This is a genomic window from Synechococcus sp. H55.7 (assembly GCF_047462395.1).
Taxonomy (GTDB): domain Bacteria; phylum Cyanobacteriota; class Cyanobacteriia; order Thermostichales; family Thermostichaceae; genus Thermostichus.
Map to the genome: position 1 here is coordinate 1 of NZ_JANSJD010000018.1, position 53,528 is coordinate 53,528.

Below are 53,528 nucleotides of genomic sequence, written 5' to 3' on the forward strand. Positions count from 1 at the left end.
CTGTCTGGTCGGGAGAGGCGCTTTCAAACTTGGGTGAACCATCGCATCTCCAAGTCCATTGTTGCTAGGGCACAGGCCACCCACCGTTTTATTGCCTTGGAAGACCTGACCGGGATCCGGGAGCGTGTCAACCAACAGCCGCGCAGCAAGACGGAGCGGCGGCGGTTGAACAGTGAGGCCTACGGCCCGCTAGCGCGAGGGGCGTTCTACCCGTTGCGGCAATTTGTGCATTACAAGGCCGCCAGAGCAGGGATCCAGGTGGTGGTGGTGCCGCCTGCCTACAGCTCGCAGACCTGCCATCAGTGTTTGTGGCTTGGGCAACGGGAAGGGAAGCGTTTTCGTTGTGTGAACCCGGTCTGCGGTTGGGAAGGGGATGCAGATTTGAACGGTGCCAACGTGATTGCCCTTTTGGGGGTCGCTGTAAACCGGCCCAGAGGCCCGTGGTTGGCTTGCCAACTGCAGGGCTACCGTTCGCGTCAGCGGCGCGGAGCGCTTAAGCCCGCTCCGTACCGCTGAGCGGTCGGAGTCGGGTAGTTTACGCACTGGCTACCAGAGCCTCAGCCGGGGCAGCAGCCACCAACTCATCTTTGATCAGCTCTGCCAAATCCTGCAGTTGGCGAATCGCCTCTGCTCCTTCCAGTTTCATGAGCTCCCGGTCATCCCGCATTTCTGTCCAGCTAATGGAGCATTCGGAAACCAAAAAGCGAATCAAGTGCCCCTCCCGTAAGCTGACCATGAAGGAGGCGCTCTCAAATGAGGTGCCGCAGGTGTAGCAAGAAGCTGGATAGCCCCGCTTCTCCAAAACAATGGCCAGAGCCTGCAAACTCATCACCAGATCTTGAACATAGCTGCGGTACTGTTCCGCCAACCGTGTGAACATCACACTCCTCCCTACATGAATCGCCCGCTGTGGGGCTCAGTCTAGCCGAAAATGAGCCAACTAGTAATTTATGCTTATTCTGCTTGAGAGCTAAAGACATGTCTAGGATAACAACCGACAAACCCTCAAGGAAGTGATTAAAGCCACAGGGTAGGCAAAGTCTAGCCCACCAAGGTGTAGTATCCCATACTCGTCTTAACCAAAGACATCAAAATTTACCCCGACTCAAAACTTCTTACCTACTGGGATCCTCACCCAGTGCTTAGCTCAGTCTTTTCTCGAAATGCCCCGACGCAGTCCTTTTGTGGACAATTGCCTCAAAGCCCACTCCTACAGGGGTTTCAGCAGTGGGGAAGCAAGATGTAGTCCTTTGGGTTGGGTTGCCCTCTAGGTTTCTGAGCCTCTGCAAGAGGCTGGCGTGTTTGGAGTCAAGAAGGCTAAGTTTTGTAGACGAATGTGGAGCAAGGTGAGTTCCCGCCCAATTATGCTGAAAAACTCTTGGATGAAGCGAGGGATGCTTGAGAGGGAAGGGCTCAAGGTCGGCATCTGTTGTTCAGGAAAAACGAGTGACTTATTTTCAGAGTCCTCAAGCCATTCGGGATCGCTGTAAGTTGCTATTTGAAAGGGTTTTGGCCGGTGAATCGGAGCATTCTCGCCTCGATGCCGACTGCGTGACCGCCACGATCACGATCCCAGCGGGGAAATGCCCTTCCACAGGCGCTGGCGACATTCTCGCGGAGGATCCGCGGATCGCTTGGCCTGGCCGGAAAAGCGGCTCAAAGACCTGGATCCGCCGGAGCTCAGGTCAGATGTTTCTCCGCCCATCCAACGGCTCAGCGATGGCATGGTCTTCTAAGGGGAGATGGGCAGAGTTGTCCTCAAGAAGCTTTGTAAGAGCCGCATGGCCAGGTCGGGACGGGATCCCCAGTGGAGATGCAGGTAGGAGGCGTGCAGGCGCCGACCGGCCCAGCCTTCCTGGTGAGGCGGGGATCCCCAGATGTAGATTGGGTTGGGGGAGAGAGGGGTGCTGCGGGAGCGGTGAAATTCGTGCCCTCGTAGGCGATCCCCGGCCTTGGCCAGCAGGGTTGGGCGCAGGACAGTGGCCTCGCGGTAGCCCAGACACAGCCGGTCGCCCATGTCCACCTGGATAGGCAGCAGCCCGGCCAGGGGGTAGGTCTTTCCCTTGAAATCGGTGAGGGATCGTCCCAGCACCATCAGCCCGCCGCATTCGGCATAGAGGGGTGGATGGGCGGGCGGCGGTGGGCGGTGGCTTATTTTTTCGGAGAGGGTGGCGGCAAACAGTTCTGGGAACCCGCCCCCCAGCAGCAGGCCATCGCAGGGCTCCGGCGGCCACAGCCCCACCTGCAGGGGAGAGTACTCCAGCAGCTCGGCGCCACAGGCCCGCAAGAGATCCAAGTTGTCGGCGTAGTAGAAGTTAAAGGCGGCATCGCGGGCCACCCCTACCCGAACCCGACGCGGTTGTGGGGAAATCTCTGGCCACAGCTCCCCCACTGCCGGCGGCAAGGAGCGAATCAAGGGCAGTAGCTCATCCCAATTCAGATGCTGCTCGGCCAGGTCGGCCCAGGTCTCCTGCCAGCGGGGGAAGTGATCCAGTTCTGAGACGGGCACCAACCCCAGGTGGCGGCTGGGCAGGCGCAGATCCTCACGGCGGGGAAACTGGCCCAAGACCGGGATCCCCGCCGCCGCTGCTGCTTGCTGTAAAATCTGGCCGTGCCGCTCTGAGGCCACGCAGTTGAAAATCACCCCGGCAATGGTGAGGCGGGGATCAAAGCGGCTCAAGCCGTAGAGCAGAGCGGCCACCGTCATTCCCAGGCCGCTGCCGTCGATAACCAACACCACAGGGATCCCCAGCAGGCGGGCCACGTGGGCGCTGCTGGCAAAAAAGGGTTCTGTCTCGCCGGGCAGGGATGCGGGCGCTCGTCCATCGAAGAGGCCCATCACTCCCTCTACAATTGCTCCATCTTTGCCTTGGCAGTGGTGGCGAAAGCAGCGCTGCACAAAGTTCTCATCGGTTAAAAAGGGATCCAAGTTGCGACAGGGGATCCCGCTCACCGCTGTGTGGAACAGGGGATCAATGTAATCCGGCCCCACCTTGAAGGGCTGAATGCGCAGGCCCCGCCGCCTGAGAGCGGCCAACAGAGCCAGCGTGACAGTGGTCTTGCCGCTGCCGCTTGTGGCTGCCGCCACCAGAATGGCCATCTTGCCCTACCCAAGGACTAGAACTCAATGCCGATTTGCGCTTTGATCCCCTGGTCGCGGAAAGGATGCTTGACCAAGGTCATCTCGGTTACCAAGTCGGCCCGGTCGATCAGGGCAGCCGGCGCGCCCCGCCCGGTCAGGATCACATGCACCCGCTCCGGTTTTTCGGCCAGGCCGGCCAATACCTGCTCCAGGGAGAGGTACCCCAGCTTGAGGGCGACGTTGATCTCATCCAAAAGTACCAGGTGGTACTCGCCGCTGCTGAGCAGCTCCCGCCCCTTTGCCCAGGCCGCCTGCGCATGGGCGATATCCCGCTCGCGATCCTGGGTTTCCCAGGTAAAACCTTCCCCCATGGCGTAAAAGGCGATTTTCCCCAGGCCCAGCTCCGGATGGGCGGCCAACTGGCGCAACAGCTTGGCTTCGCCCGGATCCCAGGCCCCCTTGATGAATTGCACTACCCCCACCGACAAGCCTTGGCCGAGGGCACGGAAGATCATGCCGAAAGCAGCCGTGCTCTTGCCTTTGCCCTGCCCTGTATGCACGATGATCAAGCCCTTGTCATCGCGCATGCCCGATAGGCGCTGCCGCTGGATTTGCTGGCGGCGCTGCATTCTGCGGCGGTGCCACTGGTTGAGGTCAGTCTCTGTGCCCGCTAGAGACTCCGTCCCGCAATTGCCAACGCCAACAGCCTCAGGCTCTGTTGTCGAGTGGGATCCCCAAGCCGGTGCAGAGAGGTCAGACATGGCGGGTTGGGCCATAATCAGAGGAAATTCGGGTGGGCCGAGCAAGCTCTTCCCCAGCAAACTGCTTTTATCCTACCTCTGGCTGGATTGGGCTGGGATCATGAAAGAACCGGCTACCGCTTTTCGAGATAGCCTGCTGATGTACTCCTTCATCTGGGCCGTGCTGGCGGTAGGGTGTTTTCAAGTCCTGCCCCGTTTGCAAATTGCCTCTGCCGCCCAGTTACAGCCGTGGCTGGGGCCCGCCTATCTGGCCGGGCTGGGGGGATCCCTGTTGGCGGCCCTGGGATCGATGTTGGCCGTCTTGGCGGAAACAACCGCGGGCGCTGCCAGCAAAAGGCATCTGCATCGCTTGGCTTGGGCACTGGGGGCGGTTGGCTTTCTGGGAGTTCTCTTCCCTCTGGGCTTGGCGGGCGTCTTTTTTCTCAGGGCCGCCCAGTCCACCGACTGGTGGCAGGAGCTGTTGGGTTGAGACCGGCCCGGAGTGCATTTTTTTGACAAATGCGTCGAGGTTAGGGGTACCATAAGAACAAGTTCCGTTCTTTATCCAGAGCAGACTGAGGGATCAGGCCCAATGAAGCTGCGGCAACCGGCGGAAGTCTCCGCTACGGTGCCAATTCCTGCGGTTAGTCAGTAACCGAAAGATAAAGGCAATAAAGTTTTCTCTAGAGGATAGCCCTTTTAGGTGGGGGCTTTTTCTGGCGACTTTACCCTTTAGCGGCTCCCACAGCTCTGGTCGCAGCGGCGGAGCAAGGCTCTATCGCGTCAGTGGGACGAAGTCCTCGGGTGCGGTGGGTTGCTCTGGCAACTGCGCTGATCCACCGGCTAGGCCTGCCTTTTTGGGTCCTGGCCGCCGATGAACGGACAGGTGGGCCTGGCTTTCTGGCCTGAGCAGGCTCCCAGTTTCATCTGTTTCGTCTTAAGGAGAGGTTCGTTGTCCAAGTCGTTTTTGTTTTCCTCGGAGTCGGTGACGGAGGGGCACCCCGACAAAATCTGCGATCAGATCTCCGATGCCATCGTGGATGCCCTCTTGACGGCGGATCCCATGAGCCGGGTGGCGGCAGAGGTGGTGGTGAATACGGGCATGGTGATCCTGACCGGGGAGATCACCTCGCAGGCGCATGTCAACTTCACCCATCTGGTGCGGGACAAGGTGGCCGAAATTGGCTACACCGACGCCAAGAACGGTTTCTCTGCCGATAGCTGCGCGGTGTTGGTGGCTTTTGATGAGCAATCTCCCGATATTGCCCAAGGGGTGAACGTGGCCCTGGAAAGTCGCGCATCCAGGGAAGATCAATTCGACTTGGTCGGGGCCGGGGATCAGGGCTTGATGTTCGGCTTTGCCTGTGACGAGACCCCTGAGCTGATGCCCTTGCCGATCAGCTTGGCCCACCGCCTCAGCCGCCAGTTGGCCACTGTTCGCAAAAACGGCACCCTGCCCTATCTGCGCCCCGACGGCAAGACGCAGGTGACGGTGGCCTATGAGGAGGGGCGTCCGGTGGGTATCCACACCCTGCTCATCTCCACCCAGCACACGCCCACCATTGGCGCCATCACAGAAGAGGCGGCGGTGCAAGAGCGCATCCGCGCCGATCTCTGGGAGGCGGTGGTGCAGCCGGTATTTGCCGAGCTGCCCATCAAACCCGACAGCCATACCCGCTTTCTCACCAATCCCACCGGCAAGTTCGTCATCGGCGGCCCGCAGGGGGATGCCGGCTTGACCGGCCGCAAGATCATCGTCGATACCTATGGCGGCTATTCCCGTCATGGGGGCGGGGCCTTCTCCGGCAAGGATCCCACCAAGGTGGATCGCAGCGCCGCCTATGCCGCCCGCTATGTGGCCAAGAACATCGTGGCTGCCGGCCTGGCGCAAAAATGCGAGGTGCAGGTTAGCTATGCTATCGGGGTGGCCCGTCCCATCAACCTTTTGGTGGAAACCTTTGGCACAGGGCGCATCCCCGACGAAGATCTGCTGCGGCTGGTGCAGCGCCACTTCGACCTGAGGCCGGCAGCCATTCTGGCCCAGTTCCAACTGCGAGAGTTGCCCCGTCAACGGGGAGGGCGCTTCTATCAAAACGTGGCGGTCTATGGGCACTTCGGGCAAACCCATCTGGATCTGCCCTGGGAGCGCACCGACAAAGCTGTGCTGCTGCGGGAGGAAGCTTTCGCCGGGGCGGCCGCCGTCCTAGCCTAGGCAAGAGTTGGGATCCCCAGGCGGCGACAGAGACGGTTTGGGGGCCCTCGGTTTTGGCTCTGCCAGGGTGGCGACACAGGGGGGCAGCTGGGTAGCCCCGTACTAAAGTACGGAGCGGAAAAGCCCGTTCGCGTTAGCGGGACGTAGTCCTTGAGCGACTTGAGTCGCTCGCCAATGCTATGATTACCAATCCCAAGCAAGCACCCACCCCGGTGAAAGACCCGGACAGTGCTGTAAGTCAGCAAGTAAGCGGAACCTTGAGACTTGGTTCCAAGGAACCGTCTAGGGGCGTCTTGACAGCGCCTTTGCGAGTCCGTCTATGGACTGCGTAAGAATCCCCCGACTAAAGTCGGGGGAGTGTCAATCCTATCCCCCATCCCGACAAGCTCTGCTGTGGCGGGAGTACGCCGGAGTTGGTGATGGCAAGGATCCCTGAGGCAAAATTGCAAACTCACCGAGGCTGTCCTTGGGATGGCTGGGCAGGATCCGAAGGGTCGGCAAGCTGCAGCTCCAAAGTTACCAAAAGCTCCGTCCCGCCAGCGCGAGCCGCCGAGGAGGTTGGCGGGGCAGGATGCAAATGAACGAGCAGGTGGCGCAGCTTGGGCGGGAGATCCTGCAACTGATCCAACAACAAGTTTAGAGATATGGCCGATTCTCTGGAAAACAGGGATCCCGCCGAGGCTACGGGTGGCAAAGGAGAACGGGCAAGGGCATCCGCAACCAAAGACCGGATCAGCTCCTGCTGTTCCCGCCACAGGGATTGGCTGATTTCTAGGGGAAAGGTGAGGTGAGGAGCGCCGCGGCGCTGCCAGAGGCGGAGGATCTGTTCCACAGAGGCGGCCTTGTAGCGCCCCTGGTAGAGGGCTTCCAGCAGGGCCGCCGGGATCCAAGAGACCGGGAACCGCTGGCCCCAGCGCCCCACCCACACCTGGCCGGGCTGCCCCTCCAGCTCAAACCCGTAGCGCTCCAAAAAGGTGGCGGGATCCATCAGGCAGGGCCCAAGGAAACTCAACCCAAGGCTAACCCAGATCCGGCAAGATAAAGGGGAGATAAAGCTTTCCTTCCCGGATCCCGCAAGACGGCTCTCGTCCTAGAATACCGCTATTGGCCTTCCATGCAGGCTCTGTGAAGAGGCTATGAAGCTGCGGTACGGCGAAGACTCAGTGGTCAACGGGCCCCAGCTCCAGCGCTGCCTCCAGAGCACGATCGCTGTCGGGAAATTGCGCCAGCAGCCGCCCTAGAAAGGTGGCATCTCCCGTCAGGCCGTACAGACTCATGAGCACATCCCCGGCATAGCGGCTCTGCGGGAAGCGGGCCAGCAGCTCATTGCCGGCGTAGATCGCCTGGCGGGCATAGCCGTCCCGCAAGGCTTTGGCTTCCAGAAAGTAGCGATCTCCAGGGTCGCTGGGATCCACGTAGTCGGGCAGCGGCGTGTCGAACAAGCTGGCATCTTCGGTCACCCCTGGGGGAAAGCCCGGCAGCGGATAGATGGCTGCCGTCTCGTCGGGAGGGTAGGCGGTGTACTGGCGGTAGAGGATCACCACCTGCCAGTAAAGACTTTTCTCTTGCAAGTGGGCAGGGGCGCTGGGATCCGCCAGCACAGAGCCGAGCAACTCTGCTGCCACAGCATGGTGATTGGCCCGCTGATAGTTGGATAAGGAACCATCAGAAGCAGCCGGTCGGGGCGGTGTCCTTTCCTCGGCATCCAGGCTGAGGCCAGCAGCGCGGTTGCGGTTAAACAGCCACAGGTAGCCATTGCGCCAACCGTCGGCAGCGGCCCAGTGGGCGGCCAGTTGATAGCGCTGCTGGGGGGTGGAGCGGGCTTGCCACCGCCTCAATTCTCGCCAGCGTTTTCGTTGGGCCTGGATTTCCGGATCCAAAGGGGTGCGGCTGCCGGGTTCTGGATCCCAGTCGTAAAGCCAGTAGCTGCCATCCAGCAAGGGGTAGCGCTCCAACACCGCATCCAAAGCCAGATTTTCCGTCAACCGGAGGGCTTGGTCGTAGCGGTGCTCGCGGGCGTAGCGCACCGCCAGCGCATAGCGGACGGCGGCAGCCAGAGGATGATCCCCGTGGCGGTCGAGAAAAGCCTGCAACTCGCCGGGGGTTGCGCCGCTGTCTAGGAGCAAAAGCAGGCGGCGGCGCAAGACGTAGCGCATGTCCCCATCGCCAAAGGGCTCCGCCAGCCAGTTGGCCAAAAGGAGCAGCGCCTCCTCCCGCTTGCTTTGCCACTCCAAGGTGCGCGTCAACCAAAAGAGGGCATCGTCGGCGCCGGGGTGATCCGGGTAGGTGGTCAGCCAAGCCCGCCAAAGGGCCTCTTCTTCTGCCGGGGGGAAAGGCCGCGGGATCGGCTCGCCGGTCTCGGGATTGTGGGGGGAATAGCCAAAATAGCTGCCCCCGCGAATGCGGGCATATTCCCGGCAAGCTTGGGTAAAGCGGGAGTTGGGAAAAGCCTCCGCCAGCTGCAGCAAAACCAAACCATTGCTGATGCCGTGCAGAGCGGCCAAATCCTCGTTGAGAGACCTCTGCAGCAGCGGCTCCCCGACGGGATCCCCCTTGATGTAGAGCAGGGCCGCCGCCAAAAACCGCTGTGGGTCGGCATCATCGGCCACCACACTGCGCAACAACACCTGAGCACCAGGGTTGAGGGTTTCCGGCTCCGCTATCTGCAGCAGAAAAAACTCTCGAGATGAGGGTGGTAAACCTTCATACAGAGGGCGCACCGCCTGCACTGTTGGCTGTTCTAGGAGCAGCACCTGGTCGGCGCGCCCATAAAAATCGATGTAAGAGGTGGTACTCTCCTCAACCCGCTGCCGCACCGCCTGCACCTGGGATAGCGCCCAGGATGGGATCCCTTCCTCCTCATAGGGCAAGACGCTCAAGAGTTTCTTGGCCCGCTGTGGAGGGCTGCTTTCCAAGGCGGGGATCAGCACCCCGTAGACCTGCTCTCGAAAGGGAAATCCTTCTTGGGTGAGCAAGCTGTTGAGCCAGTTGAGATTGAAACTCCACTCCGGGCTATCGGCTTGGATCCCGGCCAAGGCCAGCTCGGTGAGGCGCTGCACCGACTCTGGCCGATCCAGCCCAAACAGCTCGTACTGGGGCGGGATCTCCTGACCGCTGGAGTAGTCGTAGCCCCCGAACAACGCCGCTGGGGCGAAAAACTCAGCCGGATTTTGCCGCAGCCGATCCTCCAACCACCAGCGGCTGTAAGGCAGGCCATGGCTTTGTAAAGTGTAAAAGGCGTAGCTGCGGCGGCTTGGGTCGGCGGATCCCCCCCAGCGGGCTAGCACAGGATAGGTCAGAGGAAACCAGCGGTCGCTTGGGCCGGGATCGAACGCTGCCACATCTTCATAGCCGGAGAAAGCGGCGTACCGATAGAGGATCAGATCCCGGTGCATCTGCAGCCGTAGCCGCTGCAGTAGGACGTAGCCCCCCGCTCCCAGCCCCGCCAGGAGGCCGACGGCGAGGGCCAGCGTTGCCACAGGACGAAGGGGAAAGCGGCGGGACGAGGGCGCCGGGGTATCCGGATTCATAAAACCCAATCCAAGTCCAGGCGGGCGTCCCCACTCTACTCGATTCTTTCCGAGCGCGGATAGAGGGCCTACAGCCATTTCGGGCCGGCCGCTTTCGATCACGGCTGCCGACGTAAACACCACACGGCTCCGGGCACGTCGGTTTCTCCCTCTCGCCGCAGGGTAAAGTTCTGATGATAGACGGGATCCAGCCCTGCCCGTTCTGCCTGCCGCAGCACGTAGGCGGCGGAGTGGGCAGAGCGCCCCGTGGTGGATCCCAGCTCGTAGCCGGGGACGGATCCCTGCTCGACGGTGAAGGCCAAAAGCCCGCCGGGATTGAGCACCCGCCCACAGGCCGGCAAGACCTGGCCCAAATCCCCCAGATAGATGAACACATCTGCCGCCAGGAGCAAGTCGTAGCACTCTGAATCAAGCCGTGGCCATGGCCTTCGCGGCCTTTAAAATGAGGTAATCTAACATGCCGGTGTTCTCTTCGCCGCGGTAGTTACAAGTGGAGCGCACCAGCCACAGCCCCTTCCGAGTTCGGCAACAGAGGTTGAGCAGCGTGCGAGCCAGAATTTGTTGACGCGCCTGTAGGTCTTGGGCCGCGTCGAAAACCTCCCCATCCCACTCCGGTGTCAGCACACGGCTGTTGTAAAGCACACGCCAGAGAGAACGGGACCAAAGCGGATTGGTGATGTCGAACCAAAACTGGTAATCTGCCTCTAAACCTCGATTGATATAGGCCACCGGCGTCGCCACCACCAGGTAGCGGGAATAGTCGGGCTCAAAGCGTCCGCTGCTGGGGGTTTGTCCCGAGCGGATCATGGCCAAAAAGGCGGCATCCCCTTCGGTAGGGAAGGCCCGGCGAAACCGTTGCGCCGCCTCTATCAGCACGCGCAGCAGCTCCTGATCCTGAGGGGAGGAAATCACCGGGGCCAAGTGATCGGCAAAAAACCGCTGAAAGAAGACGGCCAATGAAGGCCCAGGAGGATAGCCGCGTAGCCAATCGAACAATCGCTGGTAGCGCTCCAGGTTGGCAAACCCCACCCGCTCCGGCTGCCGTACCGCGGTTCGGGAACGCAGAGAACGACCCACCGGATCCCAGGTATCTTGGGCCAACAGGGCTGCCCGGATGGGATCCAGATCCAACACCCAGCTCAACAGCAGCCGCCAGGCCGGCAGGGTGGGAAAAGCGCCCCACTCGGGATGGGCCAATTCCGCTGCCGTCAGCACTGCGCGCACCAACGGGTAGCGGATCAACGCCGGGAAAGGGGCGATCGGCAAGACCTCCGGCAATTGCTCCTGCAGCCTCAGGCTCACCCCCACATCCATACGCGGCAGCAAAACAGCAATGCGAGAGGCCGGGATCCCGGCCCGCAAAAGCTGCCGGATCTCAGCAACCATCCCTTCCACCGCTGTAAACAGAGTCTCTCCCTCCAGCACCTGCACCTTCGGCGGCTCTCCCCCCTTCGGTTCGGGCAGCGAATGCGAAAACTGGGGATCCAGCACCCGCACAATCTGCACCCCCAGCCGAATCATGCCGGCCGAGCCGCGATAGCTCCTCTCCAGAAGCTGAACCCGGGTGTTTTCCATCAAAAAGTCAGCTACTGCCTCCGGGATCCCGGTCAACGAGACTCCGCCGCCGAGGGTGTAGCTAAAAAACTGGCTTTGCAGATGGGCTTGCCCTTGCCGGTAAAACTCCAGCGCCACCCCGCAACTGTCTTCCGCCTGATCCACGATCAGGTGATCCCACTCCTGCCAAAACTCCGCCAGCGGCAAGATGTACTCACCAAACAGCCGGATCTGCAAGCCAAAATCCAGGGATCCCAGCCGCAACCCCACCTCCCACAGCCGCTCCACACAACAGCCCATCGCCTGCAAAGCCTCTGCCCGCCCCGGATCCCCCTCCGCCGGCCAGGCCGCTGCCAGCCGGGATCCCACCGCTTCCGCCGCCAAACCCGAAGCCCCCGCAATATAGGCAGCACTGCTGATCTGATCCCAGATCTGGAACTCCTTGAGCCCAACGCCGGCAAAGACTTGCCCATGCCGCGGGCACAAAGCGCAGGCCCGTTGGCAGAGAAATTGAGTCAGATCCTTGGCCAAGGGGATCGGCTCAAACTGAGGGGGCAACTGCGGGAGGCGGGCACACACCTGCGGCCAATGATCGGCCAGAGAGCGCCCCACCCGCTGCAAGAACGTCTCGATCCGCCACGGCCCCACCAAACCCAAGCTGGACTGCTGCAAGCGCCGCAACACCTCATCCGCCTGCCGTTGACTCCGCACCAAAAACAAGATCCGCGCCGGATCGGATCCCGCCTGCAACAAACTCCAATAGCGCTCCACACAAGCCTGGGTCAGCCCACTGCCTGCCCAGCCCAACACACTTTGGAAGGGATCCCGCCAATGGTTCCTCATTGCTTCCACCGTCATTGGCCTCCCCAACCATTTTCTCGGCAAAAGACTGGACAAATAGGCCTTCGCTTCATTATGATTGGTTTTCGTTGCCAACTAAGCCCACGCGCTTCGGCAACCCAACGTACTGCTATTCCAGATACTGCCTCTTTGCAGGCAAGTCTGAGCAGTTCTAAGCAAAAGCAGTTTGGCGTGTAACTTCAGGCCGAGCTGAGCAGCAGGCCCAGTGCTGTCCAGATTGGCAGGGATCCTAGCCTCTCCCTGCACTGTTTTTTTGCCTGAGCCAGCAGACTTAGCCAGAGTCTGATTTTCCTGCCGTCACGCTGCTGCTCTACGCATCTGGCTGACCCAGCCAAAGGGCTCCGTCTCGACGGCTAGCTGATTGTCGGAGTGAGCCGGTTCTGAGTTGATGAAAACGAGTCGTGCAGGCTCGAGGGGAGGTTCTTGTGGCACTTGGCATCCTTGGCAGAAAAGTCGGCATGACCCAGATCTTCTCTCCAGAAGGGCTGGCCATTCCGGTCACCGTTGTACAGGCCGGGCCTTGCACGGTGACCCAGATCAAAACCCAAGCCACAGATGGCTACAACGCCGTTCAGTTGGGCTACTTGCCCACTGCCGAAAAGCATCTCACGCGGGCGCAGCGGGGCCACCTCAGCAAAGCGGGGGTGGCAGAGCTACTGCGCCACCTGCGGGAGTTTCGGGTTGACCAGCCAGAAGCCTACCAGTTGGGGCAAAAAATTACCGTTGAGATTTTCTCCCCCGGCCAATTGGTGGATGTGGCGGGCACCTCCATCGGGCGAGGGTTTGCCGGCTATCAGAAGCGGCACCACTTCGGCCGTGGCCCCATGTCCCACGGCTCCAAAAACCACCGCCGGCCAGGCTCCATCGGCGCCGGCACAACTCCAGGCCGCGTCTTTCCGGGGATGCGCATGGCAGGGCGGCTGGGAGGTGGCCGAGCCACCACCCGTAAATTGCAATTGGTGCAGGTGGATCCGGAGCGGGATCTGCTGGTGATCAAGGGTTGCGTGCCCGGCGTGGAAGGGGGGCTGCTGGAGATCACCCCTGCTAAGCAGGTGGGCAACAGACGTTAGGCAAAACCAAGGCTGACCGGCATCCGCGAAGACGAGGAAACCATGGCAAGTTGTGTGGTGAAAAATTGGCAAGGGGAAACGGTGGGCAGCGCCGAGCTAAGTCTTAAAGTGGCTCGTCCCGCAACAGCTCCCCACATCCTCTATCTGGCTCTGCGCCGGCAGATGACCAACGCTCGCCAGGGCAACGCCCACACCAAGACCCGAGCCGAAGTGCGGGGTGGCGGTCGCAAGCCTTGGAAGCAGAAAGGTACCGGTCGGGCTCGCGCCGGCTCCATTCGCTCCCCCCTGTGGCGCAAAGGTGGGGTGATCTTCGGCCCCCGCAAGCGGGAGTACAACCTGGCCATGAACCGCAAAGAGCGGCAACTGGCCCTGCGCACCGCTCTGCAAAGCCGGGTGGAAGACCTGATCGTGGTGGAAGATTTCCAGGAGCAGCTCAACCCACCCAAGACCCGCGCCGTGGCCCAAGCTCTGCTGCGCTGGGGAGTGATGGAGGATCAATCAGCTTTGCTCATTGTTGCCGAACGCTCGCAAGCTGTAGAGCGGGCCGTGCGCAACATTGCCCGCGTCAAGCTGATCGGCCTGGATCAGATCAACGTTTTTGATCTGCTCAACGTCGATTGGGTGCTGATCACCACCTCTGCCCTGGAACAGCTCAAGGCCCGCTGGGGATCCGGCGCAGCAACAGAAGCTGTAACCCAAGCCGAAGCCGCCGAAGGTCAAGCTCAGCCAGAAGATCCAAAAGCGCAAGCAGATCAGGCGGATCAAGAAGTTGCTCCAGCAACTCTCCAAGAGCCAACAGATCAGGCTGTAGCCGAGGAAGAGTTGCAGGATCAGGACAGTGCCCAGCCACCAGCCGTAGAAGAGGCCGAAACAGCCGCAGCAGAGGAGGAAGACGATGACTGAGAGCAAGCGGATCCTGGCCGATATCTTGTTGCGACCCGTCATCACCGAAAAGGCAACCGCCCTGATGGAACAGCGCAAATACGTCTTTGAAGTGATGCCCACCGCCACCAAGCCCCTCATCCGAGCCGCCGTCGAGGAGATGTTCGGAGTGCGGGTCACCTCGGTCAACACCCTAAAGCTGCCCCGCAAGCAACGGCGGGTGGGTCGCTTTGTTGGCTATCGCACCCGTCCCAAGCGAGCCATCGTCACCTTGGCCGAGGGAGATTCCATCACCCTCTTCCCGGATACCTAGACCCTTTGATCCCTTGTTACTAAGCCGCTACCCCTAGTCCTCCACCCCCACCCGAGCCATGGGCATTCGTACTCTCCGACCGTACACCCCCAGCACCCGTCACATGACGGTCTCTGACTTCGAGGAGCTGTCCCGTGACGAGAACGGCAAGCGGCCCAGACCGGAAAAGTCTCTGCTGCAATTTCTTCACCGCAAGAAAGGGCGCAACAACCGCGGCGTCATCACCTGCCGCCACCGGGGCGGCGGCCACAAGCGGCTTTATCGCATCATCGACTTCCGCCGCGACAAACGCGGGATCCCGGCCACCGTCAAAACCGTGGAGTACGATCCCAACCGCAGTGCCCACATCTGCCTGGTGGAATACGAAGACGGTGAGAAACGCTACATCCTCGCTCCCCGTAACCTACAGGTGGGATCCACCATCATGGCCGGGCCTGAGGCCCCCTTTGAGATCGGCAATGCCATGCCTTTAGAGCGGATCCCGTTGGGAACGGTGGTTCACAATGTGGAGCTGTATCCCGGTCGCGGCGGGCAGATCGTTCGCGCTGCCGGGGCTGGAGCTCAAGTGGTGGCCAGAGAGGGCAAATATGTCTCCCTTAAGCTGCCCTCTGGCGAAGTCCGCATGATCCGCGGCGAGTGCTACGCCACCATCGGCCAACTGGGCAACGTCGACCACAACAACCTCAGCCTGGGCAAGGCCGGTCGCAGCCGTTGGTTGGGGCGCCGTCCCCACGTGCGTGGCTCGGTGATGAACCCCGTCGATCACCCCCACGGCGGCGGGGAAGGAAAAGCACCCATCGGTCGCAGTACCCCTGTCACCCCTTGGGGCAAGCCCACCCTGGGCTACAAAACTCGTAAGCGCAACAAGCCCAGCAACAAGTTCATCGTGCGCGGTCGCCGTCGTGGAGGTCGTCGCGACAGAGGTGGGAGAGCCGCTCAATAGCAATCTGCTGGCCATCCGTATCCTCAAGCGTTTTCGAGGCTGAATTGCTTGTCAAACTGTCGAGGTTCTTATGGGACGTTCGCTAAAAAAAGGCCCCTTTGTGGATGCCAAGCTTCTTCTCAAGGTGGAGAAGATGAATGAGCGCAACGAGAAGCACATGATCAAAACCTGGTCGCGGGCCAGCACCATCCTGCCGGTGATGATCGGCCACACCATTGCCGTGCACAACGGCAAGCAACACGTGCCCATCTACATCACCGATCAGATGGTGGGCCACAAGCTGGGCGAGTTTGTTCCCACCCGTACCTTCCGCGGCCATGCGGGTAGCGACAAAAAAGCATCTCGCCGTTAACTGAGCGGCTGATAAGGAGAGCGATCTAGTAGGAGAGCGTTATGGCTGATTCATCATCGGATATTAAAGCGGTAGCCCGCTACATCCGCATGTCCCCCTTCAAAGTGCGGCGGGTGCTGAACCAGATCCGAGGGCGCACCTATGCCGACGCCCTGATCCTGTTGGAGTTCATGCCCTACGCTGCTTGTGAGCCGGTGCGCAAGGTGCTGCGCTCGGCGGTGGCCAATGCGGAACACAACAACGGCCTCGATCCGCGGGATCTGGTGATCAGCCAAGCCTACGCCGATCAGGGGCCTGTGCTGAAGCGGTTTCGCCCCCGCGCTCAAGGTCGGGCCTACCCCATTCGCAAGCGCACCTGTCACATCACCATCGCCGTCCGGCCCATAGAAGAAGCTGGAGCAGCAACAACTTCCTAACCTTCCCTATTCCCAGACCTCTACCCCTCAACCGACAACACCATGGGACAGAAGATCCACCCCACCGGTTTCCGCCTCGGCGTGATCAAAGAACATCGCAGCCGCTGGTTTGCCGATCCGGCCCGCTACCCGGCCTTGTTGCAGGAGGACGATCAGATCCGCGCCTACCTGACCAAGCAGTTGAGCAGTGCCGGCCTGGCCGACATCCAGATTGAGCGTAAGGCGGATCAAATTGACCTCGAGATCCGCGCTGCTCGCCCTGGGGTGGTGGTGGGTCGGGGAGGATCTGGCTTAGAGACTTTGCGCCAAGGCCTACAAAAAGAGCTGAGCTCACGAGGTGGCGGCGAACGAACCATCCGCATCAACGTTGTGGAAGTTACCCGTGCCGATGCCGAAGCAGCTTTGCTGGCGGAAAGTATTGCCCAACAGCTGGAACGGCGGATTGCTTTTCGCCGCATCGTGCGCCAGGTCATCCAGCGGGCGCAGCGGGCCGGTGTACAAGGGATCAAAATCCAAATTGCCGGTCGCCTCAACGGGGCCGAGATCGCCCGCACCGAATGGACGCGGGAGGGGCGGATCCCTTTGCACACCCTGCGGGCCGACATCGACTACGCCGAGCACCTCGCCCGCACCACCTTCGGCATCATCGGGGTCAAAGTTTGGGTCTTTAAAGGAGAAGTTCTGCCCGGGCAGGAACGTCCCGAACAAAAGGTTCCCCTGCAACAGCCCAAACGCCGGCAGCAGCGGCGGCGGCCCACCTTTGAAGATCGCTCGGCAACAGCAGAGACTTGAGCGTCGGCTAGGGATCCCATCGGTTCGCCAATGATTGAGGAACGGCTATGTTAAGCCCCAAACGCACCAAATACCGTAAGCAACAGCGCGGGCGCATGAAAGGCAAAGCGACCCGCGGCAACCGCATCAACTTTGGGGAATACGGCCTTGTGGCCCTAGAACCCGCCTGGATTACGGCTCGGCAGATCGAAGCCAGCCGTCGGGCCATGACGCGCTACGTCCGGCGAGGCGGCCAAATCTGGATCCGCATCTTTCCCGACAAGCCTGTTACCCAACGGCCTGCCGAAACCCGCATGGGATCCGGCAAAGGCAACCCCGAGTATTGGGTTTGCGTCGTCAAGCCAGGCCGCATCCTCTTTGAGATGGGAGGAGTGCCTGAAGCCACGGCTCGAGAGGCCATGCGCCTGGCCGCCCAAAAGCTGCCGATCAAAGTCAAGTTTGTAACCAAAGCCGACTTTGAGAAGCCGGAACCTGCCCAGGAAGCAGTTCCGGAAACCCCAGAACCGGTAGCTAGCCCTACCTGAGGGAGGAGAGTCAACCATGCCCATGCCCAAAATTGCCGATGCCCGTGCCCTATCGGACGAGGAACTGAGCCAGGAGATCTACGCCGTCAAAAAAGAGCTGTTCGAGCTGCGTTTGCAGCAGGCCACGCGGCAGTTGAACCAGCCCCACCTCATTCGCCTGCGCAAACACAAGCTGGCTCAACTGCTGACCGTTGAATCCGAGCGCAAACGCGGCAAGTTCTTGCCCTCAACTCAGACCCAGAAGGAGGAGTAATGCCTGCTCGCGAAAAGATCGGCGTTGTTGTCAGCAACAAGATGCAAAAGACGGTGGTTGTTGCCGTGGAAAACCGGGTTGCCCACCCCAAATACGGCAAAATCGTCGTCAAAACCAAAAAGTTTAAAGCCCACGACGAGGAGAACCGCTGCCAAGAAGGGGATCTGGTGCGCATCACCGAAACCCGTCCCCTCAGCCGCACCAAGCGTTGGCAAGTGGCCGAAATCTTACGGGAGGTGAAGAAACTATGATTCAGCAGCAAACCATGCTGACGGTTGCCGATAACACCGGCGCCCGCAAGATGATGTGTATTCGCGTGTTGGGCAGCAGTGGCCGCCGCTACGCCAGCTTGGGCGATGTGATTATCGGCGTCGTCAAAGATGCCCTGCCCAACATGCCCGTCAAAAAATCTGACGTCGTCAAGGCCGTGGTCATCCGCACCGTCGATACCGTACGTCGCCCTGACGGCATGTGCATCCGCTTCGACGACAACGCCGCCGTGATCATCAACAACGACGGTAACCCCCGTGGGACTCGTGTTTTCGGCCCTGTGGCTCGCGAGCTGCGGGAGAAAAACTTCACCAAGATCATCTCCCTTGCTCCGGAGGTACTCTAGATGGCCCGCCCCCTCAAGCCCAGCCAAATTCGGCGCTTAATCCGGCAACCCGGCATTCGCAAGCACCGCAACAGCCTGCGCTACAAAATGCGCATCAAGCAGGGGGATACCGTGCAGGTGATCTCCGGCGATGACAAAGGCAAAATCGGCGAGGTGCTGCGGGTTTTTCCCGAGCGCAACATGGTTGTGGTGGAAGGAGTCAACATCGTCACCTACCACCGCAAGCCGCAGCGAGAAGGGGAAAGTGGCCGAATTGAGACCAAAGAAGCCCCGATCCACGCCTGCAAGGTGATGCTCTATTCCAAGAAGCAGGAGGTGGCCAGCCGCATCCGCTATCAAATCACCGCCGATGGCCGCAAAGTCCGTGTCCTCAAGAAAACAGGCGAGATCCTCGACTAAGTGTCCCTTGAAGTTGACTAGGGCTCTGACCCAGCCCAGAGCCAAAAGGAGAAGCCACCATGCCGCAACGCCTGCAAATCCACTACAACACTGTCATCGTCCCCAAGCTACAAAAAGAGTTGGGCTACACCAACATCCATCAGGTGCCCCGCCTGGAGAAGATCGTCATCAACCGCGGCTTAGGGGAAGCCTCCCAAAATGCCAAAGCTCTGGAGTCCTCCATTGCCGAGATCAGCGCCATCACCGGCCAGCGTCCGGTGATCACCCGCGCCAGAAAGGCCATCGCCAGCTTCAAAATCCGCAAGGGCATGCCGGTTGGCCTGATGGTAACCCTAAGGCGGGAGCGCATGTATGCATTTTTGGATCGCTTGATCAATGTTGCCCTGCCCCGTATCCGCGACTTCCGCGGCATCAGCCCCAAAGCCTTCGACGGACGCGGCAACTACACCCTTGGCATTCGTGAACAACTGATCTTTCCGGAAATTAACTACGACTCTGTAGATCAGCTGCGAGGTATGGATATCTCCATCGTGACCACTGCTAAAACCGATGAAGAAGGCCGTGCCCTGCTCAAGGCGTTTGGCATGCCCTTTGCTTCTTAGGTTTGCCTATCCTGAGTTTTCTTGATCGATCTTCCGAGGAGCACTGACCCACCGATGGCCCACACCAACGACACGATCGCCGACATGCTCACCCGCATTCGCAATGCCACCCTGGCTCGGCACGAGTCGGTGGCAGTTCCGGCCACGCGCATGACCCGCAGCATCGCTCGCGTTCTTCATGAAGAAGGGTTCGTCAGCGAATGGAAAGAGGAAGGAGAAGGGATCCAAGCCCGCGTGGTGTTGCGGTTGAAGTATAAAGGCAAAGGGCGCAACTGCAGGCCCATCATCAACGGCTTAAAGCGAGTGAGCCGGCCGGGCCTGCGGGTTTACCGCAGCCACAAAGAGCTGCCCCGCGTATTGGGCGGAATTGGGATTGCCATCATCTCTACTTCCAACGGCATCATGACCGATCGGGAGGCTCGCAAACAGGGCATTGGTGGCGAAGTACTCTGTTTTGTCTACTAGGTTCTCAGTTTTCTCTTGTCAGGAGTTTTCCCATGTCTCGCATCGGTAGACGCCCCATCGCCCTTCCTGCCAAGGTGGAGATCCAGATCGACGGCCAGCACATTGCGGTGAAAGGCCCGAAAGGACAACTGTCCCGCAGTTTGCCTCCCCTGATCACCGTCCGGCAAGACGCTCAGATGCTCACGGTCAGCCGGCTCAACGATTCCCGTCCCGCCCGCCAACTGCACGGCCTCTGCCGCACCCTGGTGGCCAACATGGTAGATGGGGTATCGAAGGGATTTGAGCGGCGGCTGGAGCTGGTAGGTGTCGGTTACCGCGCTTCCACCCAAGGCAGCAAGTTAATCCTGAACGTCGGCTACAGCCACCCGGTGGAGATCCCCTTTCCCCCCGGCATCCAAATGGCCGTTGAAGGAAACAACATCGTTGTCGTCTCAGGTATGGATAAAGAACTGGTGGGCAACACTGCCGCCCGCATTCGGGCCGTCCGGCCCCCAGAGCCCTACAAGGGAAAAGGGATCCGTTATCTGGGAGAACAAGTTCGCCGTAAGGCAGGTAAATCGGGCAAAGCCAAGAAGTAAATAGCCTATGAAAACCAACCGCAAAATCACCACCCAACGTCGCCATCGCCGCATTCGCCGCAAGGTCTTTGGCACTGCCGAGCGGCCTCGCCTGGCTGTGTTTCGCTCCCATCGACACATCTACGCCCAGGTGATCGACGATGTAGCTCAGCATACCCTAACCTCTGCCTCCACCCTGGACACGGAGCTGCGCGAAAAATTTAAAGAGACCGGGACGGCCACCCAAGAGGCGGCTGCCTTGGTGGGCCGCTCAGTTGCCGAGCGGGCCTTGCAAATGGGTATTTCTCGCGTGGTTTTCGATCGGGGGGGCAAGCTTTATCACGGGCGCGTTCAAGCGCTGGCAGAGGCTGCCCGAGAGGCGGGGTTACAGTTCTAGCTACTGAGGAAAAGGCACATGGCTGAGCAGAGAGAACGTCGCAGAAGCAAAAAAAGCCGCGAAGAGCAACCCACCGAGTGGCAAGAACGGGTTATCCAGATTCGGCGCGTCACCAAGGTGGTCAAGGGCGGCAAAAAACTGAGCTTTCGCGCGGTGGTGGTGGTCGGCAACGAGCGCGGCCAAGTTGGAGTCGGCGTGGGCAAAGCCAACGACGTGATCGGGGCCGTGCGCAAGGGAGTGGTGGACGGCAAAAAGCACCTCATTGAAGTTCCCCTCACCAAAGGATTGTCCGTCCCCCATCCCATGCGGGGGGCAGGTGGCGGTGCCGCCGTCTTGGTGATGCCAGCAGCTCCCGGCACAGGCGTCATCGCCGGGGGAGCGGTGCGCACCGTTCTGGAGTTGGCAGGTGTACGCAACAGCTTGGCCAAGCAACTGGGATCCAGCAACCCCCTCAACAATGCCCGTGCCACCATTGATGCGCTGCGGCGGATGCGAACCTTTGAACAGGTGGCTCAAGATCGAGATATCGATGTGCGCCGCCTATTCAGCAAGTGATGAACCCATGATATAGAGCAAGGGAGCTGGAAGCCATGCGACTGGAAGACATTCGACCTCAAGCAGGTTCGAGGCGGCGGCGGCGGCGCCTGGGCCGTGGCGTTGCTGCCGGGCAGGGAGCCTCCTGTGGCAAGGGGATGCGAGGGCAGAAGGCCCGCAAGGGAGGCAGCACGCGACCCGGCTTTGAAGGCGGCCAGACCCCTCTTTATCGGCGTTTGCCCAAGCTTAAACATTTCCCCCGCTACACCCGGCGTCTGGAGTACACGCTGATCAACCTGCGCGCCTTGACAGAGCTGCCTGCCGGCAGCGAGGTTAGCCTGGAAAGTCTGATGGAACGGGGGATCGTGACCACCAACGATGGCCCGCTGAAGATCTTGGGAGATGGGGAAATCGGCGTGCCCCTGACGATCAGGGCGGCTGCCATCACCCCCTCAGCCCAAGCCAAGATCGAGGCAGCCGGCGGCCGGGTCGAGCTTGTGGGATCCCAAGCCGCCGGCTCCTAGATGGGCCGAGGTTGGCAGCATTTCATTTTGCCGACTTCCCCAGCGGAAGCGTAGAGTGGTAAGTAGCTCACCTGGCCCTTTGCTCCTGCGAGGTTTTCTTTACCTATGGCTGACACACGAGGCTCTGCTCCCTCCGCCCAAGAGACCTTCATGCAGATGGCGATGGCCTCTGGCCTGCGCAGCCGTCTGTTGCTGACCCTAGGACTGTTGTTGTTGGTGCGGCTGGGCATCTACATTCCGATCCCCAGCATTGACCGGGCCCGCTTTGCCGCCGAGGCCGCCAACAGCCCAGTGTTCGGCTTTCTGGATATCTTCTCCGGAGGCGGTATCTCTGCCCTCGGGATCTTCGCCCTTGGGATCCTGCCCTTCATCAACGCTTCCATCATCATGCAACTGCTGGTCTCGGCCATTCCGGCCCTGGAGAACCTGCAGAAAAACGAGGGAGAACAGGGGCGGCGACAGATTTCTCAGTACACCCGCTACGTTACTTTGATTTGGGCCATCATCCAGGGCATCGGCATCTCCTTCTGGGTGCGGGAGTTTGCCAACACCACCAATGAGCTGGCCTTTATGGCCTCCACCACCTTGGCTCTGGCGGCGGGATCCATGTTCGTCATGTGGTTGGGGGAAATGATCACGGAAAAGGGGGTGGGCAGTGGCCCGTCGCTGCTGATCTTTGTCAACATCGTGGCCACGCTGCCCCGCGCCCTGGGCCAGACCATCAGCTTGGCCCGCGCCGATAGCAGCACCATCGGCGGCATCTTGCTGTTGACGGCTATCTTTTTGGCCACCATTGTCGGTATTGTCTTTGTCCAAGAGGGCAGCCGCAAGATCCCGATCGTCTACGCCAAGCGCCAGGTGGGCAACAAACTATTCCGCGAGCAGAAGAGCTACCTGCCCCTGCGGCTAAACCAAGGGGGGGTGATGCCGATCATCTTCGCCTACTCGGTGATGTCTCTGCCCTTGGCTTTGGCTCAGTACACCCAGAACCTAACGTTGGTGCAGGTGGCCAACTTTTTATCTCCCACCTCCTGGTTTTACATTCCCTTCTATTTCGTGCTGATCCTTTTCTTCAGCTACTTCTATGCTTCCTTGATCATCAACCCGGTGGATCTGGCGCAAAACTTGAAGAAGATGGGGGCCAGTATTCCAGGGGTGCGACCGGGCAAGGCTACGGCTGAATACATCGAAGGGATCCTCAACCGGCTGACGCTGCTGGGAGCCCTATTCTTGTGTGCGGTGGCCATCATCCCGACGACGGTGGAGCGGGCGACCGGCATCACCACTTTCCAAGGTTTGGGGGCGACTTCGCTGCTGATTTTGGTGGGGGTGGCGATCGAGACCTCCAAACAAATCCAGACCTATGTCATCTCACAACGCTACGAAGGGATGGTCAAGCAGTAGTGCCGAGGTTGATCTTTTTGGGGCCGCCGGGGGCGGGCAAGGGTACACAGGCGGAGCGGCTGGCGGCCATCTACCACACGCCCAAAATTTCCACAGGCGATCTGCTGCGGGCAGAGGTGAAGGCCCAGACCCCGCTGGGATGCCAGGCCAAAGTATACATGGACGCGGGAGAGCTGGTGCCCGATGAGGTGTTGATCGGGATGGTCAGAGGCCAGTTGCAGCAGTCTCCAGAGCAGGGTTGGATCCTGGACGGATTTCCTCGCACCCTAGCCCAGGCGGAAGCCCTGGAAGAGCTGCTGCGCGAGCTGGGGCAAGATTACGACTGCGTCCTCAACTTGGATGTGCCGGACGAAGTGGTGGTGGCCCGTCTGTTGGCCCGGGGCAAGGAACAGGGGCGCAGCGATGATGCGGATCCCTCGGTGATTCTCAAGCGTTTGGAGGTCTATCGGCAGCAGACGGCTCCCCTGATCGATTTTTATGCGGCCAAGGGGCGCTTGCAGCGAGTCAACGGCAACCAGCCGATGGAATCCGTACAAGAACATCTGCAGGCTCTTTTGGACGGCTTCAGGAGGACAGCGTGATCAGACCAGGAGCTGAGAAGCAGCGGCGGGGCATGCAGCTCATCGAGATCAAATCTCGCCGCGAAGTGGAAAAAATGCGGCGGGCCGGGCGGGTGGTGGCCCAAGTGTTGCAGGAGATCGCCGAGCGCTTAGAGCCGGGCTGGACGACGGCAGATATCGATGCCTACGCCGAGCGACGGGTGGCCGAACTGAACGCTCTGCCCAGCTTCAAAGGCTACTACGGCTTCCCGGCCTGCGTCTGTGTCAGCATTAACCACGAGGTGGTGCACGGGATCCCCAGTCCCCGCAAAGTGGTGCAGCCGGGAGATGTGGTCAAGGTGGATTTCGGCGCCGTTGTGGAGGGCTGGCATGCGGATTCTTGCCTCAGCATCGGCCTAGAACCCCTGAGCGATGCAGCCCGGGATCTGATCGATACTGCGGCCAAAGCCTTGCAGACGGGCATCGACCAGGTGCGCCACGGCGTCTGGCTGCAGGATGTTTCGGGTGCCATTGAAGATTACATCGAGGGGCGGGGCTATTCTGTGGTGAAGCAGTATGTCGGTCACGGGGTGGGGCGCAACCTGCACGAAGAGCCGCAATTCCCCAACTATCGCACCCGCGATCTGCCCAATCCCAAGCTGCGCTCCGGCATGACCGTGGCCATTGAGCCCATGGTGAATGCAGGAGGAGAGGCCACCCGAGTGTTGTCGGATGGGTGGACGGTGGTTACGGTGGATGGCGCTTGGTCGGCTCAGTTCGAGCACACGGTCTTGGTCACCGAATCGGGAGCAGAGATTTTGACCGATCGCACGTCTTTTCAGTCCTAAACTAACCAACCCCGATACGGAGCGGGCTTTGGGTAGCCCTGCAGTTGGCAAGCCAACAGCCCGGGCCCCCTCTCTCCCCGTATAGGGGGGGAGGGGTCGAGACGGTATAGGGACGGGCTCCTGCGGTTTCTAGCTGAAGGATCCCCTAGTGAAGGACTGCAACAGCTAGGATAGAAGAGGTGGAGTATTTTTTCACTTCTTAACAGCGCGTGTCGTCGCGGCTGTGAGGAGTGCGTTGCTCACTGTGTCGTTTTTTGGGAGGTCTCCTTGTCTAAGGAAGATGCCATTGAAATGGAAGGGGTCGTCACAGAGTCCCTGCCCAACGCCATGTTCCGGGTGGATCTGGATAACGGCTTCAACGTGCTCGCTCATATCTCCGGCAAGATTCGCCGTAACTACATCAAGATCCTGCCCGGAGATCGGGTCAAGGTGGAGCTCAGCCCTTATGACCTCAACAAAGGGCGCATCACCTACCGCCTCAAGAAAAAGTAGGATCCCCGGCGGGGGTTGCTGCTCATGAAGGAGCTGAGCCAAGTTTTCAAGACCGGTCTTTGGGTTGCAGCCGGCGGGGTGGGCGCCCTGGCCGTTCTCAACGCCTGGATTGCTTCTCGCACCCAGCCTTTGCCCAGCCTGTTGCCGGGAGAGGAGAGGCACCACTTTTGGCGGGGCCATCGCCTGTTTTACAAAGTGGCGGGATCCGGCCAGCCCTTGTTGCTGCTGCACGGCATCGGGGCCGGCTCTTCCAGCTACGAGTTCCGCGCCATCATGGCGGAGCTGAGCCAGCACTATCAGGTTTATGCTTTGGATTGGTTGGGTTGGGGCAACTCGGAGCGCCCCGATCTGGAGTACACCGGTTATCTCTACGCCGAGCTGATCGGGGATTTTGTTCGGCAGGTGATCGGGCGGCCCTGCCACGCCATCGCCAATTCCCTCTCGGCAGGATTTGTGCTGCGCTCGGCCCGGCTGCAACCTCAGCAGTGGCAGAAGCTGCTGCTCATCGCCCCCCTGGGAGACAACAGCCTTATCCCCCCGGCGCTGGGGATCCCTTTGGCCGAGGCCCTCTACGGCTTCCTCAGCCTGCCTGTGTTGGGATTAGCCTTTTACAACGGCATCACCGCCCCCTGGAATATACGTCTGTTTACGGAGCAGAGCCTGTTCTCGCCGGGGTATGCTCTGGAGGAGGCGGTGGTGGATTACTACTATCAGGCGGCTCACCAGGCGGGGGCCCAATTTGCTCCCCGTTCTTTTTTGACCGGCAAACTCAATTTGCCCATTCAAGACGACTTTCGCGTTGTGGCCAAACCCATGGCTTTGGTTTGGGGGGAACAGAACCGCCTTACCGGCCTTGAGCAGGTGGAGCGGTATCGCGCTCTGCGGCCAGAGGTGCCGGTTTACCGATTGCCGGGAGCTGCTTTCCCCCACATCGAAGCGCCGCAAGCTTTTTTATCGGTGGCTTTGCGCTTTTTAGCCGAGGCCGATCCTGCCCTGCCGGGATAGACCTCAACGCCCCAGGCGTCGCATCCGTTGGGGATGGGATACGCTCCGCCATCAGGTGGGCTCGCCGGACTTGTCTTCCCAGGGGTCGATATCCGTGGGCGTAGAGGGGGGAGGAGTGGGCTCGGGAGGAGAAGGAGGAGCTTCCTCTTTGGCGTACTCTTGCTCCCATTCCGGTTGTTCAGAGACAGGAGGCGGCTCGGGCCGACGGGGAGGCGTCGCCTCGCTCTGAGGTTCCGGCTCTGCTTCGGCGTAGGGGTCTTCTTCTGCGCCCTCCTCGTACTCCTCCTCGTATTCTTCTTCGTAGTCTTCCTCAACAGCGGAACCCTCGACCGCACTGGGCAGGGCAGGGGCAGGACTGACTCCGGATTCCCAAGGAGGCTTGCCGAGTCCCAGGGTTTCCAAGATTCCCTTGGCCAGTTGGGTCAGGCGGGTTTCGGCGCCATCGGCAACAATGAGGCGCTCGCCGCCAACCGAGACGATCTCATCAGCCGGAAGCAAATAGGTGCTGAGGATAAAGCCGGGCAAAAAGGTGAGGCCAAGGTTGGAGAGGATTAAACCCGTGATCAGGCCGGAGACGGAGTTAAATTGAAAATCTTTGACCTTGCCGAGGCGGATCCCTTCTTCCGTAACCACCTCGCTGCCAACCACCCGGCTCAGGCCTTCCAAATCCAAGTCGTCGAAAACCTCATCGTTGGGGACGAGGATGGCATCCTGGCCCAAGGCCGTCACTTGCCGCAGCTCCAGCAACCGTGGGGATCCGGCAAAGGCTTTCTCCAGCACCCCCAGCACCAGCACTTGCTTGGCTTCCAGATCTGCCCAAACTTCGCTAACTACTCCGAGCCGGGCCGCATTGACCTGGCTGATCACCTGCGTTCCCAGAACCTGTGACCGCCGACGAACCTCTGATCGCACCAGCGCAACAGATCCTTTCCCAGTCGTCATGGTGGTTTCCCTGTCGTAAGTCAAAATGTTCGCGTCGTTGGGCTGCGCGTCTGGCGCAGATTGCCAGAATCAAGTTAATAGTACCATTGCCTGTCTCCTCCCTCGCGGGCTGCCCAGATGGGATCCCGGCCAATTGCCTCGCTCCAGGCCAAAAACCGCTCCGCCATGGCCTGCAGGGAATAGCGCTGTTCTGCATGGTGTCGGCAGCGGCTGCGGTCGATGCGATCCAAGTTTTCTACAGCCCTGGCCAAGGCCGCCACGTCGTCTGGATCCACCACCCAGCCGGTCTCGCCATCGCTAACAATTTCCGCTGGCCCCCCACGGCGGTAGGTGATCACCGGCACGCCACAAGCCAAAGCCTCCACTGCCACCAGGCCAAAGGCTTCCACCCACTTGGGGGTCATGACCAAGGCGGAGCATTGCCCTAAAATTCGCTGCATTTGCGATGTGGGCAGAAACCCTCGGTAGTCCAGTTGGGCCTGTGGGTACTGTTCCTGGATCTGCTGCCAGTAGCTTGGCTCTTGCAGGTGGCCCAGGAGCACCACCGATCTTCCCGTCTTCTCGGCCAGGGCAGCACAGTCTTCCAGGCCCTTTTCCGGAGCAATGCGGCCAATCCAACACAGGGATCCGTTCCCTTCGGGCACAAAGTCGTAGCGGCTGAGATCAACGCCGCAGGGCAGATAGACAAAGGGATCCCGACCTGCCGCCATCTGGGCGCGGGCAAAGGCAAAGGTCTGGGCTTGGGCTCGCGAGTGCACCGCCAGCCGGCCAGGGTAGGTCTGCGCAATGTGCTCCAAGGCCTGATCGACGGCGTCGCTGAGGGATCCCATGCTGACGATGTGGGCCACCGGGGTGCGGAAAAAATCCGTCAAATAAAACGACAGCCAATCGTAGCTCCAGTTCACAATCAGATCGAACTGGTCTTGCAGTTGGGCAGCCCGCTGCCACAGATTGGCCAGCAGAGAGGGGGTGTGGATCTGAACCGGCTGGTCGCGGCGCTGGCTTTGCGCATAGGTCGGGGGAAGGCCGGTTACCGCCTCGATCACCTCCACCGGCAATGCGTCGATTTGGGATCCCTCGGGGGCCAACACCCGCACCTGGGATCCCATCTGCAGCAAGACACGGGTCAGGTTGGCAAGATTGAGCTCCACGCCGCCGCCAGCCCCCGATCCGAGCGGGCCAACGGGGGTGGAGACAAACAAATAGCGCAAGTAGCAACGCTCCCTGGGTGGCCTCATTGGCTCAGCCCATTACCTGCTTTTGCAGAAAGCTGGCTACCCGCCTAGGATTGGCTTTTGGCTACGAAAATCTCCTCCTTCTCCACCTTAACTTTGTAAGCGGTCAGGTCGGCCTTGGCCGGGCCCCGGGTACGGCTGCCATCGACAGCAAAGGCCGAGCCATGACAAGGGCAGACAAAGTTCTCCCCCCGCCAGTCCACGTCACACCCGGCATGGGGACAAGCGGCATCCAGAGCCAGGAAAGAGTCTTCTTTTTGGGGATCCTTGACCAACCAGAGGGTGGCGGTGTTCTTTCCAAAGGCGTTTTCCACTTTGAAGGGGCCATCTTTGAAATCGGCGAGGTTGGCCACTTTCACAAACTCTGGTTCAGGAGCCTTGGTTTCCCGGGCAAGGGCAAAACGGCGCCGGGCCAAGGCCGGTAACAAACCCGCCAGCGAGCCGAAACCGAGAGCCAACCAGCGAAGAAAACCGCGACGATTGTTGTACATGGCTATGTGTCCCTAAATATCTGCCAAATGTCGGTCGTGGGCCAGCAACAGCCTGCCCCGCAAGGGATCCCAATGCAAGTGCTGCCCTTAATATTTTGTTACGCCAAGACAGTTTCGGCCAGAGCTGAGCCCCATTTTTTCTGGCCAAAGTCCGCAGCAGGCATCTGGGTTGCTTCAATCTGTTGGCGCCGATTGCGGTAGCGAGGCGGAGTCCGGCAGATGGGTGGAGCTCTGGTCTGCCCTGCTCTCTAATCTGAGCAAGGGGAGCGTCCGGGATCCCTGCCAAGGATCCAACACATCCCGAATCAGCACCTCTTGGATCCACACCTGCAGGATGGCCGCCAAGGGCACAGCCAAAAACAGGCCCAGCACCCCGAAGAAAAAGGCCGAGGTAATTTGGGCCACCAAAGTCAGAGCCGGCAAAAGCGACACCTGCCGCGACATGACGATGGGGGTGAAGACGCTGCTTTCCAACTGTTGGATGAAGATGTAGAGCCCCAGCACCGCCAGCGATTTCCAGGGGGCATCGGTGAGGGCCACCAGCATGGGGGCGACCACGCTCAAGGTGGGGCCGATGTTGGGGATGAAATTAAACAGTCCCGCCAGCACGGCATTGGCCAAGGTTAAAGGCACGCCCAAAATCCACAGCCCAATGCCGCTCAGCAGCATTACCAGGCTGCTGGTGAAGAGGATCCCCACCAGCCACCCTCGCAGGGCCAGCTCGCAGCGCTTGAGGATGTAGCGGACGCGGGGGCGGTAAAAGGCGGGGAAAACCGAGACAAAGGCGCGGCTGTAGGCCTGGGGATCCACCAACAGCAGGATGGTGAGGATGATGACAAACAACAGATTGAGCAGGGTGGCAAAGAAGGCGGTGAAGGACTGGGAGAAAAAGTCCCGCACCTGGCGCACCAACTCAGTGGCCTGGGGCACGAGGCTATTGGCCAACTCCCGCAGCGTCGGCAGCTCGATATCCGTCGGCAACGAGAGGATGAGGCTCTCAAATAGCCGCTGCGCCTGCACGATCCCGGCGGGCACCCCATCGGTAAACAGCCGCCGCAACTGATCCGCCAGGGGAGGCACTACGATCAGCCCCACCAGAATCGCCCCCACCAGAACCGTCAAGCCGGTGATGAGGAGCGAGGGGCCGCGGCGAAAGCCGTAGCGCTGCGGGATCTGAGCCAGGGTGTCCAAAGCTACTGCCAAGACGATGGCCGCAAACACCAATAGCAGAATCTGCCGGATCTGCCAGAGCAGAACCAACAGGCCCAGCAGCGCTGCCAGCCCCAGCCAATGGGCGAAGGTCACCGCAGCTCACCTCCTCTCTCGTCCTGTCGTCGCCTATTCTAGATGGGATCCCGAGCATTCCCATGGGGAAGCGCCGTATGCGCGATCTGGATCCGCAAGCAATGGCTCTGGCCTTTGATGGCCTCGACTTCGGGACAGAATCCTTTCCTGCCGAGGAAGTCCCTCTCCTCTCGGTGGGGGGAGTGTCCGGCTACTTGAAGTCGCTGCTGGCCGGGGATCCCTACTTGGCCAGGCTGTGGGTGGTTGGAGAAGTCTCCAGTTGCCAGCGCAACCGCAACGGCCACCTGTTTCTGACCCTGGTGGATCCGGAAAGCGGCGACATCCTCAAGGGGGTGATCTGGCGGAGCCAAACTTCCCGGCTCAGCTTCTGGCCAGAAGTGGGTCAACAGGTGCTTGCGCTGGGGCAAATCGGCATCTACAGCGGCGGCAGCTACTACCGCCTTGTTATCTGGCAACTGCTGCCGGCGGGCGAGGGGCTGTTGGCGTGGCGCTTGCAGCAGCTCAAGGCCCGCCTGGCTGCCGAGGGCCTGTTCGACAACCAGCGGCCTCTACCTACCCACCCTCAGTGCATTGCCGTCGTCAGCTCTCCCGACGCCGCCGGCTGGGGCGATATCCGCCGCACCCTCAACCAGCGCTACCCCGGGCTGCGGGTGCTGTTTTCGCCGGCCCAGGTGCAAGGGGAAGCGGCCCCCGCGTCGATCGTGCGGGCCATTCGCCGGGTGGAACAGGATGGGCGGGCGGAAGTGCTGCTGATTGCCCGGGGGGGTGGATCCGGCGAGGATTTGGCTTGCTTTAACGATGAGCGGGTGGTGCGAGCCATTGCCGAGTGCCCTATTCCGGTGGTGACTGGGATCGGCCACCAGCGGGACGAGACCTTGGCGGACTACGCGGCCGACTACGCGGCCCACACCCCCACAGCGGCGGCCGAGCGGATCGTGCCCGATCTGCGGGAATTGCAGCGCCAGGGATCCCAGTTGCGCCAGAAGTTGATCGAACGCACGCTGCAGGCTTTGGAGAGGGCACAGCGGCGCTTCCAGCACACCCAGCGCCATCTCGCCCAAATCCATCCGGAGCGGCTGCTGCAACAGGCGCAGGAGCGCTTGACCCAACGGCAGCAGCGCCTAGTGCAGGCGGTGCGCCACCGCTTTCACCATCACCAACAGCGCCAACAGGCCCTCCAGGAGCACCTGCAAGCCCTCGACCCTACCGCCGTCCTCAGGCGGGGCTATGCCCTGGTGCGGGACGAACGGGGATCCCTGGTTCGCACCCACCACCTACCGCTGCAGACCCGGCTGAGGATACAACTGGCCTCGGGAAGCCTCTGGGCCCGAGTGGAGGAGAGCCATGAGCCGCCGCAAACGTGAGGATCCCTGGCGCTACGAAGCAGCCATCGCCGAAGTGGAAAGTCTGATCGCCCAGATCGAATCGGGAGAGCTGGATCTGGCAGAGGTGGTGGAGCGCTTCCAGCAGGCCGCCCAGACCCTAAAGCGCTGCGCCCAGTTTTTGGAGGAAAAGCGGCAGCAGGTGGAGATCCTCATTGAGGAGTTAGGGCCCGGCGAAGAAGAGTCGCGCGAGTTCTAGAGCCGGGGGGAATGGGGCAGCCCAAAAAACTGGGCAAAGGCCCCAGGTGCCCCTGCTGCTGTTGCTCAACGGCGGCAAGACTTGACGAAGGGGGCGGCGCCCCTGAAGATGGTCAAGTTGTCAAGATCTCTTGGGGCGCCCTCTATGTCCGCCAAGATCTTGGATGGCAAAGCCTTGGCCGCCCGCCTGCAAGCGGAGATGGCCGCCCAAGTGCAAGCTTGGCTGCCGCGGGTGGGGCGTCCGCCGGGATTGGCGGTGCTGCGGGTTGGGGAGGATCCCGCCAGTGCAGCTTACGTGCGCGGCAAAGAGCGGGCCTGTGAGCGGGTGGGCATCGCCTCCTTTGGCCGCCATTTTTCCGCCCAAGACTCCCCCGCCCACCTGCTCGACGCCATCGCCCAACTCAACCAGGACGAGCGCGTCGATGGCATCCTCGTGCAACTGCCCTTACCCCCCGGCTGGGATCCCATCCCGCCCCTTCTGGCCATCGACCCCGACAAAGACGTGGACGGGCTTCACCCCCTCAACCTGGGCCGGCTGCTGCGCGGCGAGCCCGGCCTGCGCAGTTGTACCCCCCTGGGCGTGATGCGCCTGTTGCAAGCGGAAGGGATCCCGATTGCCGGACGAAAGGCGGTGGTGGTCGGTCGCAGCATCCTGGTGGGCAAGCCCCTGAGCCTGATGTTGTTGGCTGCCGATGCCACCGTTACCCTGGCCCATTCCCGCACCCCCGACTTAGCCGAAGTAACCCGCGCCGCCGACATTGTGGTGATGGCCGTCGGTCGCCCCCACTTGCTCAAGGCAGAGATGGTAAAACCGGGAGCCGTGGTCGTCGATGTAGGCATCAACCGTATCCAGGGCCCCGACGGATCTGAGCAATTGGTGGGAGATGTGGATTACGCGGCAGTCAAGGAGTGGGCCGCCGCCATCACGCCCGTGCCGGGTGGTGTGGGACCCATGACGGTAGCGATGCTGCTGGCCAACACCCTAGAGAGCTACAAACTGCGCAGCCACCTGTAGCTTGGAGACTGCCCTAAGGCTGCAGGATCATCGACCAGGAGCCGCTCTCCTCATTCCAAAACGGGGCCAGAGACTCTCCCACCACGTTCGGCCCCCAGTAGCGGCGGGTTCCATCGAGGACAAAAGCCACCACAATGTCTCCGGGGCCGATCTGCAGCGGCTCTTCCCCCAAGCTCAGCACCAATCCTTCGCTACCGCCTTCTCCGGGCGCAAAATCCCAGTGGGCCGTTTCTGGGTTGAGCAGCCGCCCGCCGCTGCGCATCAAGATCACCACCCGCACCGGATGGGGGGTGCGGTTGCCAACACGAAAGGAGCCTGTGCGGGCAGAGGTGGGGCCGGTCTGCGAGGGTGAGGCCGCTTCTGCAAGCAGAACAGGAGCAACATTCCCCTCAACCGAGTCTTCTAGAGCTTCCGGCGTCGGTCTCCCCAGAGTTTGTGCTCTCAACCCCTGCACGGCAACGCTCACCCCAAACAAGGCGGCAGCTAAAAACAGGGATCCCTTGCCTTTCGCAGTCATGTTCACCGACGGCCCGCCGGCAAGAAGAGCGGCAACAGCTTGGGCAATGCGGTCAGGAAATGAGGGGATCAAGGCGAACATCAGATTACCGCAACCAGGAATGCTACATACCAGATGGAGAAAAACCCGAGCGGCCACCCTCACAGCGTCGGTGGGGTGGGCACGGAACAGGACGATTGTTCAGCTACGTTAACACCTTCATTCTCTTAATTCTCTTCAAGATTTCAACATTCTCTCGAAAGGCGCTGCCCCGCGCCAGCTTGAAACCGGCTGGGATCCCTTCTAGGGGTTGACCGCTCGGCATTGCCAGCCTTGCAGCTTGCGCTCGTACACCGTTCGCCGTTGGGGATAGATCGAATCCCCCTTGAGCTGCAGGTGATCGACCTCAGTCGGCTGCAACAGGAGCACCACAAAAGTCGGAGGCGGCCATGAAGCTTTCTCTGGCGGCAACTTTTGAACAAAAGCCTCGGGCGCGGCAAGAGGCCCCTTGGGTTCCGGCCAAAACCAGAGGAGCCGTCCTTTTTCCGAGATCTGTTGCCACAACTGCTGCCGCTGCTGCTGCGCTTCAGGATCCGGATAATCGGCGGTGATGGCCTCCAGAGTGCCGGCAATGCGAAATTGCTCGCGCGTCTTGCTGAAATACCAGCAGATCTGAGCCAGCGGGCAGTGGGCGATCTGGCAAAGCTTCTCGCTGCGGCTGTCCACCGCCAACTGGATGCGGTCGGTGTCCCGCAAAAATCCCCGGAAGACCACCGTGCGGTTACGCGGATGCCCCTGGGGATCCACTGTAGCCAGTTGCAAATAGCGTACACCGGGATCGCTGCGGTTGCGGTGCAGGGCCGCCTGGAGCAACATCCGCCAAGAGGGATCCCTGGCTAACGGGTTCATGGGGGTGCCAGCCAAGACTTCAACTAGGGAGGGGGAGGAGCCTCTGATTGCGAGTCTCTGGCGCACCCCGGTGAGGACTCCGGCTGAGTAGCGCGAACGGCATTGGGATCCGGCACAGTTGGGTGAAGAGAATGAAAGGGATGTTCCAGCCAGCCCTCCGCCAGCCCCTCAAAGCGTTCTGGCACCGGCTGCTTCACCGGCAATTTTTGGAGCACCAGAGCGAGATACTCGCTATACCAAGGGGAGCGGACTTCCCGCACCTTATGCCACACCGAGCGCGACATCAGCAGCGTCCGCTCCACATCCTGGGCGCCCAGCTTGAGCAAAAACTCCTCCCGCTCCGGTTGGTAATCGGTGGAAGCCAAGGCCAAAGCCTGCGGGGGATAAGCTTGGGTGAGCTGGGCCATCTTGGCCATGAGCTCAGGATAGAGCCAGGTATAGGCAGGGTGAACTGTGAGTTTGGCCACGTGCGGCTGCTGCCCCGTCCGATCCAACTTGAGGTTGAAATAGCCAATGGCGGTTTTCCGCTCGGGCTCATAGACACACATCTCCACCCGTTCCGTTTGGCTGATGGCACACTTGGCCCGTTCCAAAAGCCACTCCAGTGGGCTGGTGCGGAAGTCGCTCACGTCGCGGTCGTACACCTGGCGCACAGTGGCCGGCATGGATCCCGTATCCAGTTGATAGATGGCGTAGGCATCGCGGTTGGTCACCGGCACCAGGTTGGGCAACTTGGCCTCGTGCCGGCTGAGAGCAGCCAGAATCTCCGCCGGGATCGACCAATAGGTGATCTGAGCCAAGGGCTGGAAGCCGTTGTGTCGGTAGAGGGCCATTGCCCCCTTATTGTGGATGTTCACCTCCAAAATCCAGGTGTGGGCCTCGCGAAAGTGCTCCGTGCAGTGCCTGAGCAACTTAGACCCGATTCCCTGCCGCTGGGCCGAAGGCGCCACCGCAATGTGATCCACCCGCCAGGTGCTGCGGGAATGGTTAAAGGGAGAAACTTGAATGACCCCCTGGATTTTGCCTTCCAGCTCCGCCACATGTACCGTAAACATGTGCTGAAAACGGTTGGGAAACAGGCTCAAGGTTTTCAGGGGGCCATACCACTGCCGTAACCGCCGCACTTGGCGACGAATGTCCACCGAGCGGCTGCTGTACTCTTCATCAAAAGCTTGCGCCAAAATCTCCTCCACCGCCTCCAGATCCCCCAGTTGAGCGGGGCGGAGAATCAGTTCGGGAACCTCGGTAGGGGCTTTGGAATCTGGGTCGGGCTTTGCCGCAGGGTTGTTCATGCCAAAGTGTAGGCGGGAGAATATTCAAAGCATAGCTCAGGCTCCCTTTCTAATTCTAACTGAGGAGGTCGTTGCTGCCATAAAGTTCATGATTATCGGGTTTTGCGTTGGCGTTTGGCCAATTAAGCCCCGGCATCCAGCAACGCCAAGTTGCGGAAGGTAAAGCGCTTTTCCACAGGGCCGGTTTCCGTCTCTGTTTGAATGCGTCGCTCCGAGAGGATGTAGTACTTGCCGACTTTGGTGTAGAGATCCTCAAATTGGCTGCGCCCGCCCTTTTGCTCACCCGTTTGGGGATCGTGATAGACGGAATCGTAGCGGTGAGAGAGGTAGCCTTCGCCCGTGTCGTGGCTGCTGAAGGTGTGGATGGTCACCACCACCCCATGAATATGCCGATGCACCAGGGTTACTTGGTTGTCGCGCACGTGGTAGCGATCCCCTTCGGCTTTGCCCCCCACCAGGATCTCCACGGTGCCATCGGGTAGGGTCTGCCCATAGCGGAAAGTGTTGTTCCCGTGGGTCTCGGCAAAGCTGCGGCGCACCCGGTGAATGGCAATTTCCCAAAGTTGATTGTGAATGGCTTTCCGGGCTTCCTCATCCTCCACGCCCGTAACGGTGGCCTTTAGGTCTGCCCCCACTCGCACCTGCCCCACAAAAGTGCGCTCCCCATCCCAGTAAGTGACCTCGGCGCTATAGCCCGGGAAAGCGGGATCCCAGGTGTAGCGATTTTCATAGGCGGCCCGAAACAACTCTTGGGCAGAGACTTGAGTGGTGATCATCGACTGTCTCCTATGGCTATTGCAAGCATTTCTCACGAGTATCATACTGCTTCTGGCTGCTGGGCCCAACCCAGTAGGAGTCTATATCTAACATGGGGCATCTTTTTTGGGGATGTGCGGAGACCGGTCTGCTTCTTTCGGCGTAACGTAGGGCACTTCCAGATGGGGCTTGGATTCTGTTGGCGCCGGCGGAATAGGATTCTTTGGCCGAGTTGCCCCAACTGCTGCCGCAAACTGAGGAACTTGGGTAAGATAGGGGCAGAACTTCTCTTCCTTCCTCTACCAAGTTTCTGGTTGCCCTTTTGGCTGCTTCTCTCTCCAGAGTATTTCCCGGAAGAGGCTTGCTTGTGTGCTCTATATTTTCTGTGGCTGAGGAGGAAGATTGGGAGAATTCACGGCAGAGTTCCAGCACGTCAGCAGGGTGGAATCCTTAGTTACACCCTCACCCGAAATGATGGGGCCAGTGCTGCAGATAACTGGCAAGCAGCCCTTGAGCGGCCACATTCCCATTGGCGGGGCGAAAAACTCTGCCTTGGCGATTATGGCCGGATCCCTTTTGGCTCCTGAGGCTTGCCGAATTCACAACGTGCCGCGTCTGCTGGACATTGAACGCATGGGGCAGATCCTGACCACCCTGGGGGTTAAAGTGTCCCATGTGGGCAATACCCTCGACCTGGATGCCAGCTCCCTCAAAACTTCCCAAGCTCCCTATGAATTGGTCAGCCAGTTGCGGGCCAGCTTTTTCATCATCGGGCCCCTGTTGGCGCGGTTGGGGGTAGCCAGAGTTCCCCTGCCGGGCGGCTGTGCCATTGGCTCCCGTCCAGTGGATCTGCACGTGCGGGGCCTGCAGGCGCTGGGGGCGACCGTGCAAATCGAACATGGGGTTGTTCATGCCTATGCCCGTAGGCTGGTGGGAACCCGCATCTACCTGGACTATCCCAGCGTCGGCGCTACTGAAACCCTGATGATGGCCGCTACGCTGGCGGATGGGGAAACGGTCATCGAAAATGCCGCCCAAGAGCCAGAAGTGGCGGATTTGGCCCGTTTTTGTCAGGCGATGGGGGCGCGCATTCGCGGTGTTGGCACTAACACGGTTGTGGTGGTGGGGGTGCCCCGCTTGCATGGAACCGAGTACACGGTTATTCCCGACCGCATCGAGGCCAGCACTTATCTTATTGCCGGGGCCATTACCCGCTCTCACCTCACGGTTGGCCCTGTTATTCCCGATCACTTGCGGGCGGTGATCGCCAAGCTGCGTGACATGGGGCTGCGGGTCGAAGAAGAAGGCCCCAACCGGCTGCGCATTGCCCCGGCTCAGCTCAGTTCGGGCTGGCTCTGCCAGGCGACCGATATTCAAACGCTGCCCTATCCGGGTTTTCCCACCGATGTGCAGGCGCCGATCATGGCCTTGGCCGCCCTGAGCGAGGGCAGTTGCACCATCGAGGAGACGGTGTTTGAAAACCGCATGCACCACATTCCCGAGCTCAATCGCATGGGGGCGGACATTCGTTTGAAGAACCGGGTGGCCCTGATCCGGGGGGTGCCGTCGCTGTCGGGGGCGCCGGTGGTGGCTACGGACTTGCGGGCGGGGGCAGCCTTGGTGTTGGCCGGCCTGGCGGCTGAAGGCTGCTCTACGATCCACGGGCTCCACTACATCGATCGCGGCTACGAGGCCATCGACAAAAAGCTGCGCGATGTCGGGGCCAAGGTGTACCGCAGTGAAAGTCCGCCGCGGATCCTGCAATCTGGCAAGTAACTCATAAACGACTGCCGGGCCCAATGCCTGCGGTACAGGTATCCCAGGTGACCCAACGCAGTCGGGTTGAGTATCGTAGTCAGAGGTTGCAGAGAGACAAAGCATGGATATCCTGACAGGCAGCAAACGGTGCTGGGCAAGATGGGTTGCCGGTGTGCTGGCGGCAGGAGCGGCTCTGGGCGGGGCCATCTGGGGCTTTTACACCTCATCCTGGGCAGAAACCGTGGAGGTGGCTGCGGCGCCAGAGGGCAGGGATCCGGTACAACTGCCCCACACTTCCACAACGGCCTTTCTGCGGGCTTACGCAGCGCTGCAGGCCGGCCAAGCGCAATTGGCCCTGCAGGGTTTGCAGGGGTTGGAAGAGAGCCTGCCGGTTCTGCGGGAGGAAATTTGGAAGCTCAGGGCCCAAGCCTACGAGCAGTTGCAGGATAAGGCAACAGCCCAAGGGATCTGGTGGCCCAAGATTTTGCAGGAGTACCCCCACAGCCCGGTGGCCGCCTATGCCCTCTGGGGGATGGGCCAGGTGGATCAGTTGCGGCAGCAATTTCCCACTCACCCGCTGACTGGCCGCGCCCTCCAGCATTTGCTGGAGCGGGATCCCGACCGCTACGACCTGCTGCGGGATTTGGCTCTGCATCACCCGCAAACCCCTGGGTTAACGCCGCTGCTGGATCGCTGGCGGCAGGCTCAGGAGGGATCCCTCACGGCTTCCGATTGGCAGATCCTGGCCGATGCCTATTGGGAACAACGGGAGTACGGCAAAGCTGCCCGCGCCTATGGGCGTGCCCCCGCCACCTCTCAGAATCTCTACCGCTGGGGCCGCAGCCACCAGATCTCGCGGGAGTTTCCCCAGGCGAGAGCGGCTTACCAAGCGCTGCTGGCTCAATTTCCCAATGGGCCAGAGGCTTCCCTCACCCGTCGCCGTTTGGCAGAATTGAGCGACCTGTCGACGGCAATCGAGCTGCTGCGCCAGGCGGGATCCGGCTCGGATAGAGAGGCTCCAGAAGCGTTGCTCAGCCTCAGCCAGCTTTACGATCGCCATGCCAGCCCGCAATCGGCCCAAGCGGCTCGGCAAGCTCTTTGGGAGCGCTTTCCGGCCAGCGAAGCCGCGGCCAACGCCGCCTGGACACTTGCCTGGAGTCAAGCGCAAGCGGGCAATCTCGGCCAAGCCATCGCCCTGGCCCAACAGATCGGATCCGCCCAGCGGGATACGGAAATGGGGGCGCAACTGCTCTACTGGGCGGGCAAATGGCGGGAACGGCTGGGGGATGTGGCTGCGGCGCGGCAAACCTATCAACAGGTGCTGCAACAGTTTCCCCACACCTACTACGCCTGGCGGTCGGCAGTGCAACTGGGCTGGCCGGTGGGGGATTTCTACAGCGGGCGCCAAAGGGTGGAGGTGGATTTTCAGCCGGTGCGGCTACCGTTGCCGGGGGTCTCTGAGGCCACGCAAACTTTGCACTTGATGGGAGCCAGCCAACTGGCCTGGGAACGCTGGCAGGGGGAAATGGCCGTGCTGCAACGGGATCCCCGCCAGATGAGTGTGGCTGAGCGCTTTGTCACGGGTATTCTGCGCAACAGTGCCGGAGAGCACCTGCGGGGTATCAACCAGGTGGCCGCTTTGCGCTTCAGCGAAGAGCCGGATCCCCTGCTGGAGACGTTGAGGCAGCGCCAAGATTTCTGGCAGGCCGTCTATCCGCTGCACTACTACGCCGGCCCAGACAATTCCTGGGGCGGGGATCCCTATGCCCGGCCCGGCCTGGCCCGCTGGTCACGGCAATTTAACCTCAATCCCCTGATGGTGGCGGCCTTGATCCGGCAGGAATCCCGCTTTGAGCCGGAGATCGTCTCGGCCTCAGGGGCGCTGGGCTTGATGCAGGTGATGCCTGCCACCGGGCGCTGGATTGCCCAACAAATTGGCCTAGCCCAATACAGCCTCACCAACCCCGCCGACAATCTTTACCTGGGATCCTGGTACTTCGACTACACCCACCGCACCTATCAAGACAACACCCTGCTGGCCCTGGCCAGCTACAACGGCGGCCCCGGCAACGTGGCCAGATGGCTGAGCCGCTTTGGCTTTGAAGATCCGGATGTGTTTGTGGAGCAGATCCCCTTCGCCGAAACGCGGGGCTATGTGAAGTCTGTCTTTGGCAACTACTGGAACTACTGGCAGCTCTACACCCAGGAAGGGCGCACTTTGGTCGGCCAGCGCCTGCACAACCCCTCCTCGTAGAGAGAGCGTCCCCCAGGGTATTCTGGGAGAGTGTCTGGGCAAAGTTTGACGGTGCCGTTTGCATTGACGGGACGGGGTTCGATGATCTCTGGGCTTGAACAACAGGAGGGCGTTCGCGGTGGGGAGCACTCTCAGGGAGCAACTGAGAAGCAGATTGCCCGGCAGGAATTGGCTGTGGACTTCATCCGCCATGGCATAGCCGAAGAACCCCGGCCAGAAGTTGAGGATGCCTTGCGAGCCCTTACAGACGAAGGTCGCAAGCGCTGCCGCAAGGTGGCCCGCCAGCTCAAGAGCATGGGCTGGAAGTGGGATCTCCTGCTCACCAGTCCCCTGGTGAGGGCGCGGCAGACCGCCGAGATCTTGTTGGACGAGAACCTGGCCGCAGCGGTGGAGGTGTTTGAGCCTCTGGCTCCGGGCGGCAGTTTTGCCGACCTGGTGCGCTGGCAGGCAGAGCGGGGATCCCTCACGTCTTTGGCCCTGGTCGGTCACCAGCCGGATCTGAGCCTGTGGGTGCAAGCGGCTGTTGGGCTAAACCCGGCCAATGCCCACGCGATCACCCTTAAAAAGGCGGGCCTGGCCCAGGTGCGCTTTGCCGAAGGCCGAATTGACCACTGCCAGGGATCCCTGACTTTGTTGCTCTCGCCCAAGGTGGTGTTGCGCTAGGCAGCCGTCCCAACGCAAACTAAGTCGGCCAGAGGTCGTGCCCGGATCCCCAGGCTCAGCGCTGAGAAGATGTTAGCCGCTCTCCCAGCAATTGCACAGAATAGGCCGCCAGCCCCAACCCCACCATGGCAAACATGAAGGCGATCAGGGAAACGGAACCGACCAGGAGATAACGCACCAGGATGCTGATCCCGCGCGCCAGCGATCCAGTCTCGACATCGATTGGCGGCAATTTGGTCACCATCGAGAGCAGCAGTTGCAAGAACCCGTAGCCCAGACTGACGGCAATGGTGGCCCCCAAGAGGGCACTGAAAGGATGGGGGGATCCCTGTGAGGAGGAAGACATGGGGCAGCACTGGAAAACTCACCTTTATTCTAGGCTGCAGGTACAATGTGGGAGTTTCTTGCCGGCAAGCCTAGCGATGATGGAGAGCGGAGCTGGAGTCGGATCCCACTACGAGGTCTTGGGCGTTTCCGTCCTGGCGACGGCGGAAGAGATCAAGTCTGCCTACCGTCGTTTGGTCAAGTACCACCATCCCGACAGCCTGCTGGCCAAAAAAGATCGGGCCACCTCCGAGCGCATCCGCCAGATCAACGCTGCCTACGCGGTGCTCAAGGATCCGCAATCTCGCCGCGACTACGATCGGCAACTGCACTCCAGCCACACCTCACCCCGCCCTCAGCCGACGGGATCCCCTGGCGAAACCGTCAGCCAGGAAGCCATCGCCCGCGCCGCCTGGATCCGACAGGTCTACACCCCCCTGAACCGAGTTTTGGGGCCCTTGTTGTCTTCTCTGAAGCCTCAGTTAAATGCTTTGGCGGCAGATCCGTTCGACCCTGACCTGTTGGAGTCCTTTGAGGCTTATCTGGAAGAGTGCGGCCAGAAGCTGGCCCAAGCTCAGCAGATCTTTCGCCGCCTTCCCAATCCCAGCAGCTTTGGGGGTGTGGCTTCCCGCCTCTACTATGCCCTCAACCACTTGGAAGACGCTCTGGAGGAGCTGAAGTATTTCCCGCTGAACTTCGATGAACGCCACTTGCACACCGGACAAGAGCTATTTCGGCGGGCAAAAGGGCTGCGCCTGGAAGCCATGGATGTCTACGCCAAGAGTTCACCCTAGGCCAGAGCGGGATCCCCCTTTGGGCAAAGCGGGACGAGGATCGTAGGGGGTGGGAATGTACTGCACGGAAGGACGGCCCATGCTGGCCTGGGGGTACAAGTCCATCAGGGCGTAGATCTGGGGCGGCAACTCGGTGGAGATGGGCAGGCCCAGCTCCCGCGCTTCTTCAGCAGTGATCGGGTAGTCGTGGGTCACCCGACCGCTGGTCAGGTACTGGATCAGAGGCTCAATGCGTTCGGGGGCAATTTTGCGCTTGGGCACATCGTCCTTCAGGAGATCCCGCACGAAGTTCTGCACCTGTTGCATCGCCTTGCGGGCCAGATCCGCCAGAATTAAGGTCTGGTCGTCGATTTCGGCAATGGGTTTTTCCGCCACCACCTGCAGAATGCTGGCGGCAGCATACCCCCCCAACTGCGGATCCACCGGCCCCAGCACGGCGTTAGCATCCATGACAATTTCATCGGCAGCCAGGGCCAACATCGTCCCGCCCGACATGGCGTAGTGGGGCACAAATACCGTCACCTTGGCCGGGTGCCGGATCAGGGCGCGGGCAATTTGTTCAGTAGCCAGCACCAGGCCGCCAGGGGTGTGCAGAATCAAATCAATGGGAGTATTGGGCGGGGTGAGGCGGATCGCCCGCAACACCTGCTCCGAGTCCTCGATGCTGATGTAGCGGGAAACCGGGATCCCCAAAAAACTGATCGACTCCTGGCGGTGGATGAGCAAAATCACGCGGCTGCCCCGCTTTTGCTCCAACTCCCGAATGGCCAGCAAGCGCCGGAACTCTTGCGCTCGCCGGTTCAACAGGGGTTGCAGCGAGCTGAAGATCAAAAAAATCCAAAATAAGCTGCCCCAGTCCACTTTCGCGCCTCAAGCGGGATCCCTTTGCTTCCAGCATAGAGGATACGGAACCTCTGGCAATCCGGGGGCCTCACGCGTTGGGTTCAGACGCCGCAAAAAAGCGATCCAAAGCCCGCAGCAAATCCGGCACAGAAGTTTGGTCAATCCAGGAGCGAATGTAAGCCTGCTGCTCCGCCAAGTTCTCAAGACGGCCCAGCTTTTGCATGGCCAAAAAGCGGCTTTCTGCCTCGGCGCGGTTGGTTTGTAAGTCCAGCCGTTGATCGGGGGTGAGCGGATGCTCTGTCTGGGCCAACAGGTGGTCGGCCACCATCATCAACAGCAACGGCCCCGCCAATTCCACCTGAGACTCGGCTTCCGGCTCAGAATCGGGCCCGGCAAGATCCTGGAGATCTTGAAAGAGATCCTGCCCCAGTTGCAGCAGCTCTTCTGCTGAGGCAGCCCGCAGCTCCCTCTCGGCAGCCGCCCGCAGCGGCTCTGGGGAAACCTGGTGGTGAGCGGCCAATTCTGCCAGGGCCTGTTCCCATTGATCCCGTTGGGCTTGCAACACAGCTCTCTCTTGCGGAGAAAAATCCAGCCGCTCCAGCAACACCTGCAAAGCCACAGCCCCCACCAACAGCGGCGGAAAGCGCAACAGGGTAGAGTCGGATCCCGCCTGCTCCAAAAAGGCTTCCAAATCCGGGCCGGCTCCCCTGTCGAGCAAATCCTGCAGGTAAGCCAGCACCTGCGGCGGCGAGGTCAACCTCAGGATCCCTCGGGCCTGCGCCCGCAACTCTGCCGGGATCCCAAGGGTTTGCAATTGGGCTTCCGCCTGCGCTTGCGCTTCAGCGATCAACTCTGGCAGATCTGCCGTCGCCTGACCAGCCTGTAACAGGGCCTGGCTGGAGTCCCGCAGCAAGCCGGCTGCCTCCACAAACAGCAGCAACTGAGGGATCCGTAGCGTGGGCAAAACCATGTTAAGTAAGCCTCAGATCCGTAGATTCTGGATCGGCTGGCGCAGCAGGACGAGTTGAGTTGGGCTTGTGCCAGTGCAGGCCAATCAGCGCATCGTACAAAAAGCTCCAAAACTCTCCCTTCTCCCAGATCCCCAGCGTTTGCTGGCAGTTGCGGGCGTCCAGCTCAGGTTTGGCCGCCCAGTAGGCTGCCTGATATTTGTACCAGGGAACCGAGGGCCAGAGATGGTGGATCAGGTGATAGTTTTGCCCCAGCAGCAGAATGTTGGTCAGCCAACCGGGATAGACGCGGGCGTTGTGCCACCGCTCTTGAGATTGAAAGGGACGATGGGGCAGGTAGTCGAAAAACAGGCCCAATAGAAAGCCCATGATAAAAGCGGGGGGCAGCCAATAGTTCATGATGTAGTCGGTGTAGCCAAAGTGAATGGCCAACGCAAACGTCAGAACCACCACCAGTCGGCTCAGCCCCCATTCCAGCAGATCCCAGCGGCCTTTGCGCCAGAGCTGCCGCTTGAAAAAAAACACCTCGTGATAGAAAAAGCGCGGTGCGATCAGCCACAGCGGCCCGCCCGTGGACACATAGTGATCGGGATCGTCTTCGGGGTGGTTGACATGGGCGTGGTGCTGCATGTGCACCCGCTTAAAGACCGGATAGACAAAGCCCTGCAACAAGGCGGAGCCGTGGCCCAGCGCCTCGTTCAAAAAGCGGTTGCGGTGGGCCGAGCCGTGAGAGGCATCGTGGATCACCGTGCCCAACACATAGAGGGCGACAAAGTTAAGCCAAAACACCAGCCAGCGGGGCCAATGCCAAAAGGCGTACCCGCCAAAGCAAGAGGCCGAAAGCACCACCGCCGCCAAAAACATCAACAGGGTGGGGTTCCAAAATTCCGGCGGCGGCCCCAACAGCTCACGGGGTAACGCAAAAGGCTTGGGATCCGGTTGCGGAGTCGCAGCAGCAGTCATCGGCAGCCATCCTTGGGTGTGCACAGCGCAGACGGTGAGGATGGATCAAGGCAAAAGAGCCAGTTCATCACCTGCAAAGCGGGGGAAGAGAAGGATTTGTTAACTTTCGTTAGTATACGGCAGAGATCTGCGCCCAGACCGGATTTTTCTTGCCAACTCCAGCCCGTCCAGGCTGTTCCCGGCGAGGGGTAGATCGGCCATGGAGCCAGAAGAAGCCACAGTGTGAGGTTTTGTTGCGGCCTCTGTTGCAATTCATGTGGGGATCCCCTTGGGAGTTGCGGAATGGGGGTAATCTAGGGGGCGGTTAACCTGAGCCGAGGATGAAAACCATGATGCCCGTTGTTGTGCCGTTGGCCATGACTGCCCACACCAGCTCTTGGTCGCCTTTGAGTGCCGTAACCATCTTTCTCTGCACAGGTCTTGCCTACTTGATCTTCAAGTCCTCTTCGGGAGCGGCCTCAGAAACGGGGCCGGTGCTGGGGATGACCTGGCCGGAAGTGCTGGGGGTCGCCAGCTTCGGCCATCTGCTGGGCGCGGGAGTGATCTTGGGCCTCTCCAACATGGGAGTTCTCTAGGTCACCATCTCCTTCACATTTCTTGACTTTAGCCGGGATTCCGGCCCGACAATGTTAAAATCCCTGTCAATTCTGAAAAGAGCAGTTTCTCCAACTCCACTTTCTTCTTGTCGAGGTTTGTTGTCATGCCTGCGATAATGCTCCTGGCGGCTTTGCCAGAAGGCTATGAGTTGTTCGATCCCCTGATCGACATTCTGCCGATCATCCCTGTTTTGTTCTTTTTGCTGGCTTTTGTTTGGCAGGCGGCGGTGGGCTTTAAGTGAAGCCCTCGGAATCTGCGATTGGCAACTACGGACTTCGAGACTGCTTCCGCTTGCCCCTCTTCCTCTGGCAGGGGGGCAGTTTTAGCTGGGGCAAGTTTAGGGCGGGCCACTGTGCCGCAGGCCTGACTTTCTGCCTTGCAAAGTTAAGACTGGCCGGCTGGGGTTCAAGGCTCGCGGTCGAGGGCGCCGGTAATCCAGAGCACCCCTGCTAAGCAGACGAAGTGGGCAAAGGTAACGTTGATATTGGCAGCCAATAGCAGCACTCCTGCTGTCTGGGTGCTCAGCGTGCGGGTAAACAGCCGCACCAGCAGCTCTCCCACCTGCGCCTCCATGGCGATGAGGGCGAGGAAAGCGCCGATCAGGCTGACATAGGTAACCAATTGCAACTGCTTGGGCAGATCCAACTGGCTTGGGGTAGCGGCAGACACTGAGCGGCGCTCCGCCTGGAGCAGGTAGCGCCAGTTAAAGAAGAGACCGGCTGCCAGGGTTAGAAGGGTAAACAGGGTAAACCAGAAGGCGATAAAGGCCCCCATCGAGTCGTCGCGATAGAGGGTATTCTGGCCAACTAAAAATCCCAGCCAGAGCAGCAGAGCCGTTGCCCCCAGAACCGCCTGAAACCAGAACCCGAAGCGGCGCGTCAGGCGCAAGCGAGACTTCATGCGCTCGACAGCCGCCCGTACTGACGGCGACATAGGCTCGTTCATTGCTCTCCCCCCGCTCTCTACGGACGAGCACCGACCTCCGCTTCCAGCCTACCGCTATCTTCCGTCCCCCGTCACATCCGGGCAAAAGCGCTGCAGGGGATCCAAGGGGGGGGTTAGGGTTTGGAGCTAGGGCTCACGCTGGGATCCCCGCTTTGCAGGCGCAGGATTTCGGCTTCGATGCGCTGTTGGAGGTCTCTGCCTTCTTCGGAGCGAATCAACAGGGTGATGCGGTTGTATTCGGGCACGGTCATGCCGTGGCGGGTGATGATCTCGGTGGCGGTGCGAATGAACTCCCGCCGGATTTGATCTTTGCTGGTCGGATCCGCGGTGGCCTGGGAGCGCTGCTGGGCCTCTTGTCGGTGGGGCTCCATCTCCAAAACGATGCGGGCATACTTGGCGACCTGTTCATCGGTCAAAACCAGAGAGGTAGCGGCGGTTTGGGCTACGGCAAGGGAAATGCTCAAGACAGGGATCCAGGTGCAGACCCAGATCAGGCCCACCAGCCCTTTTTGGGCCACGCTGGGCATCGAGAATGCCGTCCATCGTCTCCGACTTGCTTGACCTGACACCGCTGCTATCTCCCCACCCAATAACGAACTCTCTCTGTGGTTGCCGGCGCTTTTGGGAGCCCCCTTTCTTTTGGTGTAGCTTTCGCTGTTACCCAGATTCAACCCACTCCCAGCCAACCGTGCAGGCTCCGATGTTATCTAGTCTTCCCCAAAAGAAGCCAGGGATCCCCGACCGGCACCGGAGCTTGCTTTATCCATTTGACCCAAAAGCGGCCTTTAGGTTCCTGTTGCAGCCTGGAACCGCCCAGAAGGGAGGAGCCTCTGGGATAATGGGGATGAATTGCTGGTTGTTGCCCCTATGAACTTGGAACGTCGCCCGGTTTTCCCGTTCACCGCCATTGTCGGCCAAGAGGAGATGAAATTGGCTCTGCTCCTCAACGTCATCGATCCCCGCATCGGTGGGGTGCTGATCATGGGGGATCGCGGCACGGGCAAATCCACCACCATCCGCGCCTTGGCAGATCTGCTGCCCCAGATCGAGGTTGTCAAAGGGGATCCCTTCAACAGCCACCCGCGGCAGCGGGATCTGATGAGCGACCAGGTGTGGGAACGCCTGCAGGCGGGAGAAACGCTGGAAGCCACCTGGATCCAGGTACCGATGGTGGATCTGCCCCTGGGAGCCACCGAAGACCGGGTCTGCGGCACCTTGGATATCGAGCGGGCTCTCTCCCAGGGGGTGAAGGCCTTTGAGCCGGGGCTCTTGGCCAAGGCCAACCGCGGCATCCTTTACGTAGACGAGGTGAACCTCCTGGACGACCACCTGGTAGACGTGTTGCTGGATGCGGCGGCCTCTGGCTGGAACACGGTGGAACGGGAGGGGATTTCCATTCGCCACCCGGCCCGCTTTGTCCTGGTGGGATCCGGCAACCCGGAGGAAGGAGAGCTACGGCCGCAACTGCTGGATCGCTTCGGTATGTTCGTGCGCATCGAAACGGTGCGGGATCCGTCCCTGCGAGTGCAGATTGTGGAGGAGCGCAGCCAGTTCGACGCCGATCCCCAGGCGTTCTTGGCCAAATACGCCGAGGCCCAGCAACACTTGCGGGAGCGCATTGAAAAGGCCCAGCACCTCTTGCCCACTGTGATGGTGGATCCTGAGTTGCGCCTGAAGATCTCCGGCGTGTGTGCGGCTCTGGAGGTGGATGGGCTGCGGGGAGATATCGTCACCAACCGGGCGGCCAAGGCCCTGGCGGCTCTGGAGGGGCGCAGCGAGGTCACCATTGCCGATATTCGCCGGGTAATCAGCCTGTGTTTGCGCCACCGCCTGCGCAAGGATCCTCTGGAAACCATCGACTCCGGCTACAAGGTCGAGAAGGCCTTTAGCGAGGTGTTTCAGGTGAGCCTGGAGAGCGCTGCTTAGCCTCCCCCTCACCCCCAGCCCCTCTCCCAAAGGCGCCCAAGCGCTCCGCGCCGCTCACGCGACCACCCCCAGCCCCTCTCCCAAAGGGAGTCTGCCCTCACCCCCAGCCCCTCTCCCAAAGGCGCCCTCACCCCCAGCCCCTCTCCCTTTGGGAGAGGGGAGCTAGGCGAGTAGGGTTTCTAGTTTGTCGGCGATGGCGGCAATCCAGGCCTGCTCCTGGCGGCTGAAACTGCGGGGGGTGTCGCTGCCCAAGATGAGGCATCCCTTCTGGCCGATGGGCTGGCAGAGAACCGCCTGGGATCCGGGGGGCAGCAGGCCCTCAAACTCGGCGCGGGCCGGGAACAGCTTCAGGTCCACCAGATAGACGGGCCGCCCGGTCTGCAACACCCGCTGCAAGATGCTCTGGGGCCGGATGGAGGGCAACTGGCCGGGGCTGGCCAGGATCCCCCGCTGCAGTAGGGTGCGCCCCTCCACCCAGATCACTACCGTGCGGGCAGCAGTGGTGCTAAGGAGGGTGTGGGAGGCCCAGGCCAGCTCCAGTTTTTCGCTCTCGGAAAGGTCGGGGTGCCAATCGCAGCCTGAACTCCCCTGCAGGGGGGATGCCTGGGTGGGACGGGGCTGGATCTGCTGCCACAGCAGGCCGGTCAGGATCAAAATGGCGCTGAGGAGGATCCCCAAGGCATCAGAGCGGGACTGGCTGGCGAACAGTTCCGGCGTAAAAGCCAGTCGGTTAATAACCAAGAGGGCGCTGCCCAAAAGGCCGGTCACCAAAGGCAGATGCCTCAGCCAGCGGTTGGGATCCCGGGAAGCTGGAGTGGATTTAACCCTCAAAGCAGGCAGACGTATCTAAGAGTGCCCAGTAAACCCAGTCTAGAGCTATCCAAGGCGTTAGAGACGGCTCCAGATGCCGAGTCGCTCTTGGCGGGCTCTTTTTTGCAGGCCACCGAAGTAGCTGTCGTATTTAATGTTGTGGCTGTAGGGGATGATGCGGGCCAGGCCGTTGCGCACCAGCATGGCGTTCATCTGCTGGCCCTCCAGCCAGACGTAGGCCTCCACCAAGCCGGTGGCATCGACGTTGCGCAGCAGCTTGTCCCCTTCCAGCTTGACGGTGCGGCGCAGGATACGCTCCCGCATCAGCTCAATCGCCTGCTGGTAAAAGGGATCCTCCTCCGGGCTGAGGCCCTGGATCCCGGCCAAGCGGATCAGGCGCAGTTTCTGTTCCCCTTCGATCTGCACCACCAGCGTGTCACCATTGACTACGCCCACCACCACTGCCTCGGGGTAGCGATCGAAATAGTGGTTGTCGAAGTAGAAGAGGGTGTCGGGCACGACCCGCCGCTCCCCCAACCCGTGGCCGGGAAAGGCGGGCAGGGCCAGGAGCCATCCCAACACCGCCGAGCCAAAAGCAATACGCCGGAACATGTCTTTCCCCCTTGCGGATACCGGCCCCCTTCCCCCAGGGAGCCTTTACCGGCAACACCTAAGGCGTAATGGTAGCGGCAACTGCCTGGAAGACAACCCCTTACCAGGGATCCGATGGCCGGTTTTGGCGATGGGGATCCCTTTATGGATGAGGGTTTTGGGCGAGAAACTCCCGATCCAGGGGCAGAGGGGCAGCCGGCTGGGTGAGAGTAAACTGGCCGCTGACAATCCACTGTTTGAGGATCTCGGCAACTTGCATTGAGCGGCGCAGGCTGGCCAGAGGAGCAGTGCGCACCTTGCGGCCGTTGAGGACAATGTAGCCGGATTTGAGCTGGGCATAGCTCACCAGGCCAAAGGTGGGCCGCACCCGCCGGGGAATGGAAAAGTCGATCACCGGCGCCACCAGTTCCTCATCCCGGACAGCAATGGGCTCCAGATCGGCAGGGGAGAGGATGGGGATGGGGATCCCCACCCCCAACATCAGGCTGGGGCCGTAGTTGCGGAAGTAGCAGCCTCGCACCCATTCCGCTTGCATCTGTTTGGCGTCGCCAATGAGGGCCAAGGTGGCCGCCGGGCCGATGGGGGTATGGTTGGGCAGCCGCTTTTGCCGCGGGAAGTGTTGGGTGCCTTCCCAGGCGATGTAGCCGCTGCCGCCCCCCAGAAAGATGCGGCTGCCGATCCCCACCCGGCGCAGGAGGGGGTCGTTGAGGAGGGGGGAGAGCTCGCCTGGGTTGGAATAGACGGCATTGCCCAGGTGCGGCTCCAGCAGGCCCAAATAGGTGTACAAGGGCCGATCCCCGCCGTTGACGCCGACAATGAAGTTTTGGTAGGCGTTGCGGGGGTTGAACAAGTAGAACTGGTTAAGCTGATCCCGTGTCAGGGTGGACTCGTAGTCGGCGCGGGGATAGCAATCGGTTACCTGGCCAACAGCCCGCAGGTGCACCCGCTTGCCGGCCACCAGATCGGCGATAACATGGCCGCCCCCATAGGGGTGCTCGGCTTGCTCACTGGGCTGGGCCGCCCCGATGTAGAGATCCACGGCGCCAAACCCGGCATAGGCGGGCACCCCGTTCAACCAGGCTTGGCGAATCTTAATGGGCGGATCCGTATGGCCCAGGTTGAGGATTGCCCCTGACGACTCCATTGGCTCAAAGGTGCCCGTGGTTACCACATCCACCTGCTCAAAAGCCTGCTCAATGCCCAGGGTGGCCAGCTTGGCTTTGGCCTCTAGGGCCGTCCACACCCGCGCCTGGCCTTTGGCAATGCGTTGGTTAATCTGGTCTAGAGTTCTTTCCATGGAGTGCAAGAGGCAGTCCGCGTCCTTTGAGGCAGCGTTCCCGAATGGCTGATCAATGGCTGTATGAATAGCTTAGATGGCTGGGGAGGGCTCAGGAAGGTAAGCCGCTGGCTGGGGCAGTACGGGCCGCTGCTGCCGGCTCTGAGCCTGGTAGGTCTGATCTACGGCGGTGGGCTGCTGCTGGCCCTGGCCCAGAGTGTCGGCCTCTACGGCTTGGGGAGGACGGGGTTGAGCCTGCAGGGATACGGGGAGCTCCTGGGAGATGCCGAGGTGTGGGGATCCCTGCTGCTGAGTCTGGGGCTTGCTTTGCTGGCGACCGGGTTGGCGCTGGTTTTGGGGTTGGGATCGGCGCTGTTGTTGCGGGGGCTAGGGGGGTGGGCCATCTGGCTGGCCCAGTTGACGTTGCCGGTTCCCCATTTGGTGGGGGCGGCGGGAATGTGGCTGTTGTTGGCTCCCAGCGGTTGGCTGGCGCGGCTGGCCTTCCAACTGGGGTGGATTGCCTCGGATCAGGATTTCCCGCTCTGGGTGAACGACCGCGGCTACGTGGGGGTGTTGCTCTACTGGCTCTGGAAGGAGATCCCGTTTGCCGCTCTGGTGGCGCTGACGCTGCTACGGGGAATGGGATCCGAGCTGGAGCAGCAGGCGCGCCTGTTGGGGGCCTCTGCCGAGCAAGCGTTTTGGCAGGTAACGCTGCCCTTGCTCAGGCCGGGGCTGCTGGCCACCGGGATCCTCATCTTTGGTTTTGTCTTCAGCGCTTTTGAGATCCCGCTGCTTTTGGGGCCCACCTACCCCCGCACCTTGCCGGTGCTGATCTACCAGCGTTTTACCCATATCAATTTGGAGCAGCGGCAGCAGGCGGTGGCGTTGGGGGTGATCCTGCTGGCCATCTCGGCCGCGGTGGTCAGCCTGATGGCGGGGCTGTTTGCGGCCAGGGGAGCCTTCTTGCAGCCGCCGGGGAGAAAGCCGTGAAAGGACGCCGCGCCTGCAGCCTCTCTGGATGGATGGAGGGATCCCTGCTCCGCTTGGGGGTGGTTGGGGTGACCTTCCTTTGGGCCTTGCCCTTTGGAGTGCTGGGCCTCTGGGCTTTTACGCGGGCCTGGTTTTTCCCCGATGCCCTGCCGCAGGCGTGGAGCCTAGCCGGCTGGCAGGAGTTCCTAGAGCGGGGATCTCAGCTCAGGGCAGCCTTTGGCCAGAGCTTACAAATTGCCCTGCTCACCACTCTGCTGGCCCTAGGGGTGGGGATCCCGGCGGGACGAGTTTTGGGCACCCGCCCGCTGCCTGCTTGGCTGCGCCTGCTCTTGCTGTTACCGGTCATCACCTCTCCTCTGGCTGTGCTGATGGGGATCCAAGGGGTGCTGATCCGCCTGCGCCTGGAAGGCACCCTGTTGGGGGTGGTTTTGGTGCATCTGATCCCGACCATCCCCTACATGGCTTTGGTGATGGGCAGTGTGTTTGCCCGCTTCGACCGCAGCTACGAGGCCCAGGCCCGCTGTTTGGGGGCGGATCCCTGGCAGGTGTGGTGGCAGGTAACGTTGCCCCTCGTGGCCCCTGGAGCAGCTATTGGGGCAGCCTTTGCCTTTTTGATCTCTTGGAACGAATTTTTGCTCACCTTTTTCGTCGGCGGTGGGCGGGTGCTCACCCTGCCGATGTTGCTCTACAGCCTCTTGCAGGGGGGGAACCACACCTCGATGGCCGTGGTGGCCCTCCTGTCGGTGCTGCCGGGATGGCTGGCCCTGTTGGCAGCCAGTTTCTGTTTGGGACAAGCGGTCGGACTGGCGCCCACCGTGATCCCAGAGGAAGGGAATTAGTATCCTTTCAAGGCCAAGTTAGGAGTTTGCAGAGCGGCTTCCACCCGCTGCACCTGGGTTTTGAAGCTGCCGTCCTGCTCCAGCCATATCTGCCTCAAAGCCGGGGGGATCACGTCCAGGCCAAACCGAGGGCTCTTGGGGCGAAATTGCACGCAGGTGGAAGGACAGGCCAAGTAATCGACCCCCTGCCGGCGGCGGTGCAGGTCTTGGTGGATGTGGCCGAAGAGCACCAGGCGAATGTGGTCGAACTCGTCCAAAACCCCAAACAGCCGCTCCGGCTGCTGCAGGGCACTTTGGTCCAGCCAGGGAGAATCCACCGAAAAAGGAGGATGGTGCAAGGCCAGCAAAACATGGTGTTGGGCGGCTTTGCTCCGCTGCAATTCTTGTTTCAGCCACAGCAAAGTGCGCTCCGTCAGGTAGCCGCTGTCTTTGCCCGGCACTAGAGAGTTCAATAGAATCAAGCTCCAGTTCTCTCGACTGAAGCTTTTCTCCCCGTGTACCCGCTCGGCGCGGAGCTCTGAGTTCATGTTATGAAGGCGATCGTGGTTCCCCGCCAGCCAATAGGTGTCGATGGGAAGAGCTTGCAGATGCTCTCGCAAACGGGCGTAGGCGGCGGCGCTGCCATCTTGGGCGAGATCCCCGGTGAGCAGCAGCACATCCGGCAAGGGATCCAAGGCGGCAATGGCCTTTTGCACCTGCAGAAAAGAGGTCTCTGTGTCCACCCCCAGCAGCCGCTGGTGTGGCTTGGCAAACAGATGCAGGTCGCTGATCTGAACCACGTAAACAGTCATGGAAGCGGCTGGAGAGAGGCGGGATCCCCTCTATAAAAAACACCACCGTTTTAGCACCGGATTCCCGGCTGGGATCGGCAGGCAACTCCATCTGGAAGGCCCAGCTTTAACTTGCCCAAGTCCGCCCCGTCCCCTTCATGAGAAAATCCTCAAGAAAAAGCTTCAGGAAACATTTAGAGAACGGCCCACATTCCTAAAAGCGGCTTGCACCTGCGGCCAGCGGGATTCTTGGGTGGAGGCCGTCAGAG

At 60.8% G+C, this 53,528-nt stretch carries 64 protein-coding genes, 1 pseudogene and 1 riboswitch (1 of these 66 running past the window's edge); of the genes and pseudogenes, 39 read left to right on the forward strand and 26 right to left on the reverse strand.

Translation table 11 applies throughout. The features are described from left to right. Positions 1–516: zinc ribbon domain-containing protein (locus NW851_RS09625; RefSeq protein ID WP_414338095.1), on the forward strand; the 516-nt coding region annotated here is incomplete at its 5' end. A gap of 19 nt (positions 517–535) precedes the next feature. Here NW851_RS09625 and NW851_RS09630 read toward each other — a convergent pair. Then, positions 536–880 carry a DUF1815 family protein gene (locus NW851_RS09630; protein WP_414338098.1) on the reverse strand — a complete coding sequence of 115 codons (345 nt, stop codon included), beginning with the start codon at positions 878–880 and terminating at the stop codon, positions 536–538. A 703-nt stretch (positions 881–1,583) separates the two neighbouring features. Here NW851_RS09630 and NW851_RS09635 point away from each other — a divergent pair. Continuing rightward, positions 1,584–1,736: a hypothetical protein gene (locus tag NW851_RS09635; protein WP_414338101.1), complete on the forward strand. Its 153-nt coding sequence runs from the start codon at positions 1,584–1,586 to the stop codon at positions 1,734–1,736. Here NW851_RS09635 and NW851_RS09640 read toward each other — a convergent pair. Both NW851_RS09640 and cobO read right to left on the reverse strand, forming a co-directional pair. After that, on the reverse strand, positions 1,733–3,100 hold the full coding sequence (locus NW851_RS09640) for a cobyrinate a,c-diamide synthase (protein ID WP_414335903.1): 1,368 nt from the start codon (positions 3,098–3,100) through the stop codon (positions 1,733–1,735). The genes NW851_RS09635 and NW851_RS09640 overlap by 4 nt on opposite strands. A 17-nt stretch (positions 3,101–3,117) precedes the next feature. Continuing rightward, a complete protein-coding gene (cobO, locus tag NW851_RS09645; RefSeq protein ID WP_414335906.1) occupies positions 3,118–3,858 on the reverse strand; it encodes a cob(I)yrinic acid a,c-diamide adenosyltransferase in 741 nt (246 codons plus the stop codon). An 85-nt stretch (positions 3,859–3,943) separates the two neighbouring features. Between cobO and NW851_RS09650 the strand changes: the two genes are divergently transcribed. Both NW851_RS09650 and metK read left to right on the forward strand, forming a co-directional pair. After that, positions 3,944–4,312, forward strand: a complete 369-nt coding sequence (locus NW851_RS09650; protein WP_414335902.1) for a hypothetical protein — start codon at positions 3,944–3,946, stop codon at positions 4,310–4,312. 68 nt (positions 4,313–4,380) lie between these two features. Next, positions 4,381–4,491, forward strand: a riboswitch (SAM riboswitch). Positions 4,492–4,774: 283 nt separating this feature from the next. Further along, positions 4,775–6,034 carry a methionine adenosyltransferase gene (gene metK / locus NW851_RS09655; protein WP_414338104.1) on the forward strand — a complete coding sequence of 420 codons (1,260 nt, stop codon included), beginning with the start codon at positions 4,775–4,777 and terminating at the stop codon, positions 6,032–6,034. 451 nt (positions 6,035–6,485) lie between these two features. Here the strand turns inward: metK and NW851_RS09660 are convergent, their stop codons facing one another. The 4 genes from NW851_RS09660 to NW851_RS09675 form a co-directional block, all read right to left on the reverse strand. After that, positions 6,486–7,022, reverse strand: a complete 537-nt coding sequence (locus NW851_RS09660) for a hypothetical protein (RefSeq protein WP_414338107.1) — start codon at positions 7,020–7,022, stop codon at positions 6,486–6,488. Between the two features lie 172 nt (positions 7,023–7,194). Continuing rightward, positions 7,195–9,564, reverse strand: coding sequence for a tetratricopeptide repeat protein (locus NW851_RS09665; RefSeq protein ID WP_414338109.1), 2,370 nt, complete (start codon positions 9,562–9,564; stop codon positions 7,195–7,197). A 98-nt stretch (positions 9,565–9,662) separates the two neighbouring features. Then, on the reverse strand, positions 9,663–9,956 hold the full coding sequence (locus tag NW851_RS09670; protein WP_414338112.1) for a class I SAM-dependent DNA methyltransferase: 294 nt from the start codon (positions 9,954–9,956) through the stop codon (positions 9,663–9,665). A 16-nt stretch (positions 9,957–9,972) separates the two neighbouring features. After that, complete coding sequence (locus NW851_RS09675; RefSeq protein ID WP_414338114.1) at positions 9,973–11,976, reverse strand: hypothetical protein; 2,004 nt, start codon at positions 11,974–11,976, stop codon at positions 9,973–9,975. A 428-nt stretch (positions 11,977–12,404) separates the two neighbouring features. On the opposite strand from NW851_RS09675, the gene rplC reads away from it, so the two are divergent. From rplC to NW851_RS09790, 23 genes and pseudogenes are all read left to right on the forward strand, one after another. Then, entirely contained in the window at positions 12,405–13,049 is a 645-nt protein-coding gene (gene rplC, locus NW851_RS09680; protein WP_414333293.1) for a 50S ribosomal protein L3, read from the forward strand. 42 nt (positions 13,050–13,091) lie between these two features. Next, a pseudogene (rplD, locus tag NW851_RS09685) lies at positions 13,092–13,718 on the forward strand (50S ribosomal protein L4); the annotation flags it as partial. Between the two features lie 226 nt (positions 13,719–13,944). Next, positions 13,945–14,244, forward strand: coding sequence for a 50S ribosomal protein L23 (locus NW851_RS09690; protein WP_414333291.1), 300 nt, complete (start codon positions 13,945–13,947; stop codon positions 14,242–14,244). 58 nt (positions 14,245–14,302) lie between these two features. Beyond that, the gene (gene rplB, locus NW851_RS09695) at positions 14,303–15,187 is read left to right on the forward strand and encodes a 50S ribosomal protein L2 (protein WP_414333289.1); all 885 of its coding nucleotides are present in this window, start codon (positions 14,303–14,305) and stop codon (positions 15,185–15,187) included. A 70-nt stretch (positions 15,188–15,257) separates the two neighbouring features. After that, positions 15,258–15,539: a 30S ribosomal protein S19 gene (rpsS, locus tag NW851_RS09700; RefSeq protein WP_414333287.1), complete on the forward strand. Its 282-nt coding sequence runs from the start codon at positions 15,258–15,260 to the stop codon at positions 15,537–15,539. A 41-nt stretch (positions 15,540–15,580) separates the two neighbouring features. Next, positions 15,581–15,955, forward strand: a complete 375-nt coding sequence (gene rplV, locus NW851_RS09705) for a 50S ribosomal protein L22 (protein ID WP_414338118.1) — start codon at positions 15,581–15,583, stop codon at positions 15,953–15,955. Positions 15,956–15,997: 42 nt separating this feature from the next. Continuing rightward, positions 15,998–16,747: a 30S ribosomal protein S3 gene (gene rpsC / locus NW851_RS09710; RefSeq protein ID WP_414333283.1), complete on the forward strand. Its 750-nt coding sequence runs from the start codon at positions 15,998–16,000 to the stop codon at positions 16,745–16,747. 47 nt (positions 16,748–16,794) lie between these two features. Next, entirely contained in the window at positions 16,795–17,271 is a 477-nt protein-coding gene (gene rplP / locus NW851_RS09715) for a 50S ribosomal protein L16 (RefSeq protein ID WP_414333281.1), read from the forward strand. Between the two features lie 16 nt (positions 17,272–17,287). Then, a complete protein-coding gene (gene rpmC, locus NW851_RS09720; protein ID WP_414333279.1) occupies positions 17,288–17,524 on the forward strand; it encodes a 50S ribosomal protein L29 in 237 nt (78 codons plus the stop codon). Next, positions 17,524–17,775: a 30S ribosomal protein S17 gene (gene rpsQ, locus NW851_RS09725; protein WP_414333277.1), complete on the forward strand. Its 252-nt coding sequence runs from the start codon at positions 17,524–17,526 to the stop codon at positions 17,773–17,775. Before rpmC ends, rpsQ begins: the two co-directional genes overlap by 1 nt. Next, entirely contained in the window at positions 17,772–18,140 is a 369-nt protein-coding gene (rplN, locus tag NW851_RS09730) for a 50S ribosomal protein L14 (RefSeq protein ID WP_011434162.1), read from the forward strand. The genes rpsQ and rplN overlap by 4 nt, the downstream gene beginning before the upstream one ends. Then, positions 18,141–18,539 carry a 50S ribosomal protein L24 gene (gene rplX / locus NW851_RS09735; protein ID WP_414333276.1) on the forward strand — a complete coding sequence of 133 codons (399 nt, stop codon included), beginning with the start codon at positions 18,141–18,143 and terminating at the stop codon, positions 18,537–18,539. It abuts the gene before it with no gap. Between the two features lie 59 nt (positions 18,540–18,598). Then, complete coding sequence (rplE, locus tag NW851_RS09740) at positions 18,599–19,141, forward strand: 50S ribosomal protein L5 (protein WP_414333275.1); 543 nt, start codon at positions 18,599–18,601, stop codon at positions 19,139–19,141. Positions 19,142–19,195: 54 nt separating this feature from the next. Further along, a complete protein-coding gene (gene rpsH, locus NW851_RS09745) occupies positions 19,196–19,606 on the forward strand; it encodes a 30S ribosomal protein S8 (RefSeq protein ID WP_414333273.1) in 411 nt (136 codons plus the stop codon). 32 nt (positions 19,607–19,638) lie between these two features. Then, positions 19,639–20,184, forward strand: coding sequence for a 50S ribosomal protein L6 (gene rplF / locus NW851_RS09750; RefSeq protein ID WP_414333271.1), 546 nt, complete (start codon positions 19,639–19,641; stop codon positions 20,182–20,184). A gap of 7 nt (positions 20,185–20,191) precedes the next feature. Further along, positions 20,192–20,560, forward strand: a complete 369-nt coding sequence (gene rplR, locus NW851_RS09755) for a 50S ribosomal protein L18 (protein ID WP_414333269.1) — start codon at positions 20,192–20,194, stop codon at positions 20,558–20,560. 18 nt (positions 20,561–20,578) lie between these two features. After that, positions 20,579–21,115: a 30S ribosomal protein S5 gene (gene rpsE, locus NW851_RS09760; protein WP_414333268.1), complete on the forward strand. Its 537-nt coding sequence runs from the start codon at positions 20,579–20,581 to the stop codon at positions 21,113–21,115. A gap of 35 nt (positions 21,116–21,150) precedes the next feature. Next, entirely contained in the window at positions 21,151–21,618 is a 468-nt protein-coding gene (rplO, locus tag NW851_RS09765; RefSeq protein WP_414333266.1) for a 50S ribosomal protein L15, read from the forward strand. A 105-nt stretch (positions 21,619–21,723) separates the two neighbouring features. Further along, positions 21,724–23,022 carry a preprotein translocase subunit SecY gene (gene secY, locus NW851_RS09770; RefSeq protein ID WP_414333264.1) on the forward strand — a complete coding sequence of 433 codons (1,299 nt, stop codon included), beginning with the start codon at positions 21,724–21,726 and terminating at the stop codon, positions 23,020–23,022. Beyond that, on the forward strand, positions 23,022–23,603 hold the full coding sequence (locus NW851_RS09775) for an adenylate kinase (RefSeq protein ID WP_414333263.1): 582 nt from the start codon (positions 23,022–23,024) through the stop codon (positions 23,601–23,603). The genes secY and NW851_RS09775 overlap by 1 nt, the downstream gene beginning before the upstream one ends. 32 nt (positions 23,604–23,635) lie before the next feature. Then, the gene (map, locus tag NW851_RS09780; protein WP_414338184.1) at positions 23,636–24,409 is read left to right on the forward strand and encodes a type I methionyl aminopeptidase; all 774 of its coding nucleotides are present in this window, start codon (positions 23,636–23,638) and stop codon (positions 24,407–24,409) included. A gap of 267 nt (positions 24,410–24,676) precedes the next feature. Next, positions 24,677–24,901, forward strand: a complete 225-nt coding sequence (gene infA, locus NW851_RS09785; protein ID WP_011434173.1) for a translation initiation factor IF-1 — start codon at positions 24,677–24,679, stop codon at positions 24,899–24,901. Between the two features lie 24 nt (positions 24,902–24,925). Further along, a complete protein-coding gene (locus NW851_RS09790) occupies positions 24,926–25,906 on the forward strand; it encodes an alpha/beta fold hydrolase (RefSeq protein ID WP_414333261.1) in 981 nt (326 codons plus the stop codon). Between the two features lie 51 nt (positions 25,907–25,957). On the opposite strand, the gene NW851_RS09795 is transcribed toward NW851_RS09790, so the two are convergent. The 4 genes from NW851_RS09795 to NW851_RS09810 form a co-directional block, all read right to left on the reverse strand. Continuing rightward, the gene (locus tag NW851_RS09795) at positions 25,958–26,818 is read right to left on the reverse strand and encodes a PRC-barrel domain-containing protein (protein ID WP_414338128.1); all 861 of its coding nucleotides are present in this window, start codon (positions 26,816–26,818) and stop codon (positions 25,958–25,960) included. Positions 26,819–26,922: 104 nt separating this feature from the next. After that, positions 26,923–28,059 (reverse strand): glycosyltransferase family 4 protein, encoded by a 1,137-nt coding sequence (locus NW851_RS09800; protein ID WP_414333257.1) that lies wholly within the window; start codon positions 28,057–28,059, stop codon positions 26,923–26,925. A gap of 71 nt (positions 28,060–28,130) precedes the next feature. Continuing rightward, positions 28,131–28,574, reverse strand: coding sequence for a ubiquinol-cytochrome c reductase iron-sulfur subunit (locus NW851_RS09805; RefSeq protein ID WP_414333255.1), 444 nt, complete (start codon positions 28,572–28,574; stop codon positions 28,131–28,133). Positions 28,575–28,748: 174 nt separating this feature from the next. Next, the gene (locus NW851_RS09810) at positions 28,749–29,879 is read right to left on the reverse strand and encodes an AI-2E family transporter (RefSeq protein ID WP_414333253.1); all 1,131 of its coding nucleotides are present in this window, start codon (positions 29,877–29,879) and stop codon (positions 28,749–28,751) included. A 77-nt stretch (positions 29,880–29,956) separates the two neighbouring features. Here NW851_RS09810 and xseA point away from each other — a divergent pair, with 77 nt between their 5' ends. The 3 genes from xseA (at position 29,957) to folD (ending at position 32,474) form a co-directional block, all read left to right on the forward strand. Then, positions 29,957–31,243 carry an exodeoxyribonuclease VII large subunit gene (gene xseA / locus NW851_RS09815; protein ID WP_414338131.1) on the forward strand — a complete coding sequence of 429 codons (1,287 nt, stop codon included), beginning with the start codon at positions 29,957–29,959 and terminating at the stop codon, positions 31,241–31,243. Then, on the forward strand, positions 31,224–31,460 hold the full coding sequence (xseB, locus tag NW851_RS09820; protein ID WP_414333250.1) for an exodeoxyribonuclease VII small subunit: 237 nt from the start codon (positions 31,224–31,226) through the stop codon (positions 31,458–31,460). The genes xseA and xseB overlap by 20 nt, the downstream gene beginning before the upstream one ends. A 144-nt stretch (positions 31,461–31,604) precedes the next feature. Beyond that, positions 31,605–32,474, forward strand: coding sequence for a bifunctional methylenetetrahydrofolate dehydrogenase/methenyltetrahydrofolate cyclohydrolase FolD (gene folD, locus NW851_RS09825; RefSeq protein ID WP_414333248.1), 870 nt, complete (start codon positions 31,605–31,607; stop codon positions 32,472–32,474). 13 nt (positions 32,475–32,487) lie between these two features. Here folD and NW851_RS09830 read toward each other — a convergent pair whose 3' ends face one another. The 4 genes from NW851_RS09830 to NW851_RS09845 all read right to left on the reverse strand — a co-directional run bounded on the left by NW851_RS09830 (position 32,488) and on the right by NW851_RS09845 (position 35,947). Next, complete coding sequence (locus NW851_RS09830; RefSeq protein WP_414333247.1) at positions 32,488–33,072, reverse strand: hypothetical protein; 585 nt, start codon at positions 33,070–33,072, stop codon at positions 32,488–32,490. A 201-nt stretch (positions 33,073–33,273) separates the two neighbouring features. Continuing rightward, the gene (locus tag NW851_RS09835) at positions 33,274–33,879 is read right to left on the reverse strand and encodes an Npun_F5749 family FMN-dependent PPOX-type flavoprotein (protein ID WP_414338134.1); all 606 of its coding nucleotides are present in this window, start codon (positions 33,877–33,879) and stop codon (positions 33,274–33,276) included. 23 nt (positions 33,880–33,902) lie between these two features. Beyond that, positions 33,903–35,171, reverse strand: coding sequence for a GNAT family N-acetyltransferase (locus NW851_RS09840; RefSeq protein ID WP_414338137.1), 1,269 nt, complete (start codon positions 35,169–35,171; stop codon positions 33,903–33,905). Positions 35,172–35,293: 122 nt separating this feature from the next. Further along, positions 35,294–35,947, reverse strand: a complete 654-nt coding sequence (locus NW851_RS09845) for a DUF3386 domain-containing protein (protein WP_414333241.1) — start codon at positions 35,945–35,947, stop codon at positions 35,294–35,296. 421 nt (positions 35,948–36,368) lie between these two features. On the opposite strand from NW851_RS09845, the gene murA reads away from it, so the two are divergent. The 3 genes from murA to sixA all read left to right on the forward strand — a co-directional run bounded on the left by murA (position 36,369) and on the right by sixA (position 40,602). Further along, complete coding sequence (gene murA / locus NW851_RS09850; protein ID WP_414333303.1) at positions 36,369–37,703, forward strand: UDP-N-acetylglucosamine 1-carboxyvinyltransferase; 1,335 nt, start codon at positions 36,369–36,371, stop codon at positions 37,701–37,703. A 103-nt stretch (positions 37,704–37,806) separates the two neighbouring features. Next, the gene (locus tag NW851_RS09855) at positions 37,807–39,939 is read left to right on the forward strand and encodes a transglycosylase SLT domain-containing protein (RefSeq protein WP_414333240.1); all 2,133 of its coding nucleotides are present in this window, start codon (positions 37,807–37,809) and stop codon (positions 39,937–39,939) included. 81 nt (positions 39,940–40,020) lie between these two features. After that, positions 40,021–40,602, forward strand: a complete 582-nt coding sequence (sixA, locus tag NW851_RS09860; RefSeq protein WP_414333238.1) for a phosphohistidine phosphatase SixA — start codon at positions 40,021–40,023, stop codon at positions 40,600–40,602. 55 nt (positions 40,603–40,657) lie between these two features. Here sixA and NW851_RS09865 read toward each other — a convergent pair whose 3' ends face one another. Next, positions 40,658–40,948, reverse strand: a complete 291-nt coding sequence (locus NW851_RS09865) for a DUF3082 domain-containing protein (RefSeq protein ID WP_414333236.1) — start codon at positions 40,946–40,948, stop codon at positions 40,658–40,660. A 76-nt stretch (positions 40,949–41,024) separates the two neighbouring features. Here NW851_RS09865 and NW851_RS09870 point away from each other — a divergent pair, with 76 nt between their 5' ends. Then, on the forward strand, positions 41,025–41,720 hold the full coding sequence (locus tag NW851_RS09870) for a J domain-containing protein (protein ID WP_414333234.1): 696 nt from the start codon (positions 41,025–41,027) through the stop codon (positions 41,718–41,720). On the opposite strand, the gene NW851_RS09875 is transcribed toward NW851_RS09870, so the two are convergent. From NW851_RS09875 to NW851_RS09885, 3 genes are all read right to left on the reverse strand, one after another. Beyond that, on the reverse strand, positions 41,712–42,581 hold the full coding sequence (locus tag NW851_RS09875; RefSeq protein ID WP_414333232.1) for an SDH family Clp fold serine proteinase: 870 nt from the start codon (positions 42,579–42,581) through the stop codon (positions 41,712–41,714). The genes NW851_RS09870 and NW851_RS09875 overlap by 9 nt on opposite strands. Positions 42,582–42,651: 70 nt before the next feature. Beyond that, the gene (locus tag NW851_RS09880) at positions 42,652–43,533 is read right to left on the reverse strand and encodes a hypothetical protein (protein WP_414333230.1); all 882 of its coding nucleotides are present in this window, start codon (positions 43,531–43,533) and stop codon (positions 42,652–42,654) included. Position 43,534: 1 nt separating this feature from the next. Beyond that, positions 43,535–44,494, reverse strand: a complete 960-nt coding sequence (locus tag NW851_RS09885; RefSeq protein ID WP_414333229.1) for a fatty acid desaturase — start codon at positions 44,492–44,494, stop codon at positions 43,535–43,537. 329 nt (positions 44,495–44,823) lie between these two features. Here NW851_RS09885 and psaK point away from each other — a divergent pair, with 329 nt between their 5' ends. Both psaK and NW851_RS09895 read left to right on the forward strand, forming a co-directional pair. After that, a complete protein-coding gene (psaK, locus tag NW851_RS09890) occupies positions 44,824–45,069 on the forward strand; it encodes a photosystem I reaction center subunit PsaK (protein ID WP_414333228.1) in 246 nt (81 codons plus the stop codon). Between the two features lie 125 nt (positions 45,070–45,194). Beyond that, a complete protein-coding gene (locus NW851_RS09895; RefSeq protein ID WP_414333226.1) occupies positions 45,195–45,332 on the forward strand; it encodes a photosystem II reaction center protein K in 138 nt (45 codons plus the stop codon). 164 nt (positions 45,333–45,496) lie between these two features. On the opposite strand, the gene NW851_RS09900 is transcribed toward NW851_RS09895, so the two are convergent. Together NW851_RS09900 and NW851_RS09905 are read right to left on the reverse strand one after the other, a co-directional pair. Then, positions 45,497–46,036 (reverse strand): DUF3611 family protein, encoded by a 540-nt coding sequence (locus NW851_RS09900; protein ID WP_414333224.1) that lies wholly within the window; start codon positions 46,034–46,036, stop codon positions 45,497–45,499. A gap of 113 nt (positions 46,037–46,149) precedes the next feature. Further along, on the reverse strand, positions 46,150–46,563 hold the full coding sequence (locus tag NW851_RS09905; RefSeq protein ID WP_414338144.1) for a DUF4168 domain-containing protein: 414 nt from the start codon (positions 46,561–46,563) through the stop codon (positions 46,150–46,152). Between the two features lie 340 nt (positions 46,564–46,903). Here NW851_RS09905 and bchI point away from each other — a divergent pair, with 340 nt between their 5' ends. Further along, positions 46,904–47,962, forward strand: a complete 1,059-nt coding sequence (gene bchI / locus NW851_RS09910) for a magnesium chelatase ATPase subunit I (protein ID WP_414338146.1) — start codon at positions 46,904–46,906, stop codon at positions 47,960–47,962. A 162-nt stretch (positions 47,963–48,124) separates the two neighbouring features. Here the strand turns inward: bchI and NW851_RS09915 are convergent, their stop codons facing one another. The 3 genes from NW851_RS09915 to NW851_RS09925 form a co-directional block, all read right to left on the reverse strand. Continuing rightward, positions 48,125–48,793: a cofactor assembly of complex C subunit B gene (locus tag NW851_RS09915; protein WP_414338149.1), complete on the reverse strand. Its 669-nt coding sequence runs from the start codon at positions 48,791–48,793 to the stop codon at positions 48,125–48,127. Between the two features lie 57 nt (positions 48,794–48,850). Continuing rightward, positions 48,851–49,384, reverse strand: coding sequence for a thermonuclease family protein (locus NW851_RS09920; protein ID WP_414338152.1), 534 nt, complete (start codon positions 49,382–49,384; stop codon positions 48,851–48,853). A gap of 142 nt (positions 49,385–49,526) precedes the next feature. Then, positions 49,527–50,681, reverse strand: coding sequence for a homocysteine biosynthesis protein (locus tag NW851_RS09925; protein WP_414338155.1), 1,155 nt, complete (start codon positions 50,679–50,681; stop codon positions 49,527–49,529). Between the two features lie 63 nt (positions 50,682–50,744). Between NW851_RS09925 and NW851_RS09930 the strand changes: the two genes are divergently transcribed. After that, positions 50,745–51,650, forward strand: coding sequence for an ABC transporter permease subunit (locus NW851_RS09930; RefSeq protein ID WP_414334682.1), 906 nt, complete (start codon positions 50,745–50,747; stop codon positions 51,648–51,650). Continuing rightward, entirely contained in the window at positions 51,647–52,489 is an 843-nt protein-coding gene (locus tag NW851_RS09935; protein WP_414338158.1) for an ABC transporter permease, read from the forward strand. The genes NW851_RS09930 and NW851_RS09935 overlap by 4 nt, the downstream gene beginning before the upstream one ends. On the opposite strand, the gene cpdA is transcribed toward NW851_RS09935, so the two are convergent. Together cpdA and psbP are read right to left on the reverse strand one after the other, a co-directional pair. After that, positions 52,486–53,280, reverse strand: a complete 795-nt coding sequence (cpdA, locus tag NW851_RS09940; protein ID WP_414334684.1) for a 3',5'-cyclic-AMP phosphodiesterase — start codon at positions 53,278–53,280, stop codon at positions 52,486–52,488. The two genes, NW851_RS09935 and cpdA, sit on opposite strands and share 4 nt — an antisense overlap. 162 nt (positions 53,281–53,442) lie before the next feature. Then, positions 53,443–53,528, reverse strand: partial view of a photosystem II reaction center PsbP gene (gene psbP / locus NW851_RS09945; RefSeq protein ID WP_414338161.1) — the end only. Its footprint extends 499 nt past the window's final position; only the last 86 of its 585 coding nucleotides appear in the window; the start codon falls outside the window, past its right edge; it ends in the stop codon at positions 53,443–53,445.

Excerpts from the sequence above, each read along its gene's own strand:
- NW851_RS09630 (WP_414338098.1), bottom strand. The coding sequence starts at position 880 with ATGTTCACACGGTTGGCGGAACAGTACCGCAGCTATGTTCAAGATCTG.
- NW851_RS09635 (WP_414338101.1), top strand. The coding sequence starts at position 1,584 with ATGCCCTTCCACAGGCGCTGGCGACATTCTCGCGGAGGATCCGCGGAT.
- NW851_RS09640 (WP_414335903.1), bottom strand. The coding sequence starts at position 3,100 with ATGGCCATTCTGGTGGCGGCAGCCACAAGCGGCAGCGGCAAGACCACT.
- cobO (WP_414335906.1), bottom strand. The coding sequence starts at position 3,858 with ATGGCCCAACCCGCCATGTCTGACCTCTCTGCACCGGCTTGGGGATCC.
- NW851_RS09650 (WP_414335902.1), top strand. The coding sequence starts at position 3,944 with ATGAAAGAACCGGCTACCGCTTTTCGAGATAGCCTGCTGATGTACTCC.
- NW851_RS09660 (WP_414338107.1), bottom strand. The coding sequence starts at position 7,022 with ATGGATCCCGCCACCTTTTTGGAGCGCTACGGGTTTGAGCTGGAGGGG.
- NW851_RS09665 (WP_414338109.1), bottom strand. The coding sequence starts at position 9,564 with ATGAATCCGGATACCCCGGCGCCCTCGTCCCGCCGCTTTCCCCTTCGT.
- NW851_RS09675 (WP_414338114.1), bottom strand. The coding sequence starts at position 11,976 with ATGACGGTGGAAGCAATGAGGAACCATTGGCGGGATCCCTTCCAAAGT.
- NW851_RS09690 (WP_414333291.1), top strand. The coding sequence starts at position 13,945 with ATGACTGAGAGCAAGCGGATCCTGGCCGATATCTTGTTGCGACCCGTC.
- rplB (WP_414333289.1), top strand. The coding sequence starts at position 14,303 with ATGGGCATTCGTACTCTCCGACCGTACACCCCCAGCACCCGTCACATG.
- rpsS (WP_414333287.1), top strand. The coding sequence starts at position 15,258 with ATGGGACGTTCGCTAAAAAAAGGCCCCTTTGTGGATGCCAAGCTTCTT.
- rplV (WP_414338118.1), top strand. The coding sequence starts at position 15,581 with ATGGCTGATTCATCATCGGATATTAAAGCGGTAGCCCGCTACATCCGC.
- rpsC (WP_414333283.1), top strand. The coding sequence starts at position 15,998 with ATGGGACAGAAGATCCACCCCACCGGTTTCCGCCTCGGCGTGATCAAA.
- rplP (WP_414333281.1), top strand. The coding sequence starts at position 16,795 with ATGTTAAGCCCCAAACGCACCAAATACCGTAAGCAACAGCGCGGGCGC.
- rpmC (WP_414333279.1), top strand. The coding sequence starts at position 17,288 with ATGCCCATGCCCAAAATTGCCGATGCCCGTGCCCTATCGGACGAGGAA.
- rpsQ (WP_414333277.1), top strand. The coding sequence starts at position 17,524 with ATGCCTGCTCGCGAAAAGATCGGCGTTGTTGTCAGCAACAAGATGCAA.
- rplN (WP_011434162.1), top strand. The coding sequence starts at position 17,772 with ATGATTCAGCAGCAAACCATGCTGACGGTTGCCGATAACACCGGCGCC.
- rplX (WP_414333276.1), top strand. The coding sequence starts at position 18,141 with ATGGCCCGCCCCCTCAAGCCCAGCCAAATTCGGCGCTTAATCCGGCAA.
- rplE (WP_414333275.1), top strand. The coding sequence starts at position 18,599 with ATGCCGCAACGCCTGCAAATCCACTACAACACTGTCATCGTCCCCAAG.
- rpsH (WP_414333273.1), top strand. The coding sequence starts at position 19,196 with ATGGCCCACACCAACGACACGATCGCCGACATGCTCACCCGCATTCGC.
- rplF (WP_414333271.1), top strand. The coding sequence starts at position 19,639 with ATGTCTCGCATCGGTAGACGCCCCATCGCCCTTCCTGCCAAGGTGGAG.
- rplR (WP_414333269.1), top strand. The coding sequence starts at position 20,192 with ATGAAAACCAACCGCAAAATCACCACCCAACGTCGCCATCGCCGCATT.
- rpsE (WP_414333268.1), top strand. The coding sequence starts at position 20,579 with ATGGCTGAGCAGAGAGAACGTCGCAGAAGCAAAAAAAGCCGCGAAGAG.
- rplO (WP_414333266.1), top strand. The coding sequence starts at position 21,151 with ATGCGACTGGAAGACATTCGACCTCAAGCAGGTTCGAGGCGGCGGCGG.
- secY (WP_414333264.1), top strand. The coding sequence starts at position 21,724 with ATGGCTGACACACGAGGCTCTGCTCCCTCCGCCCAAGAGACCTTCATG.
- map (WP_414338184.1), top strand. The coding sequence starts at position 23,636 with ATGCAGCTCATCGAGATCAAATCTCGCCGCGAAGTGGAAAAAATGCGG.
- NW851_RS09790 (WP_414333261.1), top strand. The coding sequence starts at position 24,926 with ATGAAGGAGCTGAGCCAAGTTTTCAAGACCGGTCTTTGGGTTGCAGCC.
- NW851_RS09805 (WP_414333255.1), bottom strand. The coding sequence starts at position 28,574 with ATGTACAACAATCGTCGCGGTTTTCTTCGCTGGTTGGCTCTCGGTTTC.
- xseA (WP_414338131.1), top strand. The coding sequence starts at position 29,957 with ATGCGCGATCTGGATCCGCAAGCAATGGCTCTGGCCTTTGATGGCCTC.
- xseB (WP_414333250.1), top strand. The coding sequence starts at position 31,224 with ATGAGCCGCCGCAAACGTGAGGATCCCTGGCGCTACGAAGCAGCCATC.
- folD (WP_414333248.1), top strand. The coding sequence starts at position 31,605 with ATGTCCGCCAAGATCTTGGATGGCAAAGCCTTGGCCGCCCGCCTGCAA.
- NW851_RS09830 (WP_414333247.1), bottom strand. The coding sequence starts at position 33,072 with ATGTTCGCCTTGATCCCCTCATTTCCTGACCGCATTGCCCAAGCTGTT.
- NW851_RS09835 (WP_414338134.1), bottom strand. The coding sequence starts at position 33,879 with ATGAACCCGTTAGCCAGGGATCCCTCTTGGCGGATGTTGCTCCAGGCG.
- NW851_RS09840 (WP_414338137.1), bottom strand. The coding sequence starts at position 35,171 with ATGAACAACCCTGCGGCAAAGCCCGACCCAGATTCCAAAGCCCCTACC.
- NW851_RS09845 (WP_414333241.1), bottom strand. The coding sequence starts at position 35,947 with ATGATCACCACTCAAGTCTCTGCCCAAGAGTTGTTTCGGGCCGCCTAT.
- NW851_RS09855 (WP_414333240.1), top strand. The coding sequence starts at position 37,807 with ATGGATATCCTGACAGGCAGCAAACGGTGCTGGGCAAGATGGGTTGCC.
- sixA (WP_414333238.1), top strand. The coding sequence starts at position 40,021 with ATGATCTCTGGGCTTGAACAACAGGAGGGCGTTCGCGGTGGGGAGCAC.
- NW851_RS09865 (WP_414333236.1), bottom strand. The coding sequence starts at position 40,948 with ATGTCTTCCTCCTCACAGGGATCCCCCCATCCTTTCAGTGCCCTCTTG.
- NW851_RS09870 (WP_414333234.1), top strand. The coding sequence starts at position 41,025 with ATGATGGAGAGCGGAGCTGGAGTCGGATCCCACTACGAGGTCTTGGGC.
- NW851_RS09880 (WP_414333230.1), bottom strand. The coding sequence starts at position 43,533 with ATGGTTTTGCCCACGCTACGGATCCCTCAGTTGCTGCTGTTTGTGGAG.
- NW851_RS09885 (WP_414333229.1), bottom strand. The coding sequence starts at position 44,494 with ATGACTGCTGCTGCGACTCCGCAACCGGATCCCAAGCCTTTTGCGTTA.
- psaK (WP_414333228.1), top strand. The coding sequence starts at position 44,824 with ATGATGCCCGTTGTTGTGCCGTTGGCCATGACTGCCCACACCAGCTCT.
- NW851_RS09895 (WP_414333226.1), top strand. The coding sequence starts at position 45,195 with ATGCCTGCGATAATGCTCCTGGCGGCTTTGCCAGAAGGCTATGAGTTG.
- NW851_RS09900 (WP_414333224.1), bottom strand. The coding sequence starts at position 46,036 with ATGAACGAGCCTATGTCGCCGTCAGTACGGGCGGCTGTCGAGCGCATG.
- NW851_RS09905 (WP_414338144.1), bottom strand. The coding sequence starts at position 46,563 with ATGCCCAGCGTGGCCCAAAAAGGGCTGGTGGGCCTGATCTGGGTCTGC.
- bchI (WP_414338146.1), top strand. The coding sequence starts at position 46,904 with ATGAACTTGGAACGTCGCCCGGTTTTCCCGTTCACCGCCATTGTCGGC.
- NW851_RS09920 (WP_414338152.1), bottom strand. The coding sequence starts at position 49,384 with ATGTTCCGGCGTATTGCTTTTGGCTCGGCGGTGTTGGGATGGCTCCTG.
- NW851_RS09925 (WP_414338155.1), bottom strand. The coding sequence starts at position 50,681 with ATGGAAAGAACTCTAGACCAGATTAACCAACGCATTGCCAAAGGCCAG.
- NW851_RS09930 (WP_414334682.1), top strand. The coding sequence starts at position 50,745 with ATGAATAGCTTAGATGGCTGGGGAGGGCTCAGGAAGGTAAGCCGCTGG.
- cpdA (WP_414334684.1), bottom strand. The coding sequence starts at position 53,280 with ATGACTGTTTACGTGGTTCAGATCAGCGACCTGCATCTGTTTGCCAAG.